Raw genomic sequence first — 57,473 nt, 5'->3', positions numbered from 1 at the left:
GCAGACCGCCGTCAAGGCGAACGAGCTGATCGACTCCGCGATCGGCGGGGTGCTGTTCGTGGACGAGGCGTACAGCCTGTCCAACTCGGGCTACAGCAAGGGCGACGCGTACGGGGACGAGGCCCTCCAGGTGCTGCTGAAGCGGGCCGAGGACAACCGGGACCACCTGGTCGTGATCCTGGCGGGCTACCCGGCGGGGATGGACCGGCTGCTGGCCGCGAATCCTGGGCTGTCCTCGCGGTTCACGACCCGGGTCGACTTCCCGAGCTACCGGCCGGCGGAGCTGACCTCGATCGGCGGGGTGCTGGCGGAGGCGAACGGGGACTGCTGGGACGAGGAGGCCCGGGAGGAACTGCGCAGCATCAGCGGGCACGTGGTGGAACAGGGCTGGATCGACGAGCTGGGCAACGGCCGGTTCCTGCGGACCCTGTACGAGAAGAGCTGCGCGTACCGGGACCTGAGGCTGGCCGGGTTCGCGGGTGAGCCGTCGAGGGAGGACCTGGCGACGCTCCGCCTCCCGGACCTGATGCAGGCCTACGGCGAGGTCCTCTCGGGCCGCGGCCCGAGCCCCTCCTGACGCGCCCCGCGCTCCCTTCCCCCGCGCGCCGCCAGGGCGGCGCGCGGGGGAAGGCCGCTCAGACGCGGGCGTGGAGGCGGTGGGCCGGGTCGCGGACCTCGCCGACCAGCATCTCCAGGACGTCCTCCAGGGCCACCAGGCCCAGGATCCTGCCGGAGGGGTCGGCCACCTGGGCGAGGTGGGTGGCGTCGCGGCGCATCACGCTGAGGACGTCGTCGAGCGGCAGCGTGGAGCACAGCGTGGTCATCCGGCGCCACACCCGCTGCGGCACGGCCCGCTCGCGGTCCTCCAGGTCGAGGACGTCCTTGACGTGGAGGTAGCCCATGAAGGCGCCGCTGTCGGAGCGGACGGGGAAGCGGGAGTAGCCCGTGCGGACCGTCAGCTGCTCGATCTGGCGGGGGGTGACGGCCGGGCCCACGGTGACGAGGCGGTCGCGCCGGAGCAGGACGTCGGTCACCGTCCGGCTGGCCAGTTCGAGGGCGTCCTCCAGGCGTTCCTGCTCGACCGGTTCGAGGAGTCCGGCCTGCCGGGAGTCCTCGACGAGCCGGCCCAGCTGGGCGCTGGTGTAGACGGCCTCGACCTCGTCCTTCGGTTCGACCTTGAACAGCCGCAGGACGAGCGCCGCGCACGCTCCGAGCGCCGTCGTGACGGGGCCGCAGAGGCGGGCGAAGGCGACCAGTCCGGGGCTGAACCACAGGGCGGTCCGCTCCGGGGCGGCCATCGCGAGGTTCTTCGGGAGCATCTCGCCGATGACGAGGTGGAGGAAGACCACCGCGGACAGGGCGACCACGTAGCCGAGGGGGTGGATCAGTCCCTCGGGCACGTGCGCGGCGTGGAAGACGGGCTCCAGCAGCCGGGCCACCGTGGGTTCGGCGACCGCGCCGAGGGTGATCGAGCACAGGGTGATGCCGAACTGGGCGGCGGCCATCATGCGCGGCAGGTTCTCCAGGCCGTGGAGGACCTGGCGGGCCCGCTTGGACTCCTTGGCCAGCGGCTCGATCTGGCTGCGGCGGACGGAGACGAGGGCGAACTCGGCGCCGACGAAGAAGCCGTTGGCCAGGACGAGGAACAGGGCGAAGACGAGCTGGAGCGCGTTCACCGGGCGGCGCCTTCCAGCTGGGCGGCCGGATGGGCGCCTGCGGGGGCGGGCACGGCCGTGAGGCGGACGAGCCGGACCCGTTCGGCGCGGTTGCGCCGGACCTGGCGGACGGACAGCTTCCAGCCGGGCAGCTCGGCCCTGTCCCCGGGGGCGGGGATCCGGCCGAGGAGGTCGGCCACGAGCCCCGCGACGGTCTCGTAGGGCCCCTCGGGCACTTCGAGGCCTATCCGGCGCAGGGTGTGCACGCGGCAGCTGCCGTCGGCCTCCCAGGAGGGCCGGCCGTCCTCGGCGGGTACGGCGGCCAGTTCGGGGCCGTCGTCCTCCGCGAGGTCGTGCTCGTCGCGGACCTCGCCCACGAGCTCCTCCACGATGTCCTCCAGGGTGACCACGCCGGCGGTGCCGCCGTACTCGTCGACCACGACGGCCATCGGCTGTTCGCTGCGCAGCCGCTCCAGGAGCGGCTGCACCGGCAGGGAGCCGGGCACGAGCAGCGGGGCGACGCAGATGCGGCCGACGCTGGTGCGGGCGCGTTCGGCCTCGGGCACGGCGAGGGCGTCCTTGAGGTGGACGACGCCGGTGATCTCGTCGATGCGCTCGCGGTAGACCGGGAAGCGGGACAGGCCGGTGGCGCGGGTCAGGTTCAGCACGTCGGCCGCGGTGGCCGTGTGCTGGAGGGCGCTGACCTTCACGCGGGGGGTCATGACGTGCTGGGCGGTGAGCTCGCCCAGCGACAGGGTCCGGACGAAGAGGTCCGCGGTGTCCTGTTCGAGGGCGCCGGCCTGGGCCGAATGGCGGACCAGGGAGACCAGTTCGCCGGGGGTGCGGGCGGAGGCCATCTCCTCGGCCGGCTCGACCCCGAGCGCCCGCACGAGGCGGTTGGCGACGGCGTTGAGGCCGGCGATGACGGGCCGGAAGGTGCGGGAGAAGGCCTGCTGCGGACCGGCCACGAACCGGGCCACCTGGAGCGGGCGGGAGACCGCCCAGTTCTTCGGGACGAGCTCGCCGACGACCATCTGGACGGCGGAGGCGAGCAGCATGCCTATGAAGACGGCGATGCCGGAGACGGCTCCGCCGGGCAGTCCGGTGGCGGCGAGCGGCCCCGACAGCAGGGCGGCGAGGGCCGGTTCGGCGAGCATGCCGACCACGAGGGAGGTGATGGTGATGCCGAGCTGGGTGCCGGAGAGCTGGAAGGACAGCTCGCGCAGGGCGTCGACCACCGTGCGGGCACGGCGGTCGCCCTCGGCGGCGGCGCGCTCGGCCTCGGGCTTCTCGACGGTGACGAGGCCGAACTCGGCCGCCACGAAGAAACCGTTGGCGAGGATCAGTGCGAAGGCCGCCACGAGCAGCAGTAGCGGGATGGTCATGCCGCCGCCTCCGTGGGGAGGGCGGCGCGGGTACTACCGGACGATCCGTCCATTGCTGGAGGGAGTCACTCCTCTGGTCGCAGGTGCCCACGGGCCACGGGGTCCCGGGGCGGTGGGAGGGCGCACGGGCGCGCCCCGCCACCAGGGTAGTCATTGAGATCGCCGCCGCAATGGGACGCAGCGACGGGGCCCGGCGGGGTCAGTGGTCGTTTGCGCCGGTTCCGCGGCTTTCGGCGAGGGCGCGCAGGGCGCGGGCGTCGCCGATGGCGCGGGCCTTGGCCACGCCGGGCTGGATGCCGAGGACGGGCAGGCTGGTGCCGTCGCTGAGGTCGAGGAAGACCCACGGGTCGCCGGGGCGGAGGTTGACGCGCAGGATCTGCGCCCACTCCAGGCGGCGGGTGGTGGTGAGGTTGACCACGGTGACCCCGGTCTCGTCCGCGACCACCTTGGGGCGGCTGAGCAGGACGAGGACGGAGCCCATCATGGCCGCGGTGAAGACGAAGCTGATCCGCTCGCCGGGGCTGAGGTTCTCCAGGAGCAGCGCGATCGCCGTGATCGTGGCGAACATGAGGATCCCGACGCTCAGCAGCACCGCCCGGGTGCGGTTGGGCCGGAAGGTGACCGGCAGGGCGGGCGGTACGGGGTGGGCGGCGGACTCGCTCATGGTGCGCTGGGCCTTCTGGGGGTGACGTGCGGGGGGCGGCGCGGGGGTGGTGCGCCGTACGGGGGGGCGGGAGGGCCGGGGCGGGTCCGGGTGCGGACCCCGTCCCGGCCGGGTCCGTACTAGAGGCGGCAGGCGTGGATCGAGGTGGTGAGGATCGCGCGCGCGCCGAGCTCGTACAGGTCGTCCATGATCCGCTGGGCCTCCTTGGCGGGGACCATCGCGCGGACCGCGACCCAGCCCTCGTTGTGGAGCGGGGAGATCGTCGGGGATTCCAGGCCCGGGGTGAGGGCGACGGCGCGCTCCAGGTGCTCGGCGCGGCAGTCGTAGTCCATCATCACGTAGCTGCGGGCCACCAGGACGCCCTGGAGGCGGCGCAGGAACTGCGCGACCTTCGGGTCGTCGTTGTCGGCGCCGGTGCGGCGGATGACGGTCGCCTCGGACTTGAGGATCGGCTCGCCGATGACCTCCAGGCCGGCGTTGCGCAGGCTGGTGCCGGTCTCGACGACGTCGGCGATGACCTGCGCGACGCCGAGCTCGATGGCGGTCTCGACGGCGCCGTCCAGGTGGACGACGGAGGCGTCGATGCCCTGGTCGGCGAGGTGCTTGGCGACGATGCCCTCGTAGGAGGTGGCGATCGTCATGCCGCCGAAGTCCTCGGGGCCCTTGGCGGTGCCGGGCTTGGTGGCGTACCGGAAGGTGGACCGGCCGAAGTTCAGCGGCAGGATCTCCTCGGCGTTGGCGCCGGAGTCCAGCAGCAGGTCGCGGCCGGTGATGCCGATGTCCAGCTTGCCCGAGGCGACGTAGATCGCGATGTCCTTCGGGCGGAGGTAGAAGAACTCGACCTCGTTGTCGGGGTCGACCGTGACGAGTTCCTTCGACTCCTTGCGCTGGCGGTATCCGGCCTCATGCAGCATCGCCGACGCCGGTCCGGAGAGTGAACCCTTGTTGGGGACGGCGATGCGCAGCATGGGGCTTCCTTTGGTGCGTAGATGCGTACGGGTGTGTGGGCGGGGGCCCGCGGCGGAGGTCTCCGGCCTAGAGGTGCGCGTAGACGTCGTCGAGGGAGATCCCGCGCGCCACCATCATCACCTGGACGTGGTAGAGCAGCTGGGAGATCTCCTCGGCGGCGGCGTCCTTGCCTTCGTACTCGGCGGCCATCCAGACCTCGGCGGCCTCCTCGACGATCTTCTTGCCGATGGCATGGACGCCCTTGCCGACGAGCTCGGCGGTGCGGGAGGTGCTGGGGTCGCCGTTGGCGGCCTTGAGCTGGAGCTCGCTGAAGAGCTCTTCGAAGCTCTTGGTGGGTTCGTTCGCCATGATGCCCTTAGAGTACGGGTTCACCCGGGTCCCCCGGTGCGGGGGTTCACTCCGTGGACTACCGCCAGGGTTCGCTGACGGTGCGCAGGGTCATGGCGGTGGAGACGGCGGCGGTGACCGCTTCGTGCCCCTTGTCCTCGTTCGACCCCTCAAGTCCGGCGCGGTCCAGCGCCTGCTCGTCGTTGTCGCAGGTCAGGACGCCGAAGCCGACGGGGACTCCGGTGTCGATCGAGACCTGCACCAGGCCCTGGGTGACGCCCTGGCAGACGTAGTCGAAGTGCGGGGTGCCGCCGCGGATGACCACTCCGAGGGCGACGATGGCATCGTAGCCGCGCCCGGCGAGCACCTTGGCGACGACCGGGAGCTCGAAGCTGCCGGGGACGCGGAGCAGCGTGGGCTCGTCGATGCCGAGCTCGTGCAGGGCCCGCAGGGCGCCGTCGACCAGACCGTCCATGACCTTCTCGTGCCACTGGGCCGCGATCACGGCCACCCGGAGGTCTCCGCAGTTCTTCACGCTCAGTTCGGGTGCGCCCTTGCCGCTCACAGCTCTGCTCCTCGGTGCTTCGGTTCCGCTGGTGTGTACGAGTGGTGTGTCTGGTGGTTACTGGTTGCCGCAGGCGGAGGTGGGTACGGCACCCTCCAGCCACGGCAGGTCGTGGCCCATCCGGTCCCGCTTGGTGCGCAGGTACCGCAGGTTGTGCTCGCCGGCCTCGACGGGCATGGGCTCCCGGCCGGCCACGGTGATGCCGTGACGGACGAGGGCGGCCGACTTGTCGGGGTTGTTGGTCAGCAGCCGGACGCTGCGGACCCCGAGGTCGGCGAGCATCTGGGCGCCGGCCCCGTAGTCGCGGGCGTCGGCGGGCAGACCGAGTTCCAGGTTGGCGTCCAGGGTGTCGCGGCCGCGCTCCTGGAGCTCGTAGGCGCGGAGCTTGGACAGGAGTCCGATGCCACGGCCCTCGTGGCCGCGCAGGTAGACGACCACGCCGCGGCCCTCGGCCTGGATGCGGGCCATGGCGGCCTGGAGCTGGGGACCGCAGTCGCAGCGCTGGGACTGGAAGATGTCGCCGGTCAGGCATTCGGAGTGCATCCGGACCAGGACGTCCTCGCCGTCGCCGACCTCGCCGTGGACGAGGGCGACGTGCTCGACGCCGTCGACGGTGGAGCGGTAGCCGTACGCCGTGAACTCGCCGGCGGCGGTCGGCAGGCTGACCTCGGCCTCGCGGCGGACGGTCGGCTCGGAGGAGCGGCGGTAGGCGATCAGGTCCTCGATGGAGATGATCGTCAGGCCGTGCTTACGGGCGAAGGGGATCAGCTCGGGCAGCCGCAGCATGACGCCGTCCTCGCCGGCGATCTCCACGATGGCGCCGGCGGGGCGCAGGCCCGCGAGGCGGGCGAGGTCGACGGCGGCCTCGGTGTGGCCGTTGCGGACCAGGACGCCGCCGGGCTTGGCGCGCAGCGGGAAGATGTGACCGGGGCGGACGAAGTCGCCGGCCTCGGAGGTGCCGTTGGCGAGCAGGCGCAGGGTGGTGGCGCGGTCGGCGGCGGAGATGCCGGTGGTGACGCCGTGGGCGGCGGTGGCGTCGACGGAGACGGTGAAGGCGGTCTTCATCGACTCGGTGTTGTGCTGGACCATCTGCGGGAGCTCCAGGCGCTCCAGCTCGGGGCCCTCCATCGGCGCGCAGATCAGGCCCCGGCACTCGCTCATCATGAACGCGACGATCTCGGGGGTGGCCTTCTCGGCGGCGATGACGAGGTCGCCCTCGTTCTCGCGGTCCTCGTCGTCGACGACGACCACGGGGCGGCCGGCGGCGATGTCGCGGATGGCCTGCTCGACGGGGTCGAGGCGGAAGATCTCCTGGTCGGCCGCGTCCGGCACGGACTTGAGGATGGTGGTCATGCCGTTGCTCCTTCGAGGGCCGTGGCGGGGGTGGTGCGCGAGCGCTGGTACCAGTCGTACGCGCCCCACAGGACGAGCGCGAAGTAGACGACGTAGACGAGGCCGGAGAAGGCCAGGCCGCTGTTGAAGGCGAGGGGGACGCCGACGAGGTCGACGAGGAGCCAGGCGAACCAGAACTCGACGAGGCCGCGGGCCTGGGCCACCATCGCCACGATCGTGCCGACGAAGATGTAGGCGTCGGCCCACGGGCTCCACGACAGGTTCGGGTAGAGGGTGAACAGGCCGCCGACGGCGAGGGTGCCCACGGCCGCCCCGGCGAGCAGGAGGCCGCGCTCCTTCCAGGTCGCGGTGCGGACCGCGATGGAGCCGTCCTGGGCCTGCTGCCGGCCGAGCTGCCAGGCGCGCCAGCCCCAGACGGCGACGGCGATCACCAGGAGCTGCTTGCCGACGCCGCCCGCGAGGTGGGCGGAGGCGTAGGCGGCGACCAGGATCAGGCCGGAGAGGAGCTGGGCGGGCCAGGTCCATATGGAGCGGCGCCAGCCGAGGGCGAGGGCGGCCAGGCCCATCAGGTTGCCGATCATGTCGGACCAGATGACCTTCTGCCCGAAGATCTCGAAGGCCTGGGTGTTGAGCCAGGTCAGGGCGGTCACTGCTCCGTCTCCTTCGCGTGGAGGGGGTTCACGCCGGCGGCCAGCAGGCGCTCGACGTACTTCGCGAGGACGTCGACCTCGAGGTTGACCGGGTCGCCGCTCTGCTTGATGCCGAGCGTGGTCAGCGCGAGGGTGGTGGGGATGAGGCTGATGGTGAAGTAGTCGGCGGCGGCCTCGACCACGGTGAGGCTGACGCCGTCCACAGTGATAGAGCCCTTCTCTACGACGTACCTTGCGAGGTTCTCCGGCAGCGAGACCTTGACGATCTCCCAGTGCTCGGAGGGGGTGCGGGAGATGATCCGGCCGGTGCCGTCCACGTGGCCCTGTACGAGGTGGCCGCCGAGCCGGCCGCCGAGGGCCATCGGGCGTTCCAGGTTGACCCGGGAGCCGGCGGCGAGGGCGCCGAGGCTGGAGCGGTTGAGGGTTTCCTGCATGACGTCGGCGGTGAACTCGCCGTCCTCGGTCTCCACGACGGTCAGGCAGACGCCGTTGACGGCGATCGAGTCGCCGTGCTTGGCGCCTTCGGTCACGACGGGGCCGCGCAGGCGGAAGCGGGAGGCTTCGGCGAGCTGCTCGACGGCGGTGACCTCGCCCAGTTCTTCGACGATTCCGGTGAACACTCAGTGCTCCTTGGGGGCGTTGGCGGGGACGGCGGTGATGCGCAGATCGGTGCCGGTGCGGACGGCCTCGGTGATGTCGAGGCGGACCGCGTGGGCGATGTTCGTGATGCCGGCGCCGGCGAGGGCGGCGGGTCCGGCGCCGAGGAGGGCCGGGGCGATGTAGCCGACGACGCGGTCGACGGCCCCGGCCTCCAGGAAGGCTCCGGCGAGGGTGGGGCCGCCTTCGAGGAGGACGGAGCGCACCCCGCGCCCGTGGAGCTCGGCGAGGAGGCGGCCGACCGGGACGCGGCCGTCGTGCAGGGGCAGCCGGAGGACCTCGGTGGTGGCGGGCAGGTGCGAGGTGTCGGCGTCCTCGCCGGTGACGATCAGAGTGGGGCCGGCGTCGTCGAGGATGCGGGCGGTCGGCGGCAGGCCGGCGCGGGTGTCGAGGGCGACGCGCAGCGGCTGGACCGCGGCAGCGTTCCCGGCGAAGTCCCGTACCGCGAGGTGGGGGTCGTCGGCGCGCAGGGTGCCGCCGCCGACGAGGACGGCGTCGGCCTCGGCGCGCAGCCGGTGGACGTCTGCCCGGGACTCGGGGGAGGTGATCCAGCGGCTGCTGCCGTCCTCGGCGGCGCTGCGGCCGTCGAGGGTGGCGGCGTACTTCCAGGTGACGTGCGGGCGGCCCAGGCGTACGGAGGTCAGCCAGGCGGCGTTGCCCTGTTCGGCCTCGTCGGCGAGCAGCCCGGCCGCGGTCTGGATCCCGGCGGCGCGCAGGGTGGCTCCACCACCGCTGGCCTGCGGGTTCGGGTCGGAGACGGCGTAGACGACGCGGGCGATCCCGGCCTCGATGAGGGCCTGGGCGCAGGGGCCCGTGCGGCCGGTGTGGTTGCAGGGTTCGAGGGTGACGTAGGCGGTGCCGCCCCGGGCGGCGTCGCCCGCCGCGCGCAGGGCGTGGACCTCGGCGTGCGGGCCGCCGGCCCGCTCGTGCCAGCCTTCGCCGACGACGGCGCCCCCGGGGTCGGTGATGACGCAGCCGACGACGGGGTTGGGGCTGGTGGAGCCGAGTCCGCGGGAGGCCAGCTCGATGGCCCGGCGCATCGCGGTGATGCTCGGGTCGGGTGCTGCCTGCGCGGCGTGTGTCGCCACCGGGTCCTCCTGCCTCATCGGGCACGGACTCCGGGGCCTGTCGGGATACGACAGATGAAGCGGGTGAGCACACGCGGGGACGCCGAGGCCGGAGGTACGGTCCGTCCGGCACGTATCCGCTGGGGATGTGCCGATGGACCGCCGACGGCGGCGTACCGGTGACTGGCCCGCCGCGCACTGCCTCCCATCCGGACTTTAACCGTCGGTCCAGGAATTTCACCTGGTCAACCGGCCGCTGGCTGCGGACGGGTCGCGGACTATACCGCCGGTTCGGAATTACACCGACCCCGGAGTGCGCTGCTACTGGTACTAGGGCCAGTGTGCCACGGGTGATCGGCGGCCATGCGGGTGAGGCCCTGTGGCCTGGCTCACACGGGGGCCTTTCTCGAGCGACCCTATTGCGCCGCCGGTGTCCTGATCCCACCCGGCCCGGCTTTGGTCCAGACCTATTGACGGGTTGGTCTAGTCCTCTTAACGTTCCCTTCATCTTCCCCGGGAGCCGGCCTGTCGACGTGCGCACGTCGCGGGCCAACCAGCGCCACTTTTCTGCCTGTTGCCGCACTTTTGGCCCTGCCATCCTCCCCTCCCCAGGAGGCACCATGCCGTCCCCCACACGTATGAGAGCGATGCTCCTGGCATCCGGCGCGACGATCGCCGGACTGCTGGTCGGCGGGCTCTCGACCGGCGTCTCGCACGCCGCCGACAACGAGAGCTGTCGCCCGGACGGGCTCTACAAGACGACCGGCGTCGACGTCCCGTACTGCTCGGTCTACGACTCCGAAGGCCGCGAGAAGATGGGCGCCGACCACCAGCGCCGCGTCATCGGCTACTTCACCGGCTGGCGCACCGGCAAGGACGGCACGCCCGCCTACCTCGCCCACGACATCCCGTGGTCCAAGGTCACCCACCTGAACTACGCCTTCGCCCACGTCGGCGCCGACAACAAGCTCTCCGTCGGGTCGGACAACGCGAACAACGCCGCCACCGGGATGACCTGGCCGGGCGTCGCGGGCGCCGAGATGGACCCGGCCCTGCCGTACAAGGGCCACTTCAACCTGCTGAACAAGTTCAAGAAGCAGTACCCGAACGTGAAGACGCTCATCTCGGTGGGCGGCTGGGCCGAGACCGGCGGGTACTTCGGCGACGACGGCAACCGGGTCGCCTCCGGCGGCTTCTACTCGATGGCCACCAACGCCGACGGATCGGTCAACACGGCCGGCATCAACACCTTCGCGGACTCCTCGGTGGAGTTCATCCGCAAGTACGGGTTCAACGGCGTCGACATCGACTACGAGTACCCGACCACCATGAAGGACGCGGGCAACCCGCTGGACTGGCAGCTGTCCAACGCCCGCCGCGCCGGCCTGGTCAAGGGCTACGACGTCCTGATGAAGACCCTGCGCGAGAAGCTCGACCGCGCGGGCGCCGCCGACGGCAAGCACTACCTGCTCTCCGTCGCCGCCCCCTCCTCCGGCTACCTGCTGCGGGGCATGGAGACCTTCCAGATGCAGCAGTACCTGGACTACGTCAACATCATGTCCTACGACCTGCACGGCGCCTGGAACGAGTACGTCGGCCCCAACGCCTCCCTCTTCGACGACGGCAAGGACGCCGAGCTGGCGGCCGCCAACGTCTACGGCAGCGCCCAGTACGGGAACATCGGCTACCTCAACACCGACTGGGCCTACCACTACTTCCGCGGTTCCATGCCGTCGGGCCGCATCAACATCGGCCTGCCCTACTACACCCGCGGCTTCAAGAACGTGCAGGGCGGCACGGACGGCCTGTGGGGCAAGGCCCCGGCCACCAGCTGCCCGGCGGGCGCCGGTCTGACCAAGTGCGGTGACGGCGCGGTCGGCATCGACAACCTGTGGCACGACAAGGACGCCAACGGGGTCGAGTCCCCGGCGGGCTCCAACCCGATGTGGCACGCCAAGAACCTGGAGAAGGGCGTCGTCGGCGACTACGTCACCAAGTACGGCTTCCCCGCGAACACCACCCTGACCGGCAGCTACGCCCGCAAGTACGACTCCACGCTGGTGGCGCCGTGGCTGTGGAACGCGCAGAAGAAGGTCTTCCTGTCCACCGAGGACGAGCAGTCGGTAGCCGCCAAGGCCGACTACGTGGTCGACAAGGGCATCGGCGGCACGATGGTCTGGGAGCTGGCCGGCGACTACGCGTACAACGCGGCCAAGGGCCAGTACGAGCCCGGCGACACGCTGACCTCCCTGATGTACGACAAGTTCAAGGCCGCCGCCCCGTACGGCGCGAAGAAGGCGGGCTCCGCCCTGCCGGCGCAGGCCGTGGACATCAAGACGGAGTTCACCGAGTTCAAGCTGGGCGACTCCAACTACCCGATCACCCCGAAGCTGAAGATCACCAACAACACGAAGACCACGCTGCCCGGCGGCACCGAGTTCCAGTTCGACTACGGCACCTCGGCCCCGGCCAACGCCTCGGACCAGTCCGGCTTCGGCACGAAGGTGATCTCCACCGGCCACTCCGGCAGCAACGTCGGCGGGCTGAAGGGCGACTTCCAGCGGGTCTCCCTGAAGCTCCCGGCCTGGCAGTCGCTGGCCCCGGGCGCCTCGGTCGAGCTGGCGTTCAACTACTACCTGCCGGTGTCCACGCCCTCCAACTGGACGGTCAACATCTCCGGCACCGCCTACGCCCTCGCCGGTGACCTGGCGCGCGGCACCACCGTGGGCGAGCCGGGCGGCGGCAGCACCCCGCCGACCACTCCCCCGACCACCCCGCCGACCAGCCCCGGGACCTGCACGAGCCCGGCGTACGTGGCGGGCTCGATCTACAACTCGGGCAGCGTGGTCTCGCACAAGGGCCACTCCTGGAAGGCCCAGTGGTGGACGCAGAACGAGGAGCCCGGCACCACCGGACAGTGGGGCGTCTGGAAGGACCAGGGCGCCTGCTGATCCCCGGCGGTTGAGCGGGAGCGAGGACCCGGTGGCCCGGCGGCCACCGGGTCCTCGCGCGCGTACGGGACCCCCGGCGCGGGACTGTCACATTCCGGCGGGCCGTCCTGTCACCTGTGCGCAAGCACGCGACAGGGAAGGACCCCCACCATGAGCACGATCCTCGTCACCGGCGGCACCGGCACCCTCGGAGCCCCGCTCGTCACCCGGCTGCGCGAGCGGGGCCACGAGGTCCGGGTGCTGAGCCGGCGCTCCGCCGAGTACCCGGTCGACCTGCGGGACGGCAGCGGGCTGGACGCGGCGATGGCGGGCGCGCAGGTGGTGGTGCACTGCGCGAGCAACACGCGGGGCGGGGGCCGGGGCGACGACGCCGCCGCCCGGCACCTGATCCGGGCGGCCCGGCGGGCGGGGACCGTCACGAACCTGGTCTACGTCTCGATCGTCGGCGTGGACGTGATCCCGTTCGGCTACTACCGGATGAAGCACGCCGTGGAGCGGCTGCTGGAGGAGTCGGGACTGGGCGTGACCGTCCTGCGCACGACCCAGTTCCACGACCTGGTGGCGCAGGTGGTGGGCATGGCGGCGAAGCTGCCGGTGGTACCGCTGCCGAAGGGCGTACGGGTCCAGCCCGTCGCCGTCGAGGAGGTCGCGGACCGGCTCGCGGAGCTGGCCGTGCCGGCCCCCGCGGGCCGGGTCCCGGACATGGGCGGCCCCGAGACCCGCACGCTGGCGGAGTGGGGCCGCGCCTGGCTCGCGGCGGCGGGCAGCACGCGGCGCGTGGTGGAGGTGCCGCTCGCGGGCAGGGCGTACGCGGGCTTCCGGCACGGCGGGAACCTGGCCCCCGAGGGGGCGGTGGGCCGGATCACCTTCGGGGAGTTCCTCGGGCGGCGGGCCTAGGGGGTCTGTCGTCGCACTGCCGTCTTCCCCGGAGGCGACGACGGCGCTTCGACCAGGGCCCCAGGGGGCCGGCCATGATCCGTCGGGCACCCCTAGGGCCTGTCGTCGAACTTCCGTCTGCCCCGCGACGCCTTGCACGCGCTCTCGCCGCACCGGGCGGAAGCCCGAGTACGTCCAGTACGAGGGCTGCCGCCCGGCACGCCGAGAGCACGCACCAGACGCCGCGGGGCCGCCCTCCGGGCGACGACGGCAGTTTGACGACAGGCCCTAGCCGAACAGCGCGTCCTGTGCCGCCTGCCGGGCGGCCAGACGGGCGCCCTCCAGGACGGCCGGGCCGCCGAGGGCGGTGGCCCGGACCGCCGTGGGGACGGGGGTCAGGGCGGCCAGGCGGTGGGCGACGCGGGCGGCCAGGGCGGGGCCGCCCGCGCGGCCGAGTTCGCCGCCGAGGACCACGCAGCCCGGGTCCAGGACCGCGGCCACGGCCGCCGCGCCGAGGGCGAGCCGCTCGGCGAGGGCGTCCAGGAAGGCTTCCCCGGCCGCGCCGGCGACGGCCTCCTCCACGGGGCCGGTGAAGCCGTGCTCCGCGGCCAGGGCGGCCACGGCGGCCCGCCCGGCCAGGGCGTGGAACCCGCCGGCGCAGTCGGTGGCGGAGGGCAGCCCGGCGGTCCCGGGCACCGGCAGGAAGCCGATCTCGCCGGCCCCGCCGGAGGCGCCCCGGCGCAGCCGCCCGTCCAGGACCACGGCGGCGCCGACGCCCGCACCGAGCCACAGCAGCACGAAGGAGTCCAGGTCCTGGGCGGCGCCGACGCGCTGCTCGGCCAGGGCCGCCAGGTTGGTCTCGTTCTCCACCACGACGGCCGCGGGCAGCCGCTCCTGGAGGGCGGTCACCAGGTCCCGGTGCCAGGCGGGCAGCCCGGCGGTGTCGCGCAGCGCGCCGCCGGCCGGGTCGACCAGCCCGGGGGCGCCGACCACCACGGTGTGCAGTTCCCGGGCGCCGGCCTCCCGGGCCAGTTCCTCCAGCCGGGCCACGGCCTCGCCGACGGCGTCGACGGGCAGGGCCGCCCGGGTCAGGGGGTGTCCGAGGAGGTCGGTGACGACGGCGGTGGCGCTGTCCGTGCGTACGTCGAGCGCGGCGAGGTGGGCGCGGCCGGCGACGATCCCGTACAGGCGGGCGTTGGGGCCCCGGCGCTGTGCGCCGGACTCCCCCACGACCTCGATCAGGCCGGCTTCGCCGAGGCGTTCGACGAGGTCGGCGACGGAGGGGCGGGACAGGCCGGTGAGCCGCTTGAGCTGGGCCGCCGTCAGGGGCCCCTCCTCCTGGAGGAGTCCGAGCGCCAGCCGGTCGTTGATGGCCCGGGCCGTGCTCGGCGAGGCCGGGGACGGCGACGGCGCGGCCGGCGGGGCGGTGGGGGTCAGCACCTTGGCAGGGGTCACGGCGCCCATCTTAGGGAGATGCGTTCCACTAACTATCAGGCAGGCTCCCTGATAGTTTACGTCGCATGACCGGGGAACCCGACCTCAGCCCGGCGCGCCTGCGCCACGCCCGCTTCGCGATCGCCGCCGTCTTCTGCGCCCACGGCGCCGTGACCGGCTCCTTCGCCACCCGCATTCCCTGGATCCAGGAACACGCCCAGCTCGGCGCGGGCACCCTGGGCCTGGCGCTCGCCTTCCCCGCCCTGGGAGCGGCGTTCACGATGCCCCTGGCCGGGAGGATCAACCACCGCTTCGGCGCCCGCGCGGCCCTGCGCGGCCTGCTGGCGCTGTGGACCCTGTCGCTGGCGCTGCCGGCGCTGGCCCCAAACCTGTGGACCCTGTGCGGCGCCCTGCTGGTGTACGGGGCCACCGCCGGCATGTCGGACGTGGCCATGAACGCCCTGGGGGTGGAGACCGAGAACCGGCTCGGCCGCTCGATCATGTCCTCGCTGCACGGCATGTGGAGCGTGGGCGCGCTGCTGGGGTCGGCCGCCGGCACGGTCGCCGCGCACGCGGGGGCCGACGCCCGGCTCCACCACCTGGTGGCCGCGCTGGTGCTGACCGGGGCCGGGCTCCTCGCCGTACGCGGGGTGCTGGACCTGCGTGCCGAGCACGAGGAGGAGGCTCCTCCGCGTTTCGCCCGGCCCCCGAAGGCGGCCCTGCTGATCGGCGGGGTGGGCTTCTGCGCGGTCTTCGCGGAGGGGGCCGCCCTGGACTGGTCGGCCGTGTACCTGCGGGACGTACTGGGTACGGGTGCGGGCCCGGCCGCCGCCTCCACCACCGCCTTCGCACTGACCATGGCCCTGGCCCGGCTGGCCGGGGACCGGGTGGTGGACCGGTTCGGGGCGGTGCGCACGGTACGGGCCGGCGGGGTGCTGGCCGTCGCGGGCGGGCTGGTGGTCGTGGGCGTCCGGCATCCCGCGGCGGCCATGGCGGGCTTCGGGATGATCGGGCTCGGGATCGCGGTGGTGGTGCCGCTGGCCTTCGCGGCGGCGGCGCGCAGCGGGCCGGCCCCGGCGCAGGCGATCGCCGGGGTCGCGACGATCACGTACACCTCGGGGCTGATCGCGCCGTCGGCGATCGGGGCGGTGGCGGACCTCAGCTCACTGGTCGTGTCGTTCGGGCTGGTGACCCTGCTGGCGTGCGCGCCGGCCGCGGGGGCGGGCGCCCTGCGGACCGGGCGGACGCCGGGCGCCGGCGGCGTCGCCAATCGGGACGAACCCGCTGCTATCCGGCCGTAATATATCCGCTGGCCCGCTGCGGTGATCCACCTGCCGGCGGCCAGGATCGTTGACCGGCCGACGGAACGGAAGTGGTGGGACATGGGCTTCGGCGTGCGCTGGACCCTGCACGGAGACGGGCGGACCCCCGCTCCCGGCGCGGTGGTGCGGCCGGACGAGCGGCTGTCGTGGCCGCGAACCGCCGGACTCGGCGCCCAGCACGTCGTCGCGATGTTCGGCGCGAGCTTCGTCGCCCCGGTCCTGATGGGCCTCGACCCGAACCTGGCGATCATGATGTCGGGCATCGCCACGGCGGTCTTCCTGCTCGCCACGCGCGGCCGGGTCCCCTCCTACCTGGGCTGCTCGCTCTCCTTCGTGGGCGTCGCCGCCGCGATCCGGGCGGGCGGCGGGGACAGCGCGGTGGTCACGGGCGCGGTCTTCGTCGTCGGCGCGGCGCTGTTCCTGGCGGGTCTGGCCGTCCAGCGGTTCGGGGCGCGGATCATCCACGCGGCGATGCCGCCGGTGGTGACGGGCGCCGTCGTGATGCTGATCGGCTTCAACCTGGCGCCGGTGACGGCCTCGACGTACTGGCCCCAGGACCAGTGGACGGCCCTGCTCACCATGCTGTTCACCGGGCTCGCGGTGGTCTGCCTGCGCGGCTTCTGGTCGCGCATCGCGATCTTCCTGGGCCTGGTCTTCGGGTACGCCGTCTCCTGGATCTCCGACCTGGTCTTCGGCAAGATCCACTCTCCGGTGGGCGGGACCGAGGCCGTGGACCACTGGCGGCTCGACCTCTCCGGCGTCTCCAAGGCCGACTGGATCGGCCTGCCGTCCTTCCACGCGCCGTCCTTCGAGTGGTCGGCGATCCTGATCGCGCTGCCGGTGGTGATCGCGCTGATCGCCGAGAACGCCGGGCACATCAAGGCCGTCGGCGAGATGACCGGCGACCCGCTCGACGACAAGCTCGGCACCGCCATCGCCGCCGACGGGGCGGCGTCCATGCTGTCCACGGCGGTCGGCGGCCCGCCGAACACCACGTACTCCGAGAACATCGGGGTCATGGCCGCCACCCGCGTCTACTCCACGGCGGCCTACTGGGCGGCGGCCGGCTTCGCCCTGCTCTTCGGCCTGTGCCCGAAGTTCGGCGCCGTCGTCGCCGCGATCCCCGGCGGTGTGCTGGGCGGGATCACCGTCATCCTGTACGGCATGATCGGCCTGCTCGGCGCACAGATCTGGCTGCACGGCCGGGTGGACCTGCGCAACCCGCTGAACCTGGTACCGGCCGCGGCGGGCATCATCATCGGCGTCGGCGGGGTCACGCTGCGGTTCACCGACAGCTTCGAACTGGGCGGCATCGCGCTCGGCACGATCGTCGTGATCACCGGCTACCACGCGCTGCGCTACTTCGCCCCCGCGCACCTGAAGGAGCAGGAGCCGCTGCTCGACTCCGGTACCTCCGCCTACGACGCCGAGGGCGACAAGCGGGGTTGACGGGCCTTCGCCCGAACCGGCGAAGCGCACGGCCAAGTTACCCGCGCGGGCCGTCCGGGCTGGGACGCTGCGGGGCATGGAAGCGGTACTCGCGCGGATGCGCGCCCTCGACGAGCGGCTCCCCGCGCAGGACGGTGTGGCCGTCTTCAACCGGGTGTACATGACGGTGACGCAGACCCTGCACCGGCGCATCGGGCAGGGCGAGTTCCCGGCGCCCCGGCGGGCCGAGACGCTCGCCGTCCGGTTCGCGGAGCGGTACCTGGCGGCGGTGGAGGCCGACCGGGCGCCGGCCTGCTGGCGCCCGCTGCTCCAGTACCGCCGCCACCCGGGCGTCCGGCCGCTCCAGCACGCGCTGGCCGGGATCAACGCCCACATCGGGCACGACCTGGCGCTGGCGGTGGTGTCGGCGTGCCGCGCGCTGGACTGCCCCCCGTCGGCCCTGGAAGCCGACTTCCACCAGGTCGGCGACACCCTGGTCTCGCTGGAGGAGCGCATCAGGGAGGACCTGATGCCGGGCCCGGACCTGCTGGAGGTCGCGGACCCGCTCACGCACCTGCTGGGCTCGTGGAGCCTGGAGCGCGCCCGGGCCGGGGCGTGGGCGTCGGCGCGCCTGCTGTGGACGCTGCGGCGCTCGCCCGACCTGGCGGAGGAGTTCGAGGAGTCCCTCGACGCCGGGGTGGGGCTGGTGGGCCGCTGCCTCCTGACCCCCACGAGCGGCCGGTCCGCCGCGCGGTGCGGCCCGGCCCCGTGGTGACCCCGCCACGCGGCACCGCGAAGCCGGGGAAGCGCCGGGCGCCGAGCCGCGCGAGCGGCGCGTCGGAAGGTCAGTCCTCCGGCAGCTCGACCGGGGCGATCTCGTCGAAGACGTCGCCCGGCCCCGGGTTGGCGGCGTCCGTGGACCCGCCGAGGTGGTGCATGACGCCCCAGACCGCGTTCAGGGCCGTCTGCACGGCGCCCTCGGCCCAGCCGGCCGTCCACGAGATGTCGTCACCCGCGAGGAAGATGCCGCGCTTGTCCTCGGGCAGGCGGTCCTGCATGAAGTGGGTGTACAGGCGCCGCTGGTAGCGGTAGTGGCCGGGCAGGTTGGCCTTGAAGGCGCCCATGAAGTAGGGCTCGTTCTCCCAGGACACGGTGACCGGGTTGCCGATGATGTGGCGGCGGATGTCGACCTTGGGGTAGATCTCGCCCAGGGACTTCAGCATGACCTCCATCCGCTCGTTCGCGGACAGCGGCAGCCACTTCAGGCTGTCGTCGCACCAGGTGTACGACAGGCAGATCACGGCCGGCTGGTCCGGGCCGTTGTCCAGGAGGTAGGTACCGCGGGTCATGCGGTCCGTGAGGGTCATCGACATGACGTCGCGGCCCGTCTCCTCGTCCTTGTCCAGCCAGAACGGCCGGTCGACGGGGATGAAGAGCTTCGAGCTCTCCATGTAGTGGGTGCGCTCGATCGCCGTCCAGTGGTCGATCGGGAAGAGCGTGTCGTCGCACTCGATCTTGGACAGGAGCATCCACGACTGGGCCGTGAAGATCGCGGCGCGGTACGTGCGGATGTCGCCGGACGCGTCGGTGACGGTGATCCGGTTGCCGGCCGTGCGGTGCAGGCGGGTGACCGCCGGGCGCGGGGTGCCGCCGTGCAGGGAGGACAGGGAGGTGCCCTGGGCCCAGTACAGGATCTTCTCGGGCTCGCGCTCCCACAGGCGCACCGGCAGCTGCTGCGAGCCGCCGACGATGCCGCGGTGGTGGTCGTCCGCCTCGGTGTAGACGACGCGGAGGATCTCCAGGATGGAGTTCGGGAAGTCGGTGTCCCAGCCGCCCGTGCCGAAGCCGACCTGGCCGAAGATCTCGCGCTTGCGGAAGGACTGGAAGGCCTCCGACTTGCAGAGGAAGCCGTAGAAGGTCTCGTCGTCGAGCTTCTCGACGAGCTTGGCCCAGATCTCGCGGATGCGCGGGACGTCCCGCTCGCGCATCGCGGTGTTCATGTCGGAGAAGTCGGCGCCCTCGTCGAGGCAGGCGTTCCACGCGGCGGCGACGTCGCGGTAGACCTGCGGGAGGTCGGCGATGGTCTCGGCGTAGTGGGTCTCGCCCTTGAGGTCGACGACCGTGGAGGGCGTGGCCTCGGCCAGCGGGTTGGGGAAGGGCTGCGTCTGCAGGCCCACGAGGTCGATGTAGTGCTGGAGGGCGGTGGAGGACGGCGGGAAGCGCATGGCGCCCATCTCCGCGGTCAGGCCCTCGGTGCCGGCGCCCTCGAAGCCGACGGTCCGCAGGCGGCCGCCGATCTGGTCGGCCTCGTACACGACGGGCTTGAGGCCCATCTTCATCAGCTCGTAGGCGGAGATGATGCCGGACAGGCCGCCGCCGATGACGGCCACCTCGGTACCGTGCTCGGTCGCCGGTATCTGGCCCAGGCCCGCCGGGTGGGCGAGGAAGTCGTCGTAGGCGTACGGGAAGTCCGGCCCGAACATGGTGATCGGGGGCTGGCCGTCGCTGTGCGGTACGGCGGTGGTGGGCACCGTGGACGTCATGGGGGCACGTCTCCTTGCGGCAGAGCGGGCAGGGCGGGGGCGGGAGGGCGGAGCGGTGGTGATCAGACGAGGGAGGCGTAGAGCCCCGGGCGGCGGTCGCGCAGGTAGGGGTTGGTCTCGCGCGAGCCCTTCAGGAGCTCGGCGTCGACCTCCCCGAAGACCATTTCCTCGGCGCGGCCGGCGCGGGTGCGGGTGACCCCGTCGGGGCTGGCGAGGCAGCTGAGGCCGACGAACTCGAACTCGCCCTCGGGGCCGGTCCGGTTGACGTACGCGATGTACATCTGGTTCTCGAAGGCCCGTACGGGGACCAGCTGTTCGGCGACGAACTGGAAGGGGTGCATCTGCGCGGTCGGGACCAGGAGGAGGTCGGTCCCGGCGAGCGCGTGCGCCCGTACGTTCTCGGGGAACTCCACGTCGTAGCAGATCATGATGCCGACGCGGAGGCCGTTCAGGTCCGCCTGGACGACGGGGGTGTCGCCGGGGGTGAAGGCGTCCTGCTCGAAGCAGCCGAAGAGGTGGGTCTTGCGGTAGTTCGCCAGCCGGGTGCCGTCGGGGCCGATCAGCTGCGCCGAGTTGTAGACGGCGTCGCCGTCCCGCTCCGGGTAGCCGTAGAGGACGGCGATCCCGTGGCGGCGGGCGATGCCCGCGATGGCGTGGGCGGACTCGCCGTCGGCGGGCTCGGCGAACCCCGGCACCTCCTGGAGGTCCAGCGCGTAGCCGGTGAGGAACATCTCCGAGGTCACGAGGAGCCCGGCCCCGCCCTGTGCGGCGCGCGACGCGGCCTCGTCGAGCCGCTTCAGGTTCTCGGCGGTGTCGCCGAGCCGTCCGGAGCTCTGGAGGAGTGCGGTGCGCAGCGGGGGCATGGGCGTACCTCTGTGACAGGTGGGGTGGGGGTCGTAAAACGGTACGTTCGCGCGTTCGACCCGGACAAGCCGTGACCGTTGCGCTGGCCGCATCGATTCGTTGCGCGTTCCGGCGGGGGGGCGGCGATTCGTTGCGCGACGGGTTTCCGGTGGCTCCGGGGCCCGCCCGGGGCCGGTGAAAGGGCCGGTGCGGGGCCGGGGGCGGGGCCCGGTGCGGATCCTGACGTCCGGGGGAAAAGCGGCTGCTCAGCCGGGGCCCCGGGGCGTAGCCTGCGGCCGACCCCGACGGAAGGATCACGCCCGTATGTCCGCTGAGAATCCCGCCTCCCCGCTCGACAACCCGGTGTGGGCCTCCCTGAACGGGGCGCACCGCGCCTTCGCCGAGTTCTCGGGGCGCGGTGCCGCCCGCTACGCCCCGGACGTGAACCCGTTCGCCGCCCTCGCCGACCCGGACGACCCCGCCTGCTGGGCGGACCTGGCCGCACTGGTCGGCCCCGGGCGGGAGGTGTGGCTGACCGGGCTGCCGACGCCGCCGCCGGACTGGGAGACGGTGACCGTCATGCCGGGTGTGCAGCTGGACGGGCGGCCGGTACGGGCCGAGCACGCGCCGGAGGCGGTCCGGCTCGGCCCCGCCGACGTCGAGGAGATGACGGCCCTGGTGAAGCTGACCGAGCCGGGCCCCTTCCTGCCCCGCACGGTGGAGCTGGGCACCTATCTCGGGATCCGGCACGAGGGCCGGCTCGTGGCGATGGCCGGGGAGCGGATGCGGCCGCCGGGCTGGACCGAGATCAGCGCGGTGTGCACCCATCCGGACTTCCGCGGCCGGGGCCTGGCGGAACGGCTGATCCGGTCGGTGGCCGCCGGGGTCCGGGACCGCGGCGACCTGCCGTTCCTGCACGCGGCGGCGGCGAACACGGGCGCCGTCCGGCTGTACCTGGCGATGGGCTTCACGCTGCGCCGCGAACCGGTGTTCATCGGCGTGCGCACCCCGAAGCGGTGAACGATCTTCCGTAACACGCTTTAACACGGGGTTCATTGAGTCCCGCCGGAGTTGGCCGTAGCGTCGGCGGCACGGGAGCGCGGGCGCCGGGACGACGGCCGTGGCGATGAACACGCGGGCAGATCAGCGGTCGTCCGCACCGCCGCCGCGCTCCCGGTTCCCGGGGGTTTCAGTGCGCGCCGAGCGGTCAGACGCGGGACGAGGCCCACCGAAAGGAACCGTCATGACCGACCTCTCGCGCCTGCCCGGCGCCGCCCTCCACCACTGGCAGTGGCAGTCCCGTGCCGCCTGCCGGGCCCTGGGATCCAGCCGGTTCTTCCACCCCGCCGGCGAGCGGGGCGAGGAACGCGACGACCGGGACCGCGCGGCGAAGGAGGTCTGCGCCCGCTGTCCGGTGCGGGCGGCCTGCCTGGAGCACGCGCTGCGCACCCGCGAGCCCTTCGGTGTCTGGGGCGGGCTGACGGAGGAGGAGCGCCGCGCGCTGCTCGGCCCCGCCGCCCGCCGGTCCCTGGCGGTCTGACTACCTTCCGGCCTCCTGCCACGCGCGGGCGAAGAGCTCGTGCGGCGGCAGCGGCGCCAGCAGGCGCAGCATCGGCGGGTGGAGGGTCGTGCCCGAGGCCGCTGCCAGGTGCGGGGCCAGCTTGGCTTCCTCGACCGGCAGGTGCGGGGCCTTGAGCTCCGTCCACCGGCCCGGGACGAACAGGGTGCGTCCCGCGCGGGCCCGCTTCTCGCAGTGCACGGCGCCGGACGCCGCCAGCTCCGCCTGGGCGGCCTTGTGCCGGGCCGGCGTCCAGCCGTTCCAGCGGCGGACCGCGCGGTCCGTCGGGCGGACGAGGGCCAGCAGCTGGAGGTACAGGGCGGCCGCGTCGGCGCCGACTCCGAGGGCCCCGGCGGCCTCCGCGACCAGTTCGGGGGCGCTCAGCGCCGGGTTCGCCTCGTAGCCGCCCACGGGCACCGGGGTGTCCGCGGCGCGGGCGGCCAGCCGGGCGAGGCCGTCGACGAGGCCCCGGTGGCGGTGCAGGACGGTCAGCAGGTGGCCCTCCCGGACGGTGGCGGCGATCCGCTCGGCCCGGGCCATCCGCTCCGGGTCGGCGAAGGCGGCCGGCCGCAGGAAGGCGTCCCCGCTGGGCACGGCCACCACGAACAGCCCGTCGTCGAGGGCGGTGGAGGTGCCGGTGGCGCCTTCCCACAGCGGCTGCGGGCAGGGCAGTACGGGCCCCTCGTACGGGGTGAACGCCGGGTCGGCCCCGGCGATGCCCACCAGCTCTTTGAAGAAGCCGCCCAGCGGGATCAGCGTCCCGGGGCGGGCCAGCTGCGCCCGCAGCCGCCCGTGCAGGGCCAGGGCGCCGCGGGCCGCCGGGTCCCCGACGGGCCGCTCGGTCAGCGCCCAGGCGATCACGGAGGCGGCGGTGTGGTGCGCGGGTTCCGCGTGGATCCAGTCCCCGACGGCGCCGTCCGGCCCGGCGTGGTGCAGGTGGATGCCGCCCATGCGGTTGCCGGCGAGTACGAGGCCCTCCTCGCCGAAGGGCGCCCCGTCGGGGGTCCGCCCGGCGGGCAGGGCGCGCGCCCAGGGCAGGGGCAGGCCCAGCTCGGCCTGCAGGGCGGCGGCCAGCTCCTCGTCCACGTGCTCCTGCGCGCCCAGCAGGCCGGTCCACACGGCGGCCATCCGCTCGGCGGCCCGGACGGTCCCGCCCGGCTCCCACAGCTCGGCCACGTCCTGCGGCAGGCCGGCGGCGAGGACCGCGCAGCGGCCGGCGTCGCCGAGCCGGCGGGAGAGCGTCCCGTACTCGTCGGCGAGGGACTTGTCGGCCTTGAACGGCGCGGCGGCCAGCAGCTTGAGCTGCTCGCGGTGGTCCTCGCGGGCCGGGAACCCGGCGAGGACCAGACCCGCCACGGGGCCCCGGACCCCGGTCAGCCGGGTGAAGGCCTCGCGGGCGGCGGGTTCGGCGGGCAGCGGCCCCCGCTCGGCGAGCAGCTCCAGCAGCCGGGGCAGGCGTACGGAGTCCTCCTCCCCGACGGTGGTGGTCACGCAGTCCTCGGCGCCCTCGGGGGCGGGGTCTGCGGCCCGCTGGAGGAACGGGGCCCGCCCGTCCTCGGCGGCCCCGGTGACCAGGGCGTGCCCGGCGGCGCGGAGGGCGGCCAGCGCCTCCTCCCCGGCCCGGCCGGTGCGCCAGGCACCGCCCGCTTCGGCGAAGGGCGTGCCGCTCCAGGTGTCGAGCAGCGCGGCCAGCGCCGTCCGCTCCTCGTCGGGGGTGGTCGCGGCGGCGGCCCGCCAGGCGACGGCGCCGATCCGGCCGAGCAGCGGCTCCCAGGGCTCGGGGGCGGCGGGCCGGGCCAGGACGCGGGCCTCGTCGTCGATCTCGCCGCGCAGGTGGCGCCCGTCGGCGGCGACGGCGGTGAGCATCGCCGGCTGCCGGGCGGGCCCGGGCTGGTGGTGGTAGCGGGGGCGGTGGGGCAGGAGCGGGTAGAGGGCGGGGGCGAGCACGGTGTCGGGCACCTCGGTGCGCAGGGTGACGACCGGCGCGGCCCGCATCAGGGCGACCCGGCGGCTCAGCTCGCGCAGCCGGCGCAGGACGTCGGCGGCGAGCCGGGCGGCGCGGTCGGCCCCGGCGGCGACGTGCGGTTCGAGGCCGCCGGGCAGGGCGGGGGCGGGGTCGCCGGCGAGGGCGGCGTCGAGCAGGGCGCGTACGGCGGTGTCGTCGAGGGTGCGCAGGGCCTTGGAGGAGGCTTCGCAGCGCGGGGTGAGGAAGTGCCAGAAGGCGGGCGGCGGGACCGGGCCGGCGCCTTCGCCGAAGCCGGGGGTGCGGCGCCGGTCGGAGCCGGGGAAGCCGTGCACCTGCCACAGGAGTGAGTTGTCCTCGGCGGAGTGGCAGCGGATGGCCTCCTGGCCGGCGAGCACGGCGTCCTCGCCGCCCTGGGGCATGCGGATCACCGCCCAGGGGCGGCGGCCCCAGCGGCGGCTCCGGTAGGAGGCGCGGCGGCCGTCGACGCCCTCCAGCAGGAACTCGCGGGGCGAGGGGCCCTCGTAGGGGGTGCGGTTGAGGACCCGGAAGCCGGTGAGGCGGCCGTCCTGGCCGAGCGGGGAGGCGGGGGCGCCTTCGGGGAGGGCGGCGAGGGTCTGGCAGGAGGAGGAGAAGCGCTGCATGCCGGGCGGGAGTTCGGCGGAGGTGTGGAACTCCGGGGGCGCCGTGTCGGCGAGCACCTCGCCGGTGTCCGGGTCGACGCGGGTCAGGGCCTGCCCGTACCGCCTGCCGACGCCGCCGGAGCTCCAGTGGCGCCGGCCGTCGCTCATCTGGAAGTCGTACGATCCGATGCCCTCCCGGCCGCCGGGGCGCAGGACGAGGCCGCCCTCGTGGCGGCCGCCGCCGTCCGGGGTCTCGAAGTGGTAGCCGAGGCCGCCCTGGATCATGCCGCCGTAGCGGCGCAGGCCGAGCCGCTCCTCGGGCTCGAAGACGTCCTCGGGACGGTCGGCCCAGAAGGCCCGTGTGCCGAAGGAGGCCTCGGGGGTGGTGCCGAAGCCGACCAGGAAGGCGCCGCCGACGTAGTGCACGGTGTGCGCGGTCGCTTCCTCGGGGAGCCGGAAGGAACAGGAGGCGCGGGGGCCGGCGTGGTCGACGGCGACGGCCCGGTTGGGGCCGTACACGGTCAGCAGGGGCCAGGTGCAGGTGACCCCGGTGACGGCTTCGGGGCCGCCGAGGCCGGCGACGGCCTCTTCGAGGGCGGGCCAGCCGTACTCCTCGGGCAGTCCGGCGCGCAGGGCGCGGGCGAGCGGGCCGGTGAGGTCCAGGGCGGCGAGGGCCTCGTCGATGCCGTCGAGGGCGCGGGCGGTGGGCCGGTCGAGGACGCCGGCGAGCTCGTCGGCGGCCTCGTCGGCGGCGGCGAGGCCGCCGCCGCGCAGGGCTGCGAGCAGGGTCTCGACGCGGCCGTGGACCTCGGCGGCGATCCCGGCGTTCTGCGGGAGCCGGGTGATGGCCGAGCCGGCGCCGCGCAGCCCCGCGTGGACGGTGCCCTCCAGGCGGGATCCGAAGACCGGGTCGGCGGCGAGGGCCTGGAGGTCGCGGCGGGAGCGGGTGTCCCAGAACTCCAGCCGTACGGCGGTGCCGGGGTCCTCGACGGCGATGCCCTCGGCGAGGCAGGCGTCGAGGAGGTCGGCGTCGATCCCCCGGTAGCCGTAGCGGTCCTCGTGCAGCCGCACCGGGGTGTCCGAGGCGCGCAGCCGGGGGGCGAAGAGGGTGAGGAGGCCGAAGAGCTCGGCGGGCATGGGCTGGCGCATGACGCCGCCGCCGCTGCGGCCGTGGCCGTAGCGGCCGGCGTACCGGGAGAGCCATGCGGTGAGGCCGCCCTCGGGGACGGTCCGCCCGGCGGCCGCGGCGTCGGCGGCTCCGCAGGCGAGGAGGAGGCGCAGCCAGGAGGAGGCGTCGCCGCGGCTCTCGGGGAAGAGGTCGAGGAGCGGGGCCGCGAGGTCCTCGGCGGGCGGGTGGGCGCCCAGCAGGGGGGTGGCGGCGTCCAGGAGCCGGTCGGGGATCTCCTTGCCCTTCGCGGCGGCGAGTACGAGGCCCAGGACGCGGGCTTCCTCGGCGGTGTCCAGGCCCGCGGCGCGCGCGGAGAGCCGGACGCGGCGGGCCAGGTCGGCGGGGAGTCCGCCGGGCGAGGCGGCCCAGGCGCGCAGGACGCGTACGTACTCCTCGTGCGCGGCGGCGGGCTCCAGGGTGGCGGCCAGCCAGGCCTGGTGGCCGCTGAGCTCGGTGGCGGGCAGGGCCCCGGCGCGGGCGAAGAGCAGGACGTTGGCCCGGTGCCAGTCGGGGTCGACGGGGAGGCGGTGGGTGCGTTCGGCCTTGCGGGCGAGTGCGTGGGCACGGGCGGCGGAGCGCAGGTGCCAGGCGATGAGCTTGTGGCCGATGGTGTCCCAGAACCAGGGCAGGTGGGCCGGATCCAGGTCCCGGACGAGCCGTTCGAGGCCGTCCACGTAGCGGCCGGGCTTCTCGTAGGCCCGGTGGATCGTGCCGAGGGCCTCGTCGAGCAGCGCGTCGGCCGCCGGCGCGGAACCGGGGTCGTGTGCGCGGGCCCAGTCGGTGTAGACGGTCGAGAGGTGCGGGTCGGCCGGCGGCTGGATCTGGATCTTCATGGCCCGATCCTGGCACGGGGGTCCGACAGGGCTCCTGACGAGCCTCTCCGGCGGTCCCTTCCGACGGGGACTCCGCCGGGAAGGGCGGCTTGGGACTCCGCCGGGAAGGGCGGCGTGGGACTCCGCCGGGCCTTCCGCGCGGGGGCTCCGCCGGGAGGACGGACGGGACTCCGCCGGGCCTTCGGGACGGGGGCCGCCGCGGCGGCCGCCGGATCAGGCGGGTGCGCCCGAGGTGAAGCGGCGCAGCAGCGGGGAGAGGACGAGCACGGACTTCGTGCGCTCCACGAAGGGCTCGCCCGCGATGCGCTCCAGGACGCGCTCGAAGTGCCTCATGTCGGAGGCGAAGACCTGGACGAGGGCGTCCGCGTCGCCGGTGACGGTCGACGCGGACACCACCTCGGGGTACCGCTCCAGCCCTCGCCGGATGTCGTCCGGCGAGGTGTTGTGGCGGCAGTAGATCTCGATGAAGCCCTCGGTCTCCCAGCCCATGGCGGCCGGGTCCACGCGGACGGTGAAGCCGGTGATGGCTCCTTCGGCCCGCAGCCGGTCCACGCGCCGCTTGACGGCGGGGGCCGAGAGCCCGACCTCGGAGCCGATGTCCGCGTAGGAGCGGCGGGCATCCTCGGCGAGGGCGTGCACGATGCGTTCGTCGAGATCGTTCAGTCGCACTGCGGGTGGATCACTTCTCTGCTGTGGCCACTTCTTCCGTGGCCAGTCGGGAGCGGCGGACGCCGTACAGGAAGTAGAACACGACGCCCACGATCATCCAGCCACCGAAGACCATCCAGGTGGCGGCATCGAGCTCGGTCATCATGTAGCCGCAGGCGATGGCGCCCAGGATCGGGGTGACGGGGAAGAGGGCCACCTTGAAGGTGCGCGGCATGTCCGGGCGGGTCCGGCGCAGGATGACGACGGCGACGTTGACCAGGCCGAAGGCGAAGAGGGTGCCGATGCTGGTGGCGTCGGCGAGCTTGCCCAGCGGGATGAAGGCGGCGAGGACGCCGCAGAAGAGGGAGACGATCACCACGTTGGCGCGGGGGGCGCCGGTCTTCGCGTCGACCTTGGCGAAGACCTTGGGGACGAGGCCGTCGCGGGACATCGCGAAGAGGATGCGGGTCTGGCCGTAGAGGACGGCGAAGACGACGGAGAAGATCGCGATGACGGCGCCGGCGGCGAGGACGACGCCCCAGACGCTGGTGCCGGTGACGTCGGTCATGATCTGGGCGAGCGCGGCCTCGGTGCCCTCGAAGTCCTGCCACGGCATGGCGCCGACGGCGACGAAGGCGACGAGGACGTAGAGGACGGTGACGATGCCCAGCGACAGCATGATCGCGCGCGGCAGGTCCTTCTTCGGGTTCTTGGCTTCCTCACCGGCGGTGGAGGCGGCGTCGAAGCCGATGTAGGAGAAGAAGAGGGTGGAGGCGGCGGCGCTGATGCCGGTGACGCCGAGCGGGGCCAGCGGGGTGTAGTTGCCGGCCTTGATGCCCATGACGCCGATGCCGATGAAGAGCAGCAGGGTGACGATCTTCACCGCGACCATGATCGAGTTGACCGTGGCGCTCTCCTTGGCGCCGCGCATCAGGAAGACCATCGAGAGCATGACGACGACCAGGGCCGGCAGGTTGATGAGGCCGCCCTCGCCCAGCGGCGAGGAGACCACCTCGGGGACGGTGATGCCTATGGTCCCGTCGAGGAGCTCGTTGAGGTATTCACCCCAGCCGACGGCGACGGCCGCGACGGAGACGGCGTACTCCAGGACCAGGCACCAGCCGCAGATCCAGGCGATGAGCTCGCCCATGGTGGCGTACGCGTACGAGTACGAGGAGCCGGAGACCGGGACGGAGCCGGCCAGCTCGGCGTAGGAGAGGGCCGAGAGCAGGGCCGTCAGGCCCGCGAGGACGAAGGAGATCGTCACGGCGGGGCCGGCCTTGGGGGCGGCGGTGCCGAGGACGACGAAGATGCCGGTGCCCAGGGTGGCACCGATGCTGATCATGGTCAGCTGCCACATGGTGAGCGAGCGGCGCAGCATGCCGCCCTCGCCCTGCCCGCTCTCGGAGACGAGCCGCTCGACCGGCTTGCGCCGCATCAGCGGGTTCACGGGCTTGCGCGTCTCCTTGGAGAGCGTGGGTGCCTGGCCCTGATCGAGCACGAGGGGACTCCTTTGACACTGCGGATGGGGACGGTTCGGGCGTCGACCGCAGCGGTCCGGAGCAGTTGGCAGACAGGGGTGAGCCCGTCTGGGCATGAGGGGACCGCCGAGCAGGCGGTCCGCGCCACTCCACGTACAGGGGGTGAGCCTACGAGCTGAGTGATACCGCCCGTAATGCACCATCCTTGCACATTGACGGACGATCGTTGCGCGGATCCGTCCGGCATGGTCGTTTGTTGCGCACGGATGATCGATCGCTGCATGCGGCCCCCTCGGGTGCTTTCCTTGACACTTCGTCAGATCTGTCGCAGCGTGCCGCCATGGATCCGGAGCCCCGCGAGATCGTCCGGGCGGGCCCCGCGCCGGGCCGGGCCGGGGTCCCGGGGCCGTTCCCGGAAGGGGAGCGTCGAGCGCGTTGCCCTCCGCCGCGGTCGAAGCGGGTCCGCGCGGGGTACGGGTGAACGCGGCGGCCCCGGGGTGGTCCCCGTACGTGACGTGACGTGACGTGACGGGACGTGACGGGACGTGACGGGACGGACGGCGGGGCCGGCGCGCGGTTCCCGTACCCGACGATCGGAGACGCGGAGTGACGGCACCACTGGGCCCCGACGGGCCGTGGCAGGACCCCGGCCCCTTCCTGCGCGGGGTCGCCTGGCTGGACGGGGGGCGCCCGGTGCGCGCCGACCCGGCCGACACCATGCGGCTGCCCTGGGACACCGGCGAGCGGGCCACCCTCCCCATAGGCGTGCGCCTGGAGTTCACCACCCGCACCGCGCACGCCGTGGAGATCCGCTACCGGGCCACCGTGCCCGGCCCCACCGACGCCCTGCGCGACCTCGCGCACGGCTTCGCCCTGTGGAACCGGCACGGGCTGCTCACCGAGGTCTTCACCGAGCCCGCCGCGGAGTCCGTCGTGCGCCTCGAACTGCCGCGGCGGAGCGGCCCCTTCACCCTGCACCCGCCCGAGGGGCAGTCCCCGCGGATCCTGGGGCTGCGCGGGATCGGCGGCGAGCTCGCCCCCGCCCCGGAAACCCCGCGCTGGGTGGTGCACGGGGACTCCATCACCGAGGGCTGGTGGTCCACCCGGCCCGCCCACGGCTGGCCCTCCGTCGCCGGGCGGGCCCTGGGCTGGGACGCCGTCAACCTCGGCTACGCGGGTGCCGCGCGCGGGGAGCTCGCCACCGCCGAGCAGCTCGCCGCACTCCCGGCCGACGTCCTCACCCTCGCCTTCGGCACCAACTGCTGGTCCCGGGTGCCCTTCACCGCCCCGCTGCTGTACGAGACCACGCGCGTCTTCCTCGACCTGGTCCGCCAGGGCCATCCGCGCACCCCCGTACTGCTGCTGTCCCCCGTGCTGCGGCCCGACGCCGAACGGACCCCCAACCGCCTCGGCGCCACCCTCGGCGCGCTGCGGGACGCGATGGAACGGGCCGTCCGGGACCGGATCGCCGCCGGGGACGGCCGGCTCGCCCTGCTGCCGGGCCGGGACGTGCTCGGGCCCGAGCACCTCGCGGACGGGCTGCACCCCAACGACGCCGGACACCAGCTCCTCGGCCTCGCTGTGGTCACGGCCCTGCGGCGGGCCGGGTTCGACGGCGGGTGAGTGAAACACGCCATACCGCTCCCGCTGAACAGGTCGCCCCCGGGGCGCCGTGTCCCCCACAAGCAGCCGGGGTTCCGAGGACGCGCGAGACGCACCGGACAGGTCACGTCCCCGGCGGACACACACGTGGGAGAGAACACCATGGGCATCAAGCGCGGAACCCCGCTGGCCGTCGTCGCCGCCGTCGTCGCCCTGGCGGCGACCGCCTGCGGCACGAACGCCGGGCCCGGCGCGTCCGGGCCGGCCGGAGCCGCCTCCGTCCAGGCTCCCGCCGCCGACCCCTACGCAGGGGGGCAGCAGGCGCAGCAGGCCGGCGACGCCAAGCCCGCCGGACAGCTGGCGATCGCCGCCACCGACCGGCTCGGGCCGGTGCTCACCGACAGCGCGGGCTTCACCCTGTACCGCTTCGACAAGGACACCGCCGAGCCGCCCGCCTCGAACTGCGACGGCGACTGCGCCAAGGCCTGGCCGGTGGTCGCGGCGGGCGACGTCACGGCCGCCGCCGGGATGGACCCGGCCCTGCTGGGCGAGGTCACCCGCAAGGACGGCGGCAAGCAGCTGACCGTGGCCGGCTGGCCCGTGTACCGCTTCGCGAAGGACACCAAGGCGGGCGATCTGAACGGGCAGGGCGTCGGCGGGACCTGGTTCGCCTTCGCCCCCGACGGCAAGAAGGCCGCGAAGGCGGCCGCCCCCGCTCCCGCCGGGGCCGGCCAGGCAGCGGGCGCCCTGACGGTGGCCAAGGACCCGAAGCTGGGCGACCACATCGTCGACGGCAACGGCATGACGGTCTACCGCTTCAAGCCCGACACCGCCTGGCCCATGGTCTCGAAGTGCACCGGCGACTGCCTGGCCAAGTGGCCGGTCGTACCGCCGGTCGACCGGGCGAACACCCAGGGGATCACCGAGAAGAACTACCTGGTGCTGGACCGGCCGGACGGCAAGAAGCAGCAGACGGTGGACTGCTGGCCCGTGTACACCTTCACCGGCGACAAGAAGCCCGGCGACACCAACGGACAGGGCGTCGGCGGGACCTGGTACGCCGTCGCCCCCGACGGCAAGCTCATCACCGCCCAGTAGCCCCCACTCCCCCTCGGCCGCGCGGCCCCCGCCTCCCTCCCCCCGGGCGGGGGCCGCGCACCCGTTTGCCCCGCCCGCGCCCTTCCCTAGACTCGGCCGCATGCTGCGCGTACTGGCCGTCGACGACGAGAAGCCGCTCCTGGAGGAACTGCTCTACCTGCTGCGCTCCGACCCCCGGGTGCGCAGCGCCGAGGGCGCCTCGGACGCCACCGAGGCGCTGCGCCGGATCACCCGGGCGGTGGAGAGCGGGCCGGACGGGCCCGACGCCATCGACGTGGTGTTCCTGGACATCCAGATGGCCGGGCTGACCGGGCTGGACATCGCCCGGCTGCTGGCCGGGTTCGCGCGGCCCCCGCTGATCGTGTTCGTCACCGCCCACGAGGGCTTCGCCGTACAGGCCTTCGACCTCAAAGCGGTGGACTACGTGCTCAAGCCCGTGCGGCCGGAGCGGCTGGCCGAGGCCGTCCGGCGGGTCCGCGAGCTGCTCGGCGGACCCGCGCGGGAGCCGCAGCCCGGCCCGGCGGCGGCCCGGCGGCCCGCCGCCGGGCCGGCCGTCGCGGAGCGGGCGCCGGAGCAGATCGCCGTCGAACTGGGCGGGGTCACGCGGTTCGTGGCGATCGCGGACATCGCGTACGTGGAGGCCCAGGGGGACTACGCCCGGCTGCACACCGACGAGGGCAGCCACCTGGTACGGATCCCCCTGTCCACGCTGGAGGAGCGCTGGGCGGCCCGGGGCTTCGTCCGGATCCACCGGCGGCACCTGGTGGCACTGGGCCGGATCGACGAGCTCCGCCTGGACGCGGGCACCACGAGCGTCCGCGTGGGCCCGGCGGAGCTCCAGGTCAGCCGCCGCCACGCCCGCCAGCTCCGGGACCTTCTGATGCGCCAGGCCACGGGGTAGGCCCCGGCCGGCCGGGCTCGGGATGCGGAACGCGCCGGGATGCGGTAGGGCCCGGATGCGGCCATGCTGGAAGGGGGCGCCCGACGAGCCGTCCAGGCCGGGGCGACCCTCCCGATCCTCTCTCCATCGCCGCCGGCCGCGACGAGCACGGCAGGCGGAGGAGGAGTGCGTCCCATGGCCACGACCGGCGTGAAGCCCGACAGCGGACTCTCCTCGGGGCTCCTCTCCACCGTGGCCCAGGTCCTGGGACCCGACGGCGGCGTGGTCGGCGCGGGCTTCCTGCTCTCCGAGGACGTCCTGGTCACCTGCGCGCACGTCGTGTGCCAGGCGGGCGCGGAGCCGGGCGGGGACGTACGGCTGGCCTTCCCCCATCTGGCGGGCTTCCCCCGGTTCGAGGGGCACGTCCTGGAAGGGGCGTGGCGTGCCCCCGAGGCCGAGGACGTGGCGGTCGTGCGGCTGCGGGGCATGCCGCAGGCCATGAAGGGGTTGCCGATGGGGACGGCGGAGGGCTGCCGGGGCCACCCGGTGCGCTCGTTCGGGTTCCCCTCCCAGGCCCCGCCCGGCGGGCACTTCGGCTTCGGGATCGCCGGCGACCTGCTTCCCGCGGCCGACGGAGGCGGAACGCACCTCCAGCTGACCTCCGCCAACGACCTGACCACCGGCTTCAGCGGCGGTCCGGTCGTCGACGAGGTGACGGGCCTGGTCATCGGCATGGTCACCGAGATCGCCGCACCGGACCAGTACGAGAGGGGGCAGGGCATCGCCTACGTCACGCCCACGCAGGTCCTGCGGGAGGTGTGGCCCGAACTGGCCGAACAGTCGGTGTGCCCCTACCGGGGGCTGGAGCCGTTCACCGCCGAACAGGCCCAGTGGTTCGAAGGGCGCGCGGAGGCCGTGCGGCAGGTGCTGGCGAACCTGGCCCGGCAGCAGCGGCTCACGCTGCTGCTGGGGCCCTCCGGCTCGGGAAAGTCCTCGCTGGTCGAGGCGGGTGTGCTGCCCGCGCTGGCCGCCGGTGAGCTTCCGCAGAGCGACCGGTGGCTGCCCGTCGTCGCCCGGCCCAGGCAGGACCTGCTGGCCGAGCTCGAACGCGCCGGACTGCCCGGGGCCGCCACCGACGGGATCGCCGCCGCCGTCACCCACAGGCTCGCGGCCGAGCCCTTCCACCGGCGCGTCGTCCTGGTCGTCGACCAGTTCGAGGAGCTCCTCGCCCAGTCCGCGAGCGGCCCTCAGCACGAGCGCCGCATGGCGGCCACGAACGAGATCACCGCCGCGGTCAAGTCACGTGCCGAACTCAGCATCATCCTGATCATGCGGGACGACTTCTACCCCCAGCTGGCCGCCCTGGCCCGCATGTTCGAGGCGGCCATGCCGGGACTGCTCAACGTGCCGAGCGCGCTCCGCCAGCAGGACCTGCACGACATCATCACCCTGCCGGCGGAGCGCACGGGCGCGCGCTTCCAGCCCGGGCTGCCCGAGCAGATCATCAGCGACGTCCTGGCGACCACCCCCGGGGGGACCTCGTCCCGCGAGGCGCCCGTGACCGTGCTGCCCCTGCTGGAACTGACGCTCAGCCAGCTCTGGGAGCGGCGCCAGGACGGCTGCCTCACGCACGAGGCGTACCGGCGGATCGGCGGGGTCACCGGCAGCCTGACCACGTGGTGCGACACGGCCATGGAGCACCTCCTGCCGGAGCACCGCCCCATCGCCCAGCGGATCCTGACCTCTCTGGTGCGGCCGGCCGACCTGGCCCACCACATCCCCGCGATCCGGGCGCAGGTCCCCCTGCACGACCTGCGCGAACTGGCGGCCGATCCCGGGGCCGGGCCCGACGGCGATGCCGCGTTCGACGAGGTGCTGGCCGCCCTGACCCGCCACCGCATCATCACCACGCACACCCCCCTCGTCCCCGGCCGCCCCGACGCGCCCGCGGGGCCTCCGGTCGCGGAGCTGATCCACGACGCGCTCATCCAGGACTGGGGCACGCTGCGCGAGTGGGTCGGCCAGGACCACCGCTTCCAGGAGTGGTTCGACCAGACCCGCGACCGGCGCGCCCGCTGGGCCGCGGGCAACGACCCGGGGGACCTGCTCGGCGGAACGGCCCTGGCGGAGGGCCTGGACTGGTCGCGGCAGCGACGCCTGCCGAGTGACATCGCGGCCTTCCTGACCGCGAGCCAGGAACGCCAGCAGGCCGCCATCCGGCGCAGCCGACGGCTCAACATGGTGCTGGCCACCCTCCTCGTCCTCGCGCTGCTCGCGGGCGGAGGCGCCCTCTGGCAGTGGCGGACGGCCGTCACCCAGCGCCAGGAGGCCCTGTCCCGGCAGCTCGCCGCCCAGGCCAACACCCTCATGCCCGGCAGCCCCGACCTCGCGGCGCTGCTGGCCGTCCAGGCGTACCGCACGCACGACACTCCCGAAGCAGTCGAAAGCCTGCAGTACAACGCGGTCGGACCACTGCGGCTGCGCCTGCCCGGCCACACGGACGAGGTGTGGACGGTGGCGTTCAGCCCTGACGGCCGCACCCTGGCCAGCGCCGGAGACGACAGGGCGGTCCGGCTGTGGGACACGGCGACCGGCGCCACCCGCACGACCCTCAGCGGTCACACCGAGGGAGTGGAGTCGGTGGCGTTCAGTCCCGACGGACACACCCTCGCCACCGGAAGCGACGACAAGACGGTGCGGCTGTGGGACCCGGCCACCGGCACCACCCGGGCCACCCTCACCGGCCACGCCGACGACGTGTACGCGGTGGCGTTCAGCCCCGACGGACGCACCCTCGCCACCGCCGCCCTCGACGACACGGTGCGGCTGTGGAACCCGGCTGCCGGCACCACCCGCGCCACGCTCACCGGCCACACGGGCGACGTGTACGGGGTGGCGTTCAGCCCCGACGGACGCACCCTCGCCACCGGGAGCGCCGACGGGACCGCGCGGCTGTGGGACACGGCGACCGGAAAGCACCTCCGCACCTTCACCGGCCACGCGGGCGCGGTGACGTCGGTGGCGTTCAGCCCCAACGGACGCGTCCTGGCCACCGGCAGCGCCGACTACGAGGTGCGGTCGTGGGACGTGGCCACGGGCAAGGCGCGCGCCACGCTCGCCGGACACACCGACGAAGTGACGTCAGTGGCGTTCAGTCCCGACGGACAGACCCTGACCAGCGCCTCCCTCGACCACTCCGTGTGGCTGTGGGACACCGCCACCGGCGCCGCCCGCAGGACCCTGACCGGCCACACGCACGCGGTCTTCCTCGTGACGTTCAGCCGCGACGGGCGCACCCTCGCCACGGCGAGCGCCGACCACACCGTGCGCCTGTGGGACACGACCGCCCGTACCAGCCGCCCCGCGCTGACCGGCCACACCGACTGGGTCAACTCGGTGGCGTTCACCCCCGACGGGAACACCCTCGCCACCGCCGGCGGCGACAAGACCGTCCGGCTGTGGAGCACGGCCACCGGCAGGCAGCTCCGCACCCTCAGCGGTCACACCGACTGGGTCGGCGCGGTGGCGTTCAGCCCCGACGGGAACACCGTCGCCACCGGAAGCGGCGACAAGACCGTCCGGCTCTGGGACACGGACACCGGAACCCTCCTGCACACCCTCACCGGTCACACGGACTGGGTGCAGTCGGTGGCGTTCAGCCCCGACGGGCGCACCCTCGCGAGCGCCGGCGACGACAAGACGGTGCGGCTGTGGACCGTGGCCACCGGCAAGCCGAGCACCGCGAGCACCGGCTATGACGAATGGGTCCACGCGGTGGCGTTCAGCCCCGACGGGCGTACCCTCGCCATCGCCGGCAGCAGCCACACCGTGCGGCTGTGGGACACGGCCACCGGCATCACCCACGACACGCTGCGGGGCCACACCGCGGAGGTGGGCGCGGTGGCGTTCAGCCCCGACGGGCGCACCCTCGCCACCGGCAGCCGCGACCACACCGTGCGGCTGTGGGACGTGGCCGCCGGCAAGACGGTCACCACGATGCGCGGCCATCTGTACGCGGTGACCTCGGTGGCGTTCAGCCCCGACGGGAGCATGCTGGCGACCGGCAGCGACGACTGGAACGTCTGGCTGTGGGACGTGACGAACGGCAAGCCCCGCGCGACGCTCCCCGGACACCGGAACGCGGTGCTGTCGGTCGCGTTCAGCCCCGACGGGCGTACCCTCGCCACCAGCAGCGCCGACCACACCGCGCGGCTGTGGGACGTCCACTTCCAGCCGTCGGCGGCGATCGAGAAGATCTGCCGTGCCGTCAACCGTGACGTCACCGTCCAGGAACGCGCCGATTACCTCCCCAACCACGCCGGCGGCCCGGTCTGCCCCTCCCGCTGACCCCCGCGCCCGACCGCCCGGCGTACCAAGGCGCCGTTCGTCGCTCCGGGACGGGCGTACGGCGATCCGGCGGGCCCGTCGGCCGCAGGGGGGTACCGGGCGGGCCGTCGGCGGGGATGGGCGGGCCTATCGTGGACCATCCGGCCCGGGAGGAGCGATATGTCCGAGATCCAGGCGCTGTTGGACGCGCTGAGCGGACTGCCCCCTACCCGGCCCTCGGGGCCCGCCGAGGCCGAGGAGCTGCTGGCCCGGCTGCGCAGCGCGGCCGCCCGCTGGGCCGACGTGCTGGACGAGGCCCGGGAGGGCACCCGTCGCACGCTGCCGCCGCGCGCGGAGGCGGCCCTGACGCTCGCCTTCCGGCGCGCGGAGGAGTCGTACGTGGAGCTGGAGATCGCCCTGCGCGACTGCGCGGAGCACCGGGACCCGGCGCTGTGACCGGCGGGCCGGAACGGGCCTGTTGTCGCGCCGGGGGCGCTGCGTAGACTCCCAGGATCCCCTCCCCCGCCGAAGGACCCTCCGTTGAACCAGACGTACGCGCTGACCGCGGTCACCGCCGTCGTCCTGGTGACGGTGCTGGTGGGCGCGCTGGGGCTGCGGATATCCCGGACCACCTCCGACTTCTACGTGGCCTCGCGGACGGTCGGTCCCCGGCTGAACGCGGCGGCCATCAGCGGGGAGTACCTGTCCGCCGCGTCGTTCCTCGGTGTCGCCGGGCTGGTGCTGCTCCAGGGGCCGGAGATGCTCTGGTACCCCGTCGGCTACACGGCCGGGTACCTGGTGCTGCTGGTGCTGGTCGCGGCCCCGCTGCGGCGTTCGGGCGCGTACACGCTGCCGGACTTCGCGGAGGCCCGGCTCCAGTCGCAGGCCGTGCGGCGGATCGCGGTGGTGTTCGTGCTCGGGGTGGGCTGGCTGTACCTGCTGCCGCAGCTCCAGGGGGCGGGGCTGACCCTGACCGTGCTGACGGGGGCCCCGCACTGGGCGGGCGGGGTCGTCGTCGCGTTCGTGGTCACGGCGGCCGTCGCGGCGGGCGGGATGCGCAGCATCACCTTCGTCCAGGCCTTCCAGTACTGGCTCAAGCTGTGCGCCCTGCTGGTGCCCGCGTTCTTCCTGCTGGCCGCGTGGGCCGGGGACGGCGCGCCGCGGGCCTCCTTCGACGCCCCGGCGGTCTTCCGGGAGCACACCGCCGTCACCCTCGGGCAGGACGTCCGGCTGTCGGTGGACGCCCCGCTGACGCTGACGGTGACCGGGCGGGTGGACGGCCGGGACCACACGGGCGCCGTGCTGACCCTGGAGACGGGCCGGCACACGGTGGCGGCGCACACCCGGCTGGAGTTCACCGCGGGCAGCGCGGTCCCGGACTCCCGGGCGGGCGCTGCCCCGGACTCGCCGGGCTGGTCGAAGCCGCTGTCGACGGGTGACCGCGAGCACCGGCTGTACGCCACGTACGGGCTGATCCTGGCCACCTTCCTCGGCACCATGGGCCTGCCGCACGTGGCGGTGCGCTTCTACACCAGCCCCGACGGGCGGGCCGCCCGGCGCACCACCCTGGTGGTGCTGGGGCTGCTCGGGGTGTTCTACCTGCTGCCGCAGGTGTACGGGGTGCTGGGCCGGATCTACGCGCCCGAGCTGGCGCTGACGGGGAACGCGGACGCGGCGGTCCTGGTGCTGCCGGAGCGGCTGCTGGGCGGGCTGCTCGGGGACCTGCTGGGGGCGCTGCTGGCCGGGGGCGCGTTCGCGGCGTTCCTGTCGACGGCCTCGGGGCTGACGATGGCGGTCGCGGGGGTGCTGCACCAGGACGTGCTGCCCCGGCGCGGGGTGGGGAGCTTCCGCCTGGCGGTGGTGGTGGCGATGGCGGTTCCGCTGGCGGGCGGGGCGGTGGGGAGCCGGGTGCCGGTCGCGGACGCGGTGGGGCTGGCCTTCGCGGTGTCGGCGTCCTCGTTCTGCCCGCTGCTGGTGCTCGGGATCTGGTGGCGGGGTCTGACCCCGCCGGGTGCGGTGGCCGGGCTGCTCACCGGTGGCGGGGCCGCGCTGGGCGCGGTGCTGGCCACGCGGGGCGGGGTGGTTCCCCAGGGGTGGGCGCACGCGCTGCTGGCGTGGCCGGCGGTGTGGTCGGTGCCGCTGGGGTTCCTGACGATGGTGCTGGTGTCGCTGGCGACCCGGTCCCGGGTGCCGGCGGGGGCGGCGGCCGCGCTGGCGCGGCTGCACCTGCCCGAGGACGTGGCCGGGGAGCGTGCGGCGGGGGGCCCGCGGTGACCGGGGCGGAGGTGACGGTGCTCACGGCGGTGGCGGTGCTGCTGCTGGGCCTGGGCTGGGCCGGGGGGCGGTGGCAGGCCCGGCACGGGGAGCGGTCGGCGGGGCTGGACCTGGGCACCCCGGTCGAGCGGGCCACGTTCCACACGCTGCACACCGCTTCGCTGGCCGCTCCCCCGCTGCGGGCGGGGCTCACCGAGGACGCCGCTCGCAAGGCGGCCCGGCGGCTGCGTTCGCTGCTCGGGACGGAGGCGCTGTGCCTGACGGACCGGGAGGCGGTGCTGGCCTGGGACGGTCCGGGCGCCGACCACCACCAGCGGCGGGCGATGGCCCGGGTGGCGGCGATGCTGGAGTCGGGGCGCAGCCAGAGCCTGCGGACGGATTGCCAGCGGCCGGGGTGCCCGTTGAAGTGGGCGGTGTTCGCGCCGCTGACCGGTGAGGACGGGGTGCTGGGGGCTCTGGTGGCGTACGGGTCGCGGGAGTCGGCGGTGCTGGTGCGGGCCGCGACGGAGGTGGCGCGGTGGGTGTCCGTACAGCTGGAGCTGTCGGAGCTGGACCGGGCGCGGACCCGGCTGATGGAGGCGGAGATCAAGGCGCTGCGGGCGCAGATCTCCCCGCACTTCATCTTCAACTCCCTCGCGGCGATCGCCTCGTTCGTGCGGACGGATCCGGAGCGGGCGCGGGAGCTGCTGCTGGAGTTCGCCGACTTCACGCGCTACTCGTTCCGCCGGCACGGGGATTTCACGACGCTGGCCGAGGAGCTGCGGTCGATCGAGCGGTACCTGGCACTGGCGGGGGCCCGGTTCGGGGACCGGCTGAAGGTGACCTTGCAGGTGGCGCCCGAGGTGCTGCCGGTGGCGCTGCCGTTCCTGTGTCTGCAGCCGCTGGTGGAGAACGCGGTCAAGCACGGGGTGGAGGACTCCACGGAGGAGTGCCGGATCACCATCGCGGCGCGGGACGCGGGCTCGGAGGCGGTGCTGACGATCGAGGACAACGGTGTGGGGATGGATCCGGCGCGGCTGCGGCGGATCCTGGCCGGGGAGGCGGCGGGGTCCGCGTCGGGGGTCGGCCTGCCGAACGTGGACGAGCGGATGCGCCAGGTGTACGGGGACGACTACGGGCTCGTCGTGGAGACGGGTGTAGGGGCCGGGATGAAGGTCACCGTCCGCATCCCCAAGTACCGGGCGGGCGTGGCCCCCTTCTGACGCGCGGCGGCGGAGACGTCCGTGGCCCCGGCCCCGCCGGGAGGGGCGGGGACGGGGCCACGGGAACGGCGTACTAGCTCCAGCTGGCGTGCAGCGGCTTGCCCTCGGCGTAGCCGGCGGCGGACTGGATGCCGACGACGGCCTTCTCCTCGAACTCGGCGAGCGAGCCGGCACCGGCGTAGGTGCAGGAGGAGCGGACGCCCGCGATGATCGAGTCGATCAGGTCCTCGACGCCCGGGCGGGCCGGGTCGAGGAACATGCGGGAGGTGGAGATGCCCTCCTCGAACAGCGCCTTGCGGGCGCGGTCGTAGGCCGACTCCTCCGAGGTGCGGTTGCGCACGGCGCGCGCGGAGGCCATGCCGAAGGACTCCTTGTACAGGCGGCCCTCGGCCGACTGCTGGAGGTCGCCCGGGGACTCGTACGTACCGGCGAACCAGGAGCCGATCATGACGTTGGAGGCGCCGGCGGCCAGCGCCATCGCCACGTCGCGCGGGTGGCGGACGCCGCCGTCGGCCCAGACGTGCTTGCCGTACTTCTTGGCCTCGGCCGCGCACTCCAGCACCGCGGAGAACTGCGGGCGGCCCACGCCGGTCATCATGCGGGTGGTGCACATGGCGCCGGGGCCCACGCCGACCTTGATGATGTCGGCGCCGGCGTCGATGAGGTCCTTGACGCCCTCGGCGGCGACGATGTTGCCGGCGACGATCGGGACCTTCGGGTCCAGGGCGCGCACGGCCTTGATCGCGCTGATCATCGACTCCTGGTGGCCGTGGGCCGTGTCGATGACGAGCGTGTCCACGCCGGCGTCGAGGAGCTGCTTGGCCTTGCCCACGAAGTCGCCGTTGATGCCGACGGCGGCGGCGATGCGCAGCTTGCCCTCGGCGTCGGTGGCGGGGGTGTACAGGGTCGCGCGGAGGGCGCCCTTGCGGGTCAGGATGCCGACCAGCCTGCCGTCCTTGTCGACGGCCGGGGCCAGCTTGCGGTGGCCGGCGTCGAGCTGGTTGAAGGCGTCGCGGGGGTCGATGTCGGCGTCGATGAGCAGGAGCTCCTTCGACATGACCTCGGAGAGCTGGGTGAAGCGGTCCACGCCGGTGAGGTCGTGGTCGGTGACCACGCCGATCGGGCGGTTGTCCGCGTCGACGACCACGCCGGCGCCGTGGGCGCGCTTGGGCAGCAGCGACAGCGCGTCGGCGACGGTCTGGGTGGGCGCCAGCGTGATCGGGGTGTCGAGCACGAGGTGGCGGGTCTTGACCCAGGAGATGACGTCGGTGACGACCTCGATCGGGATGTCCTGGGGGATGACGACGATTCCACCGCGGCGGGCGACGGTCTCGGCCATGCGGCGGCCCGCGATGGCGGTCATGTTCGCCACGACGAGCGGAATGGTGGTGCCGGTGCCGTCGGGCGAAGAGAGGTCCACGCCCTGGCGGGAGCCGACCGCGGAGCGGCTCGGCACCATGAACACATCGTCGTACGTCAGGTCGTACGGCGGCTTCAGGTCATTGAGGAAACGCACGTGCTGAACATCCCAGTCGATCGAAGGATCTTTCTACGGCCTCGACGGGGCACCCAGCCGAGGAAACGCACGTACTTCATTCTCCCACGACCTGGCGTTCACGCCGCCCGGGCTGATCGTCCAGGACATTCCGGGCCGCATGGTCGTTTCCTACGGGACCTTGGTCCCGTGGGGCGGGTCCGGTCCGCAGGGCGGAGAGTGGAATGAGGGTAGTACCACCAGCCGGGCGGGAGGAGCCATGGCGAAGACGACACGCGAGCGGACGCCCGTGGAGATCGAGGGCGACGGCCTGGAGGTCCGGGTCCAGGAGATCGGCGGGGACCTGAGTGTGGGGTTCTTCCGCCTTCCGGCGGGGACGGACATGTCCGAGCCCCTGAAGGGGATGCCGGGCGACATGTGCCAGTGCCCGCACTGGGGGTACCTGCTGAAGGGCCGCCTCCGGATGCGTACGCCGGACGGGGACGAGGAGTACGGGGCGGGCGACGCCTACTACTGGGGCCCGGGGCACGTCCCCCTGGCGCTGGAGGACACCGAGTTCGTCGAGTTCTCCCCCACCGCGCAGTTCCGGGAGGTCATCGACCACGTGAAGGGAGGGGCGGGGTAGGCCGGCACCCGGCCACGCACCGTGTCCGTCCCGCCGCGTACGGCCGCCGTGGGGCGTACGGCCGCCGTAGGGGTCCCGGCGCTGCCGGGGCCCCTACGGCGGCGCCGGGAGTCAGCGGGTGACGGCGCGGCGCGCCGACTGGCCGGGGATGAGCGGCCGGGGCGGCAGGACGGCCGGCGGCCGGGTGCCGCCGGGGCCCTGGTAGCGGACGGGTGTGCCGCGGGGCGCCGGGTCGGGGGTCCGCCCGCCGGTGCCGAGGAGCCTGGCCGCGTGGGCCACGCTGGCGAGGGTGGCGTGGTGGTGCCAGCCGCGGAAGGAGCGGCCCTCGAAGTCACGGATGCCGACGGGTTCACAGGTCTCGGTGAAGTCCAGTGCGACCCGGTCGGTGAGTTTGGCCAGCAGGAAGAGCTGGGCGAGCGGCCGGTCGCCGATGTTGGTGATCCAGAACTCGGAGGGCAGCAGCGAGGTCTCCGTCCAGGCGCCCATCAGCAGCAGCGGGGTGGGCGGTGCGGGCGCGGGGCGCTCCTCGCCGGGGGTGGCGAGGATGGCGGCCGAGGTGAGCAGGGTCACCGCTCCCTCGGTGCGGCCGTGCCGGGTCCATTCGACGACGCGGCGCTGGGAGCGCAGCGAGTCGATCAGCTCGCGGGCGGGCGCGGTGTACGGCCCGGGTTTGTGGCGGCCGGTGCCGCCGAAGGAGACGGGCAGGGAGCCGTCGACCTTGAGGACGAAGGGGATGTCCTGGAGGGCGAAGGCCTCGATGGTCTGCGGGAGGTCGGTGTTGGAGACCTCCATCACGACCGGGCGGCGTTGCAGCTGCCAGGTCGCGGACATGCGCTGTACGGCGTGCACGGCGTCCTGTGCGGGGGTGAGGGACCGTGCGGTGTCGGGTATCCCGGCCCTCCGGCGGCGCAGCAGTTCGCCGGTCCAGGGGGCGGGGAGGGTGAGGGTCCATTCGACGGGGAAGGCGGCCTCGCTGGAGGCGAGCCAGATCCCGGAGGCCTGCTGGCAGTTGGCGGTGCGGCCGAGCTGGGGTACGAACTGCCGGCCGACGCCCACGGAGCGGTCGCCGGCCTTCTCGATGACCATGGGCTGCACCACCCAGGCCAGGGGGCGCTGGGCGGTGCGTTCGAGGTGCTGGGCGAGGGACCGGCGTACGGGGGTCCAGTCCCACGGGGATTTGCTGATGAACTGCTGGAGGCTCTGTTCGACGGAACTCGCCCCCGTTCCGGCGATGTTTCGGATTGTTTTCTTCCCGTTGGTGCGCACGAGCCCGTTCAGGTAAACGCGGGCCCAGTTGCGCTGGTCCCGCCGGGGTAAGGACTCGAAGAAAAGCGCGATCAGCACGTCGATCAATTCGGAGATATCCCTGGTGGAATCCTCCGGCAGCACAGTGCGAACCATCTGGGCCTCCCCCGCGACCAGACTAGATCCATGACCCTACTGGACCGCGTAGAACGGCCGTAGGGCCGGGCGGCTACTTCCTGAGGTCGCTGGCAGATTCGAGCCGCTCTTCCTCTACCACGAGCGGGATGGGGATTTGGTTCGCCGCGTAGTAGAGGGCGATCAGGAAGTGTGCGACGAGAGTGAGAGGTGCCGAGAAGAAGGACAGGACCACGGTCAAGGGATAGGCGACCGCGCCGAGGCCGAATCGCACGCGGGTGGCCCGGGCCCCGTCCTTGTCCACCGTTTCGTGGAAGAGGTGCCCGACCTTGGTGACGTACCACCAGAAGGCCAGGAAGACGAGAGCGTACACGACGGTCCACGAGCTGTAGAGGATTGCGGCCACGTTGGCCGAATCCCCGTCCGTGAGGTGCTCGGCGAGCACGTTGGTGGTGTACGGAATCACCGATACCACCATCAGCACCAGCAGGTTCAGGAACAACAGGGGTCGGTCGACCCGCTTGAGGTGACTGAAGATCGTGTGGTGGTTGACCCACATGACACCGATGATGAGGAAACTCACGAGATAGGCCGCGTAGTGCGGCCATTGCTCCCAGAGTCCGTGCCACAGTTCCGTCCCCTGCTCTTCCGGAACCTTTAACTCCAGCACCAGAATGGTGATCACGATGGCGAATACGCCGTCGCTGAACGCCTCCACCCGGTTGGTTTCCTGTTCCATGGACTCCCCTTCGCGAAAATCATTCACGCGTACGGGGAGGGCGTGCCCCCGCCCTCCCCGCTGACGCTACCCAGGAAAAGGGCGTCAGCCGCCGAAGCCGGCCGTCTGGCGCCAGATCCGGCCATCGCGGACGACGAGCGTCCCGAACGCGTGCTCCGGCTCGCCGTTCAGATTCATGATCGCCCGGTAGAAGATGGTGTCCTCCGTCTCGATGTACTCCTGGAGTTCGACCAGCGTGGGCTTCACCGTGAGATAGCCGGTGAACGTCTCGCGAACTGCCTCGATGCCCACCGACACGCCCTCGAAGCGCAGCAGCACGGCGTCCTCGGTGTAGTTCTTCATCACCGCCTCGATGTCCAGGGCGGCCAGCGCCTCCATCTGGCGGACGAAGACGGGGTGCAGCTTGGAGATGTCGTACTTGGCCATGTTCGACTCCCTTTCAGGGTGTGGAAGGTGACGCGACGGGCGGTGCGGCGGTGGTCCCGTCCGGCGGATGCGGATCGGCGCAGGCGGCCGCCCCGGTGAGGGGCAGCCGGACGACCATCCGGGTCTCCCCGGGCTTCGAGCGGGCCGTGATCGACCCGCGGTGGCGCTGGGTCACGATGCGGTAGCTGAGGTGCAGTCCGAGGCCCGTGCCCTTGCCCACGTCCTTGGTCGTGTAGAAGGGCTCGAAGATCCGCGGCAGGGACTCGGCGGGGATGCCCCGCCCGGTGTCCGCGATCTCCACTACCAGGCAGGCGCCCTCCGCCCGCACCCGCAGGGTGAGGGTGCCGGCGCCCTCCATGGCCTCGGCCGCGTTGTCGACCAGGTTGGTCCACACCTGGTTGAGCTCGCTCGGGTAGCCGTCCAGTTCGGGCAGCCCCGGCTCGTACTCCCGCACGATGGTGATGCCCGCGAGCTTGGAGCGCAGGACGATCAGGGTGTTCTCCAGGCCGTCGGGCACGGAGAACCTCTGCTCGGGGGCCCGGTCCAGATTGGCGTAGTCCCGGGTGGCGGAGACCAGCTGGGAGATCCGGGGGCCGGCCGCGCGCAGTTCGGCGGCCAGCGAGCGGGCCTCCAGCAGCGCCGCCAGGTGGTCCAGGGCGGCGGGCAGGGAGGCCTCGCCGACGCCCTCCAGCCGCTCCACCAGCCAGCCCGGCTCCAGCCCGAGGTCGGCGGCCTCGGAGCCGAGCAGCCCGGGGCGTTCGGCGCCCGCCTCGTGCGCCCAGTCGGCGATCTCCTCCTCGGCGTCCGCCTGGGCGAGCGGGTCGGTGGTATCCGGCGGCGGGAGCTTGTCCAGCTCCTCGGCGAGCCGGTCCAGTACGGAGCGCTCCGCGCCCGGTGCGGCCGCGCCCCACGCGCAGGCGGTGGCGGTCAGCCGGTCCAGGGCGGGCCCCAGCTCCTGCGCGGCCCGGGCGACCGCCGCCGCCGGGTTGTTCAGCTCGTGCGCGAGGCCGGCGGCGAGGGTGCCGAGGGCCTCGACGGTGGCCCGTTTGCGGGCCTGGACCTCGGAGGACTTGATCCGCCAGGCCAGTACCGGGATCAGCACGGCCGCCACCCCGTGGCAGCGGGTCAGCATCTCGAAGAACACCGGCCTGGGGTAGGCGACGACGGTGGTCGCGGGTCCGCTCGCGGAGGCGGTGGCCACGTAGGAGCCGTCCGTCAGCAGCGGCAGCTCCCCGGTGAAGCGGTGCGCGGCCGAAGGCTTGCCGTCGTGGTCCTCGGCGGCCGCGCCCCCCTCCTCGGTGGAGTGCCGGGTGAGGACCTCCTCCCGGCCGTCGACGACCTTGGTGACGACGAGTCCGCCGGAGAGCAGGACGTGGAAGCCGGTGGCCTCCTGCCCGTCGCGGAAGAGGACCTCCCCGTCGGCGAGGACCCGCGGATCGGAGACCGAGACCAGCCAGTCCAGCTGGTCCTCGGTGATCCGCGCGAAGATCTCCAGGCCCCGCAGGGCCGTGCGCAGTTCTCCGGTGTTCATCCGGTGCTCCCCTCGGCCCTGGTGCGCGCGGCCAGCCGCAGCGTCGTCAGCAGGGCCAGCGCGCACACCCCGGCGACGGCCGCCATGAAGCCGACCGAGGTGCGCTGCAGGCCGTGGATGGTGGTCAGGATCCCGGCGAGGACCGCCGGGACGCTCATGGCGAGGTACGCGAAGACGTAGACGGCGGCGGTCAGTTCACCCCGGTGCGTCGGCTCGGCGAGCGAGCTGAGGGCGCGGAAGGAACCGAGGAAGGCGGCCCCCCAGCCGCTGCCCAGGACGGCCGTGGCCACGAGGAACACGGCCGCCGAGCCGGTGCCCAGGGACAGCAGCACCAGGGCGAGCCCGGCGAGCAGCCCGAACAGGCCGAGCACGGCGGTGCGCAGCGCCCCGGTACGGCCGAGCAGCAGCTGGGCGGCGGTGGCGGCGCCGGCGAGCAGCGCCACGGTGGCACCGCCCAGGAGGTAGTTGGTGCTGCGGAACAGGGACAGGGCCAGGTGCGGGCCGAGCGAGAGGTAGAAGCCGCCGACGGTCCAGACGGCCACCACCGTCAGGACGAGCACCGCGAACCGCCGCCGCACGGCGGCCGGTACCCGGATCCGGTGCACGGCCACCCGGGGCCGCCCGCCCGCGCCCGGTGCGCTCTCGGCCATCCGGGCCACCCCGACGAGGGCGAGGGCGAAGGCCCCGGCCAGCAGGACGTAGCTCAGCACGGTCGGGGCGGGCGCGTACTGGACGAGCACTCCCGCGCCGAGCCCGCCCAGGCCGATGCCGACGGTCGGTCCGGCGCTGTTGACCTGGGCGCCCAGCGCGGGCCGCGAGCGCGGGCTCAGCTCCAGCAGGGCGGCGCCCATCGCCCCGGTGGCCAGGCCCACCGCCAGCCCCTGCACGGCGCGGGCGGCGAGCAGCAGGCCGAGCCCGCCGGCCCCGGCGAAGAGGCCCATGGCGACGATGGCCAGGACCAGCGCGGCGGCCAGCACGGGCCGCCGGCCCAGGGTGTCCGAGAGGGACCCGAACAGCAGCAGGCCGGCCAGCACGGTGACGGCGTACACGGCGAAGACCACGGTGACGACGCCGGAGGACAGCCCCCATTCCTCCTGGTAGAGCACGTACAGGGCGGAGGGCACGGACGAGGAGAGCATCAGCAGGACGAGGACCGCGCCCACCACCCGGAACCCGGAGGTCCGCGCCGTACCGGCGGCTCCCCCGCTCACGCCGTCTCCCGTGTCCCCCGTCAAGGTCGGTTCGGCCACTCTGGTCAACTCCCCTCCTCCCGGCGGCCCCAGGGTCGTCAGGCGGTGATCAGGGCCGCCCGGGCCAGCGCGCGGGCGGTCAGCACGCCCGCGAGGTGGCCCAGGTATTCGGCCGAGGTGCCGCGCCCGGGAACGAACAGCTCCCGGGGCTCGGCTCGGAACGCGGCGAGTACCGCCTCCGTCGTGTACGGGCCCCCGCGCAGCCGCTCCTCGACCCCGCGCAGGCGCAGGGCGCGGGGGGTGGCTCCGGTGACCGCGATCCGCGGCCCGTCGGCGGTGATCCGTACGGCGGCGGCGCACAGCGGGTAGCGGGTGGCGCGGTCGGCGGCCTTCTCGAAGGCGGCGGCCGGGCCGGCGGCGGGCACCAGCAGGGCGGTGACCAGCGATCCGGCGGGCACCCCGGAGGCGACGAGGCGTTCGGCGCCGGCCGTGGTGCGTCCGCCGGGTCCGGCGAGCTCCGCCCGGCCGTCGGCGGCCAGCAGCGCCACGGGCAGGTCGGTGGCCCGTCCGGCGGCGGCCAGGTTGCCCCCGGCGGTGCCCAGGTTGCGGACCTGGGGGTCGCCGTTGGCGCGGGCCGCGGCGGCCAGCTCGGGGGCCTCGGCGAGCACCAGGGGGTGTGCGGCGAGTTCGGCGAGGGTGGTGAGGGCGCCGATGCGCAGGGCCCCGCCGACGCGGGCGACCCCGCGCAGCTCCTCCAGGTGCCGTACGTCGACCAGCAGGCGGGCCCGTTCCGCGCCGGTGCGCAGCCCGGGCAGCAGGCTCTGTCCGCCGGCCAGCGCGCGGGCGCCGGGGGTGGCGAGCAGCGTGAGGGCCTCGTCGAGGGCGGCGGGCCGGGCGTAGTCGAACTCGGTGAGGATCACGGGGCTTCCCCTCTCAGGCGGCGCCACACCTTCTCGGGGGTGAGCGGCATGTCGATGTGCCGTACGCCCAGGTCGGACAGGGCGTCGACGACGGCGTTGACGACGGCGGCGGCGGGCGGCACGGTGGCGATCTCCCCGGCGCCCTTGGCTCCGAGCGGGTTGTGCGGGGAGGGCGTGACGGTCCTGCCGAGGGTGAAGAAGGGGGCATCGGCGGCGCGGGGCAGGGCGTAGTGCTCCAGGTCGGAGGTGAGGAGGATGCCGTTCTCGTCGTACTCGGCGGCCTCCATCAGGGCCTGGCCGAGGCCGTGGACGATGCTGCCCTCGATCTGACCGAGGACCACCGTCGGGTTGCCGATGTTCCCGGCGTCGTCGACGGCGGTGTAGTCCACCACCTCGGTCTCGCCGGTGAGTTCGTCCACCTCGACGACCGCGATGTGCGTGCCGAAGGGGTAGTTGAAGTCCGGCGGGTCGAAGTGGGTGGTCTCGTCGAGGGCCGGCTCGATGTCGGGGGGCAGTCCCCAGCCGTACCACATGGCCATGGCCAGCTCGGCGAAGGTCTTGGCGTTCTGCGGGTTGCCCTCCTCGTGGACCCCGCCGTTCTCGTAGACGGCCTTCTCCTCGGGGATGCCCAGGAAGACGGCGCCGGCCCGGACCAGTTTGGCCTTGATCTTGCGGGCGGTGAGGGCGATGGCTGGGGCGGCCATGCTGTAGGAGCGGGAGCCGTAGGTGCCCTGCCCGTAGGGGGCCTTGAGCGTGTCGCCCTCGTACACCTGGACCTGCTCGGGGTCGATGCCCAGTTCGTCGGCGGCGACCTGTGCGAAGACGGTGCCGTGGCTCTGGCCGGTGGAGGCGGAGCCGACGGTGACGGTGACCTCGCCGGTGGGGTGGACGCGGATGTTGGCGCTCTCCCAGGTGCCTCCGAGCATGCCCTCCTGGGACATCCGGGTGGAGGGCCCGACGCCGCAGACGGCGACGTAGGTGGCGATGCCGACGCCGAGGCGCTTGCCGCGGGCGCGGGCGGCGGCCTTGCGGGCGGGCATGGCGTCGTAGCCGGACAGTTCGACGGCCCGGTCGAAGTTCAGCCGGTAGTCGCCGGAGTCGTAGGTCCAGCCGAGGCCGTTGTCGTAGGGGAACTTCTCCTTCGGCACCAGGTTGGCGCGCCGGACCTCCGCCGGGTCCATGCCGATCTCGGCGGCGTAGCGGTCGACGAGCCGTTCCATCAGGAACGCGGCCTCGGCGCGCCCGCTGCCGCGCTGGGCGCCGAGCGGGACGGTGTTGGTGAAGGCGGCGTAGACCTCGCAGAACGCGGCGGGGATGTCGTACATGCCGCTGATGGAACGTCCCATCAGGGCGGTGGCGACTCCGGGGCCGATGGTGGAGGGGTAGGCGCCGAGGTTGGCGTAGCTGGTGCAGCGGACGGCGGTGATGCGGCCGTCGCGGGTGCCGGCGAGGGTGACGTGCTGGCGGTGGTCGCGGCCCTGGACGGTGGAGTTCATCAGGCCGGTGCGGGTGTCCACCCATTTGACGGGGCGGCCGCCGAGGGCCTTGGACAGGAGCAGGACCAGCGCCATGTCGGGGTACAGGTAGCCCTTGGTGCCGAAGCTGCCGCCGACGGTCGGGGCGATCACCCGGAGCTTGTTGAAGGGGATGCCGAGGACCAGCGCGGCGAGCAGGAAGCGGTGGTTGTGCGGGCCCTGGGTGGAGGCGTGGAGGGTGTACTCGCCGGTCGCCGGGTCGTGGACGCCGACGGCTCCGCGGGGCTCGATGGGGCTGTTGATGGTGCGCTGGTTGACGAGATCGAGCTCTACGGTGACCTCGGCGGCGGCGATGGCCGCGTCGGTGCGCTCCCGGTCCCCGCAGGTCCAGTACGCGTTCAGGTTGCCGGGGACGGCCTCGTGGAGCCGGGGCGCGCCGTCGGCGAGGGCGTGGTCGGCGCGGGTGACCACGGGCAGCGGCTCGTACGCGACGGAGATCTCGGCGAGCGCGGCGGCGGCCTGGCGCGGGGTCTCGGCGACGACGGCGGCGATCGGGTCGCCGACGTGGCGGACGGTGTCGCCGGTGAGCACGGGGCGGGCGCCGGGAAGTCCGTAGGGGTGGGGCGGGAAGTGGCTCTCGACCCCGCCGGGTATCCAGATGCAGGGCAGCGGCATCACGTCGGGGAAGTCGGCGGCCGTGGCCACCTTCAGTACGCCCGGGAGCTGTTCGGCGGCCTTGGTGTCGATGGACAGGATCCTGGCGTGGGCGACCGGGCTGCCGAGGATGGCCATGTGGGCGGTGCCCGGCAGGTCGATGTCCGCCACGTACCGGGCCTCGCCGCGCAGCAGGCGCGGGTCTTCGCGGCTGTCCAGCGGCCTTCCGAGGACGCCGGCGGCGGCGTCGGCCGCGACGTCGGCCGCGGCGCCCCGTTCCTCCGATACGGCGGTCATGCCGGTCACCGCCCCTCGGGTTCGGCGGGGGCGCAGGCGCGCTGCACGCCGCGGACCACGCTGTGGTAGCCGGTGCAGCGGCACAGGTTCCCGGTGAGCCATTCGCGGATCTCGGGCTCGGTGGGGGCCGGGCCGCCGGCGGCGCTTTTGACGAGCGCCGCGTCGACGAGTTCGCCGAGGGCCATCACCATGCCGGGCGTGCAGAAGCCGCACTGGGTGCCGTGTTCCCGGCGCAGGGCCTCCTGGAGGCCGGTCAGCTCCCCGCCGGGGGCGGTGACGCCCTCGATGGTGGTGACCTCGGAGCCCGCGGCGGAGGCGGTGAGGATCAGGCAGCTCTTGACGGACCTGCCGTCCAGGCGGACCACGCAGGTGCCGCACTGGCCGGTGTCGCAGCCCACCTTGGTGCCGGTGAGGCCGAGGCCGTCGCGGAGCCGTTCCACGAGGAGTTCGTTCGGCCGGGCCGTGAACTCCTCGGGTCTTCCGTTCACGTGGAGGGTCAGGGGGAGGCTGGTCAGATCCATGCGAGCGCCTGCGCTTCCGTGAGCGACCGGTTGAAGAGGGGACCGCCGGGCTGCTGGAGGATTCCTCCGGAGTGCAGCGGGCCGGTGTCGACGGGGGCGAATCCGAGGTCGGTGATGATTCCGGCGACGATGTCCTTCGCCTTGGTGTCGTCGCCCGCCGTGTAGTGGGCGAGGCGCTCGGACGCCGTGCGGCCGGAGGCGGTCCCGGCGACGGCGAGGGTTTCGAAGTGCATGGTGTTCAGGGATTTCACGACCCTGGCTCCGGGGTACCACTCGGCGACGAGTTCGCTGGAGCCGCGTCCGCCGAGGTCGGCGGGGGTGCCGGGGCCGCTGAACGCGTTGGTCGCGTCCACCAGCACCTTGTCCTGGACGACGTGCGGGGGCAGCAGTCCGCGTACGCCTGCGAAGGGCACCATCAGCACCAGCAGGTCGGCCCGGCCGGCCGCCTCGACGGGGTGCTCCGCGACGGCGGCGGGGCCCAGTTCGGCCAGGAGCGGGGCGAGTGAGTCCGGCCCGCTCGCGTTGGCGAGGACGACCGGATGGCCGGCCGCCACCAGGATCCTCGCGAGGGCCGAGCCGATCCGCCCGGTGCCGATGACGCCTGTCCGCATGAGTGGCTCCTCGTTGGTGTGGTGTCAGTCCATGCCGATCCAGACCGACTTGGTCTGGGTGTAGCTCTCAAGGGATTCCGGTCCGCACTCGCGCCCGTAGCCGGAGGCCTTGTAGCCGCCGTAGGGCACCGAGGGGTCGTACTGGTTGTAGCAATTGACCCAGACCGTCCCCGCCTTGATCTGGGAGGCGACCCGGTGGGCCCGCCTCAGGTCCTTGGTGTGGACCCCGGCGGCGAGGCCGTACGCGCTGTCGTTGGCGATGCGTACGGCGTCCTCCTCGGTGTCGAAGGGGATGATCGACAGGACGGGGCCGAAGATCTCCTCCTGGGCGATCCGCATGCCGTTGTCGACGCCGGTGAAGACGGTGGGCAGGAAGTACAGGCCCTGGCTGGAGGCCCCTTCGGGGGTCCAGCCGCTGCCTCCGGTGCGCAGCAGGGCGCCTTCCTTCTCGCCGACCTCGATGTAGGAGCTGACCTTGTCGAACTGGGCGCGGTGGGCGAGGGGCCCGAAGAGGGTCTCCGGGTCGCGCGGGTCCCCGGGCCTGAGGGCGGCGGCCCTGCGGACCAGGCGTTCGACCATCTCGTCGTGGACGGGGCGGTGCAGCAGCAGCCGGGAGCCGGCGGTGCAGATCTCGCCCTTGTTGTAGTAGATGCCGAAGAAGGCGAGTTCCTCGGCGGCGTCGAGGTCGGCGTCGGCGAAGACGATGTTGGCGGACTTGCCGCCGAGCTCCATCGTCACCTTCTTCAGGGTGCCGGCGGACTTGCGGATGATCGACTGGCCGACGGCGGTGGAGCCGGTGAAGGCGATCTTGTCGATGTCGGGGTGGCCGGTGAGGGTCTCCCCCAGCTCGACGCCCGGACCGGTGACGACGTTGAGCACCCCGTCGGGGATCTCCGCCTCCTGGAAGAGCTCGGCGATCTTGAGTGCGGTGAGCGGGGTGGCCGGGGAGGGCTTGTGGACGACCGTGTTCCCGGCCGCCAGGGCCGGGGCGATCTTGGTCATCGACAGCAGGAGCGGGAAGTTGAAGGGGGTGATGGCGCAGACCACGCCCAGCGGCTCGCGCAGGGTGTAGGCGAGCTGTCCGCCGGCCGGGGCCCGGGAGGAACCGTCGACCCGGGTGACCGCGCCCGCGTAGTAGTGCATCAGCTGGGCGGCCATGGGCGCGTCGACCGTGCTGGAGAAGGCGAACGGCTTGCCCATGTCCACCGTTTCCAGCAGGGCTATCTCCTCCAGGTCCCGCTCGATGAGCTCACCGACACGGTTCAGGCGCAGCGCGCGTTCCTGCGCGGACAGCCGGCTCCACGGACCTTCCTCGTACGCGGCGCGGGCGGCCGCGACGGCGGCGTCCGCGTCGGTCGCGGCGGCCTGGGCCACGGGCACGATCTCCTGGCCGTCGATCGGGCTGATGTCCGGTTCCGTGCGGCCGTCCCGGGCGGGCACCCATTGGCCGCCGATGAACAGCTTCCCGGGGTTGGCCAGGGGCTGGTCGCTGAGCACGCGCTTGGTCATGGCTGCACCTTCCGGTGTCTCGGGGGCTAGGCCGTGTCTTTTGGATCAGGCCGGATCAGGGACGGCGTCTGGTGCGTGCGATCGCAAGGCGGAGGAGGGAGCCGCTGCGGAGCATGGGCGGCCGGCGACAACGCGGCGAGCCGCGGTGCCTGGGGGTCCCCCCGGACGGAGAATGGGGGAGGGCCGGGCCCGGCCATGATCCGCCGGACACCCCCTAGCCGCCGCCGAGCTGCCGCAGGAAGGTCTCGGCGAGGGCCTTGGAGGAGTAGGGGTTCTGGCCGGTGATGAGCCTGCGGTCCACGACGACGTGCGAGTCCCAGATCGCTTCGGCCTTCTCGTAACGGGCGCCGAGTCTGGTCAGCTCGGCCTCCAGGATCAGCGGGAGCCGGCCCGCCATGTCGGTGACCAGTTCCTCCGCGTGCGAGAAGGCGGTCATCCGGTATCCCTCGAAGGGCCAGCGGCCCTCGCCGTCCCGGAGGGAGAGGAGTGCGGTGTGGCCGTGGCAGACGGTGGCGAGCGGTTTGTCCTGGCCCATGGCCCAGCGCAGCAGCTGCGCCAGCTCGTCGGACTTGGGGAGGTCGCCGATGGCGCCGTGGCCTCCGCTGATGTAGACGCCGTCGTAGCCGGCGACGTCCTTCTCGCCGAGGGATTCCACCGCGAGGGGCTGCTTGAGCTCGGGGGTCTGCTCGATGACGCGGAGGTACTCGGCGGCGTTGGCCGCGTCCCGGTCCGGGGAGCCCTCGGGGCGGACCCACCGCAGGAATTCGGGGTCGACGCTGGTCCGGTCGACGGTGGGGGCCCCGCCGCCGATCGTCGCCACGTCGACGGTGTGGCCGGCCGCACGGAAGAGGGTGAAGGGAACGACGAATTCCTCGGCCCAGAATCCCGAGGGGTGCTGTTCCCCGTCCAGCAGATGGAGGGTGGCCTTCGCCGTCAGGACGACGAGAATCCTCATGATTCTCTCCTTGTTCTGGATCGCTGCCGATTCAACACGGCCCCTCGCGAGGGGCGTAAGGGGGCGGCGTCAGGCCCGTGATACTTCGTCACGTGCGTCCAACACCGAGAGGATCGAGCGGAATTCACCGACCAGGGGGTGGTCGGGAAGGGCTTCCGCGAATATGCGTTCTCCGTAGAGGGCCGCCATTTCCGGAACGTACGGAAGAATCCCGGCCAGGGGGGCGCCGTACACTTCCTCGGCCCTGCGGGCCACCACGTCCCGGTCCACGCCCTCGGGCGCCATGCTCAGCACCAGGGCCCGCCGGCAGACCAGCCGCCCGGCCAGGGCGATGGTCTCCTCGACCCCGGACAGGTCGACTCGGTCGGCCCGCGCCATGATCAGTACGACGTCGGCGCTGCCCATGGCGGTCACCGACTCGTTGTTCAGGCCCGCGTGGGTGTCGAGCAGCAGGACGTCGAGCGCGTGGCTCTCGGCCAGCCGGTCGAACCCCTCCGGGAGCAGGCCCACGTCGTACCCGGTGGTCATCAGTTCCCGCAGGGCCGCCGTCCCGGTCCGGGCCGGTACGACGTACAGCCCGGGCACGGCGGTGGGCCGGGCCGCGGCCTCGATCTCGCAGCGGCCGAGCAGGTAGTCGGCCAGGGAGCCGGTGCCGGGGCCGAGCGCGAACAGCAGGTCCAGGGCGGGTGACTGGAGGTCGGTGTCGACCACCCCCACCCGGCGTCCCGCGCCCGCCAGCAGCAGCGCGAGGTTCGCCAGCACCGAGGACTTCCCGGTGCCGCCGCGGTGCGAGTGCACCACGATGGTCCGGGTCATCACGCCACCTCCCGGTAGCCGTCGCCGTCCGCGTGCGGCCCCCGCGCCGCACGTGGCCGGTGCAGGGCCAGCATGGTGACGTCGTCGTGCTGTTCGGCGGTGCCGGTGTGCTCGCGCACCGCCCGGTCCATCACGTCGACCACGTCCCGCCCGCTCGCCGGGGGGCCGGCGAGCAGTTCCAGCATCCTTTCGTCACCGAGGAAGCTGCCGTCGGGGCAGCGGGCCTCGGGTACTCCGTCGGTGAACACGAAGAGGGTGTCGCCGGGGTTCAGCTGGGCGTAGCCGAGGGTGTAGACGCAGTCGGGCATCACCCCGACCGCCGGCCCCGTGACCTCCAGGGTCCGGGGCCGGGATCCGTCGCCGGAGAGCAGCAGCGGCGGGTTGTGGCCGCCGTTGATGTAGACGAGGCTGCCGGTCAGCGGGTCCAGCACCCCGAAGAAGAGGGTGGCGAAGTAGCCCTGCCTCAGGTGGTTGCGGGTGAGGTAGCCGTTGGTGGCGGTGACCGCGTTGAGCAGCGGGGTGGCGCCGACGACCGGGGTGCGCCGGCTGCCGCCGGTGCGGCCCGCGGCCATCAGGTGCTGGAGCCCGCTGTTCTCGGCGGTGTGGCGCAGCAGGGAGCGGATGAGGGCCATGAACAGGGCCGCGCCGACCCCCTTGTCGCAGACGTCGGCGACGACGACCGCGAGGCGCCGGCCCCGGGAGATCTCGAAGACGTCGTAGAAGTCCCCGGCGACCTGCCGGGCGGGCCGGAAGCGCACGTCGATCTCCCAGCCGTCGGGGACCGGCAGCGCTTCGGGCAGGAAGCCGGCCTGGATCTCGCGGCCGATCTCCAGTTCCTTCTCGTACCCCATGAGTTCGGCGCGGGCGTCGGCCTCGCGCAGGGTGCGGCCGAGTCCGGCCCGTTCGGCGCAGCTGTGCAGCCGGGCTCCGACGAGGGCGGGCAGGAAGGGCGGGACGAGGTAGTCGTGGCCGAGGCGGACGTGCCGCTCCAGTCCGGCGAACTCCCGGGCGGTCCAGACCACCACGATCGGGGCCCCGGCCCAGCGGCGCAGCCGGCGCACGGCGCTGCGTACGGTCTCCCCGTCGGCCTCGGCGGGGGCGAGCAGCACGTCCGCGACGGGCAGCAGTTCGAGGCGGCCGCACAGCAGCTCCGGCAGGGTCCGGGGGACGAGTTCGGCGTCCATCTCCCGCAGGGCGTCCAGCAGTTCGATGGGCGGCGGCGGGTACACGTCCAGGATGATCACGGTCGTGGAGGGCATGCGTCCGTCCCCTCGTCGGCCTTCACGGTCAGCGTGCTGATGTTGCGGCCGTCCCTGCGGGCGTAGGCGTACGAGTCCACGCTGGTCAGGGCCAGGTGGATGCCGAGGCCGCCGACCCGCCGCCGTTCCGGGGGGATCCCGGGGGCGGGGGGCAGGCGGCCGGCGACGGGATCGAACGCGGGGGCGGTGTCCTCGATGACGATCCGCACCCCGTCGGGACCGGAGCGGCCGTGGACGGTGATCCGTCCGCCGCCGCCCCGGTACCCGTGCATCACGATGTTGGTGGCCAGCTCGTCCACGGCCAGCCGGATCCGGTACGTGGCCCCCTTGCCGAGGCCCGCCCGTCCGGCCAGCCGCAGGACGAACGCGGCGATCTCGCCCAGTGCCCCCACCGTGGCGGGCACGTCCAGCACGGCGGGCTTCCTCGCCAGTTCCACCATCTCAGTCACCGTTCCGGGCGTCGTGCTCAGTCATCGGAGAGGACGATGCTGCGGTCGAGCCCGGCCGTGCGGATGGTCCGGGCGACGGGCTCGATGGCGCCGGTCACCTTGATGGTGACCGCGCCGCCGACCTTCTGCTGGGCGAAGACCAGGGAGCGCAGGCCGGCGCTGGCCATGTAGCCGACCCCGGCCATCCGGATCTCGACGGTGCCGGTGCCGTGCCCGGCGGCCTTCTCGATGGTCTGGTGGAACTCCGGCGCGGTCTTCGCGTCCAGCTCGCCCGTC

48 protein-coding genes and 1 riboswitch (2 of these 49 running past the window's edge) are annotated in these 57,473 nt (G+C 73.4%); of the genes, 16 read left to right on the top strand and 32 right to left on the bottom strand.

The features are described from left to right. A protein-coding gene (locus tag AC069X_RS24475) for an AAA family ATPase (protein ID WP_478731397.1) crosses the window boundary here: on the top strand, positions 1-577 show its end. It extends 1,340 nt beyond the left edge of the window; only the last 577 of its 1,917 coding nucleotides appear in the window; the start codon falls outside the window, past its left edge; its stop codon occupies positions 575-577. A 58-nt stretch (positions 578-635) separates the two neighbouring features. Here AC069X_RS24475 and AC069X_RS24470 read toward each other — a convergent pair whose 3' ends face one another. The 10 genes from AC069X_RS24470 to ribD all read right to left on the bottom strand — a co-directional run bounded on the left by AC069X_RS24470 (position 636) and on the right by ribD (position 9,331). Beyond that, entirely contained in the window at positions 636-1,676 is a 1,041-nt protein-coding gene (locus tag AC069X_RS24470; RefSeq protein ID WP_478731395.1) for a hemolysin family protein, read from the bottom strand. Continuing rightward, positions 1,673-3,040 carry a hemolysin family protein gene (locus AC069X_RS24465; protein ID WP_478731393.1) on the bottom strand — a complete coding sequence of 456 codons (1,368 nt, stop codon included), beginning with the start codon at positions 3,038-3,040 and terminating at the stop codon, positions 1,673-1,675. Before AC069X_RS24465 ends, AC069X_RS24470 begins: the two co-directional genes overlap by 4 nt. A gap of 199 nt (positions 3,041-3,239) precedes the next feature. Continuing rightward, positions 3,240-3,704: a PH domain-containing protein gene (locus AC069X_RS24460; RefSeq protein WP_478731391.1), complete on the bottom strand. Its 465-nt coding sequence runs from the start codon at positions 3,702-3,704 to the stop codon at positions 3,240-3,242. A 119-nt stretch (positions 3,705-3,823) separates the two neighbouring features. Continuing rightward, positions 3,824-4,672 (bottom strand): ATP phosphoribosyltransferase, encoded by an 849-nt coding sequence (hisG, locus tag AC069X_RS24455; RefSeq protein WP_471332163.1) that lies wholly within the window; start codon positions 4,670-4,672, stop codon positions 3,824-3,826. Between the two features lie 67 nt (positions 4,673-4,739). Further along, positions 4,740-5,021, bottom strand: coding sequence for a phosphoribosyl-ATP diphosphatase (locus tag AC069X_RS24450; protein ID WP_478731389.1), 282 nt, complete (start codon positions 5,019-5,021; stop codon positions 4,740-4,742). Positions 5,022-5,079: 58 nt separating this feature from the next. After that, positions 5,080-5,565 (bottom strand): 6,7-dimethyl-8-ribityllumazine synthase, encoded by a 486-nt coding sequence (ribH, locus tag AC069X_RS24445; protein WP_007262951.1) that lies wholly within the window; start codon positions 5,563-5,565, stop codon positions 5,080-5,082. 57 nt (positions 5,566-5,622) lie between these two features. Then, positions 5,623-6,918, bottom strand: a complete 1,296-nt coding sequence (locus AC069X_RS24440; RefSeq protein WP_478731387.1) for a bifunctional 3,4-dihydroxy-2-butanone-4-phosphate synthase/GTP cyclohydrolase II — start codon at positions 6,916-6,918, stop codon at positions 5,623-5,625. Continuing rightward, positions 6,915-7,568 carry a nicotinamide mononucleotide transporter family protein gene (locus tag AC069X_RS24435; RefSeq protein ID WP_478731385.1) on the bottom strand — a complete coding sequence of 218 codons (654 nt, stop codon included), beginning with the start codon at positions 7,566-7,568 and terminating at the stop codon, positions 6,915-6,917. The genes AC069X_RS24440 and AC069X_RS24435 overlap by 4 nt, the downstream gene beginning before the upstream one ends. Then, positions 7,565-8,188, bottom strand: coding sequence for a riboflavin synthase (locus tag AC069X_RS24430; protein ID WP_470968374.1), 624 nt, complete (start codon positions 8,186-8,188; stop codon positions 7,565-7,567). Before AC069X_RS24430 ends, AC069X_RS24435 begins: the two co-directional genes overlap by 4 nt. Continuing rightward, the gene (ribD, locus tag AC069X_RS24425; RefSeq protein WP_478731383.1) at positions 8,189-9,331 is read right to left on the bottom strand and encodes a bifunctional diaminohydroxyphosphoribosylaminopyrimidine deaminase/5-amino-6-(5-phosphoribosylamino)uracil reductase RibD; all 1,143 of its coding nucleotides are present in this window, start codon (positions 9,329-9,331) and stop codon (positions 8,189-8,191) included. A gap of 152 nt (positions 9,332-9,483) precedes the next feature. Further along, positions 9,484-9,613, bottom strand: a riboswitch (FMN riboswitch). A 299-nt stretch (positions 9,614-9,912) separates the two neighbouring features. Between ribD and AC069X_RS24420 the strand changes: the two genes are divergently transcribed. Continuing rightward, positions 9,913-12,243 (top strand): chitinase C-terminal domain-containing protein, encoded by a 2,331-nt coding sequence (locus AC069X_RS24420; protein WP_478731381.1) that lies wholly within the window; start codon positions 9,913-9,915, stop codon positions 12,241-12,243. A gap of 150 nt (positions 12,244-12,393) precedes the next feature. After that, positions 12,394-13,140, top strand: a complete 747-nt coding sequence (locus AC069X_RS24415) for an SDR family oxidoreductase (protein WP_478731379.1) — start codon at positions 12,394-12,396, stop codon at positions 13,138-13,140. Between the two features lie 267 nt (positions 13,141-13,407). Here the strand turns inward: AC069X_RS24415 and AC069X_RS24410 are convergent, their stop codons facing one another. After that, the gene (locus tag AC069X_RS24410) at positions 13,408-14,583 is read right to left on the bottom strand and encodes an ROK family transcriptional regulator (protein ID WP_478731377.1); all 1,176 of its coding nucleotides are present in this window, start codon (positions 14,581-14,583) and stop codon (positions 13,408-13,410) included. A 56-nt stretch (positions 14,584-14,639) separates the two neighbouring features. On the opposite strand from AC069X_RS24410, the gene AC069X_RS24405 reads away from it, so the two are divergent. The 3 genes from AC069X_RS24405 (at position 14,640) to AC069X_RS24395 (ending at position 18,078) form a co-directional block, all read left to right on the top strand. Beyond that, positions 14,640-15,854, top strand: a complete 1,215-nt coding sequence (locus AC069X_RS24405) for an MFS transporter (RefSeq protein WP_478731375.1) — start codon at positions 14,640-14,642, stop codon at positions 15,852-15,854. A gap of 81 nt (positions 15,855-15,935) precedes the next feature. Continuing rightward, positions 15,936-17,324: a uracil-xanthine permease family protein gene (locus tag AC069X_RS24400; RefSeq protein WP_478731373.1), complete on the top strand. Its 1,389-nt coding sequence runs from the start codon at positions 15,936-15,938 to the stop codon at positions 17,322-17,324. Between the two features lie 76 nt (positions 17,325-17,400). Next, the gene (locus AC069X_RS24395; RefSeq protein WP_478731371.1) at positions 17,401-18,078 is read left to right on the top strand and encodes a DUF5995 family protein; all 678 of its coding nucleotides are present in this window, start codon (positions 17,401-17,403) and stop codon (positions 18,076-18,078) included. Between the two features lie 70 nt (positions 18,079-18,148). Here AC069X_RS24395 and AC069X_RS24390 read toward each other — a convergent pair whose 3' ends face one another. Both AC069X_RS24390 and AC069X_RS24385 read right to left on the bottom strand, forming a co-directional pair. Continuing rightward, positions 18,149-19,846 carry a flavin monoamine oxidase family protein gene (locus AC069X_RS24390; RefSeq protein ID WP_478731369.1) on the bottom strand — a complete coding sequence of 566 codons (1,698 nt, stop codon included), beginning with the start codon at positions 19,844-19,846 and terminating at the stop codon, positions 18,149-18,151. A gap of 62 nt (positions 19,847-19,908) precedes the next feature. Then, entirely contained in the window at positions 19,909-20,709 is an 801-nt protein-coding gene (locus AC069X_RS24385; protein WP_478731367.1) for a carbon-nitrogen hydrolase family protein, read from the bottom strand. A 304-nt stretch (positions 20,710-21,013) separates the two neighbouring features. On the opposite strand from AC069X_RS24385, the gene AC069X_RS24380 reads away from it, so the two are divergent. Beyond that, on the top strand, positions 21,014-21,709 hold the full coding sequence (locus AC069X_RS24380; protein ID WP_478731365.1) for a GNAT family N-acetyltransferase: 696 nt from the start codon (positions 21,014-21,016) through the stop codon (positions 21,707-21,709). A 223-nt stretch (positions 21,710-21,932) separates the two neighbouring features. Further along, entirely contained in the window at positions 21,933-22,229 is a 297-nt protein-coding gene (locus AC069X_RS24375; protein ID WP_478731363.1) for a WhiB family transcriptional regulator, read from the top strand. On the opposite strand, the gene AC069X_RS24370 is transcribed toward AC069X_RS24375, so the two are convergent. From AC069X_RS24370 to AC069X_RS24360, 3 genes are all read right to left on the bottom strand, one after another. Continuing rightward, positions 22,230-26,834 (bottom strand): hypothetical protein, encoded by a 4,605-nt coding sequence (locus tag AC069X_RS24370; RefSeq protein ID WP_478731361.1) that lies wholly within the window; start codon positions 26,832-26,834, stop codon positions 22,230-22,232. It lies immediately after the preceding gene. Between the two features lie 213 nt (positions 26,835-27,047). Further along, positions 27,048-27,503 (bottom strand): Lrp/AsnC family transcriptional regulator, encoded by a 456-nt coding sequence (locus AC069X_RS24365; protein WP_007262967.1) that lies wholly within the window; start codon positions 27,501-27,503, stop codon positions 27,048-27,050. Between the two features lie 10 nt (positions 27,504-27,513). Next, positions 27,514-28,983: an amino acid permease gene (locus AC069X_RS24360; RefSeq protein ID WP_478731359.1), complete on the bottom strand. Its 1,470-nt coding sequence runs from the start codon at positions 28,981-28,983 to the stop codon at positions 27,514-27,516. Positions 28,984-29,569: 586 nt separating this feature from the next. Between AC069X_RS24360 and AC069X_RS24355 the strand changes: the two genes are divergently transcribed. The 7 genes from AC069X_RS24355 (at position 29,570) to AC069X_RS24325 (ending at position 40,345) form a co-directional block, all read left to right on the top strand. Beyond that, positions 29,570-30,586, top strand: a complete 1,017-nt coding sequence (locus tag AC069X_RS24355) for a GDSL-type esterase/lipase family protein (RefSeq protein ID WP_478731357.1) — start codon at positions 29,570-29,572, stop codon at positions 30,584-30,586. Between the two features lie 141 nt (positions 30,587-30,727). Further along, the gene (locus AC069X_RS24350; protein ID WP_478731437.1) at positions 30,728-31,663 is read left to right on the top strand and encodes an SCO0930 family lipoprotein; all 936 of its coding nucleotides are present in this window, start codon (positions 30,728-30,730) and stop codon (positions 31,661-31,663) included. Between the two features lie 100 nt (positions 31,664-31,763). Further along, complete coding sequence (locus AC069X_RS24345; RefSeq protein ID WP_478731355.1) at positions 31,764-32,564, top strand: LytR/AlgR family response regulator transcription factor; 801 nt, start codon at positions 31,764-31,766, stop codon at positions 32,562-32,564. A 174-nt stretch (positions 32,565-32,738) separates the two neighbouring features. Beyond that, entirely contained in the window at positions 32,739-36,890 is a 4,152-nt protein-coding gene (locus AC069X_RS24340) for an nSTAND1 domain-containing NTPase (RefSeq protein ID WP_478731353.1), read from the top strand. Positions 36,891-37,049: 159 nt separating this feature from the next. Then, complete coding sequence (locus AC069X_RS24335; RefSeq protein WP_478731351.1) at positions 37,050-37,325, top strand: hypothetical protein; 276 nt, start codon at positions 37,050-37,052, stop codon at positions 37,323-37,325. 84 nt (positions 37,326-37,409) lie between these two features. Then, on the top strand, positions 37,410-39,143 hold the full coding sequence (locus tag AC069X_RS24330; protein WP_478731349.1) for a sodium/solute symporter: 1,734 nt from the start codon (positions 37,410-37,412) through the stop codon (positions 39,141-39,143). After that, complete coding sequence (locus AC069X_RS24325; RefSeq protein ID WP_478731347.1) at positions 39,140-40,345, top strand: sensor histidine kinase; 1,206 nt, start codon at positions 39,140-39,142, stop codon at positions 40,343-40,345. The genes AC069X_RS24330 and AC069X_RS24325 overlap by 4 nt, the downstream gene beginning before the upstream one ends. 73 nt (positions 40,346-40,418) lie before the next feature. Here the strand turns inward: AC069X_RS24325 and AC069X_RS24320 are convergent, their stop codons facing one another. Next, a complete protein-coding gene (locus AC069X_RS24320) occupies positions 40,419-41,882 on the bottom strand; it encodes a GuaB1 family IMP dehydrogenase-related protein (RefSeq protein ID WP_478731435.1) in 1,464 nt (487 codons plus the stop codon). A gap of 217 nt (positions 41,883-42,099) precedes the next feature. Between AC069X_RS24320 and AC069X_RS24315 the strand changes: the two genes are divergently transcribed. Next, positions 42,100-42,465, top strand: coding sequence for a cupin domain-containing protein (locus tag AC069X_RS24315; RefSeq protein WP_478731345.1), 366 nt, complete (start codon positions 42,100-42,102; stop codon positions 42,463-42,465). A 111-nt stretch (positions 42,466-42,576) separates the two neighbouring features. On the opposite strand, the gene AC069X_RS24310 is transcribed toward AC069X_RS24315, so the two are convergent. The 15 genes from AC069X_RS24310 to AC069X_RS24240 all read right to left on the bottom strand — a co-directional run. Further along, positions 42,577-43,866 (bottom strand): IS701 family transposase, encoded by a 1,290-nt coding sequence (locus AC069X_RS24310; RefSeq protein WP_478731343.1) that lies wholly within the window; start codon positions 43,864-43,866, stop codon positions 42,577-42,579. Positions 43,867-43,939: 73 nt separating this feature from the next. Next, positions 43,940-44,584: a TMEM175 family protein gene (locus AC069X_RS24305; RefSeq protein WP_478731341.1), complete on the bottom strand. Its 645-nt coding sequence runs from the start codon at positions 44,582-44,584 to the stop codon at positions 43,940-43,942. An 84-nt stretch (positions 44,585-44,668) separates the two neighbouring features. Next, positions 44,669-45,010 carry a nuclear transport factor 2 family protein gene (locus AC069X_RS24300; protein ID WP_478731339.1) on the bottom strand — a complete coding sequence of 114 codons (342 nt, stop codon included), beginning with the start codon at positions 45,008-45,010 and terminating at the stop codon, positions 44,669-44,671. Between the two features lie 13 nt (positions 45,011-45,023). Further along, positions 45,024-46,541, bottom strand: a complete 1,518-nt coding sequence (locus AC069X_RS24295; protein WP_478731337.1) for an ATP-binding protein — start codon at positions 46,539-46,541, stop codon at positions 45,024-45,026. Further along, positions 46,538-47,752, bottom strand: a complete 1,215-nt coding sequence (locus AC069X_RS24290) for an MFS transporter (RefSeq protein WP_478731335.1) — start codon at positions 47,750-47,752, stop codon at positions 46,538-46,540. The genes AC069X_RS24295 and AC069X_RS24290 overlap by 4 nt, the downstream gene beginning before the upstream one ends. A gap of 77 nt (positions 47,753-47,829) precedes the next feature. Next, positions 47,830-48,651, bottom strand: coding sequence for an FAD binding domain-containing protein (locus AC069X_RS24285; RefSeq protein WP_478731333.1), 822 nt, complete (start codon positions 48,649-48,651; stop codon positions 47,830-47,832). Further along, entirely contained in the window at positions 48,648-51,077 is a 2,430-nt protein-coding gene (locus AC069X_RS24280; RefSeq protein ID WP_478731331.1) for a xanthine dehydrogenase family protein molybdopterin-binding subunit, read from the bottom strand. Before AC069X_RS24280 ends, AC069X_RS24285 begins: the two co-directional genes overlap by 4 nt. Before the next feature lie 5 nt (positions 51,078-51,082). Further along, positions 51,083-51,598 (bottom strand): (2Fe-2S)-binding protein, encoded by a 516-nt coding sequence (locus AC069X_RS24275; RefSeq protein WP_478731329.1) that lies wholly within the window; start codon positions 51,596-51,598, stop codon positions 51,083-51,085. Then, positions 51,589-52,209 (bottom strand): NADPH-dependent F420 reductase, encoded by a 621-nt coding sequence (locus AC069X_RS24270; RefSeq protein WP_478731327.1) that lies wholly within the window; start codon positions 52,207-52,209, stop codon positions 51,589-51,591. Before AC069X_RS24270 ends, AC069X_RS24275 begins: the two co-directional genes overlap by 10 nt. Before the next feature lie 24 nt (positions 52,210-52,233). Continuing rightward, the gene (locus AC069X_RS24265; RefSeq protein ID WP_478731325.1) at positions 52,234-53,718 is read right to left on the bottom strand and encodes an aldehyde dehydrogenase family protein; all 1,485 of its coding nucleotides are present in this window, start codon (positions 53,716-53,718) and stop codon (positions 52,234-52,236) included. Positions 53,719-53,932: 214 nt separating this feature from the next. Then, positions 53,933-54,673 (bottom strand): type 1 glutamine amidotransferase domain-containing protein, encoded by a 741-nt coding sequence (locus tag AC069X_RS24260; RefSeq protein ID WP_478731323.1) that lies wholly within the window; start codon positions 54,671-54,673, stop codon positions 53,933-53,935. Positions 54,674-54,742: 69 nt separating this feature from the next. Further along, a complete protein-coding gene (locus AC069X_RS24255; protein ID WP_478731321.1) occupies positions 54,743-55,489 on the bottom strand; it encodes a MinD/ParA family ATP-binding protein in 747 nt (248 codons plus the stop codon). Beyond that, positions 55,489-56,748: a PP2C family protein-serine/threonine phosphatase gene (locus AC069X_RS24250; protein ID WP_478731319.1), complete on the bottom strand. Its 1,260-nt coding sequence runs from the start codon at positions 56,746-56,748 to the stop codon at positions 55,489-55,491. The genes AC069X_RS24255 and AC069X_RS24250 overlap by 1 nt, the downstream gene beginning before the upstream one ends. Continuing rightward, on the bottom strand, positions 56,730-57,188 hold the full coding sequence (locus AC069X_RS24245) for an ATP-binding protein (protein ID WP_478731433.1): 459 nt from the start codon (positions 57,186-57,188) through the stop codon (positions 56,730-56,732). Before AC069X_RS24245 ends, AC069X_RS24250 begins: the two co-directional genes overlap by 19 nt. A 26-nt stretch (positions 57,189-57,214) precedes the next feature. Further along, positions 57,215-57,473: the 3' portion of an STAS domain-containing protein gene (locus tag AC069X_RS24240; RefSeq protein WP_468168932.1), read on the bottom strand. It continues 53 nt past the right edge of the window; the window shows 259 of its 312 coding nt (coding positions 54-312); its start codon lies beyond the right edge, outside the window — the gene reads right to left on this strand; it ends in the stop codon at positions 57,215-57,217.

Source organism: Streptomyces sp. NPDC043896 (assembly GCF_056435605.1).
Note: the sequence above shows the minus strand (reverse complement) of the source record. Positions and strands in the feature narration are given on the sequence as shown.

Bases quoted from the DNA above. Each gene is read 5' to 3' on its own strand.
- AC069X_RS24465 (WP_478731393.1), bottom strand. From the start codon at position 3,040: ATGACCATCCCGCTACTGCTGCTCGTGGCGGCCTTCGCACTGATCCTC.
- AC069X_RS24460 (WP_478731391.1), bottom strand. From the start codon at position 3,704: ATGAGCGAGTCCGCCGCCCACCCCGTACCGCCCGCCCTGCCGGTCACC.
- hisG (WP_471332163.1), bottom strand. From the start codon at position 4,672: ATGCTGCGCATCGCCGTCCCCAACAAGGGTTCACTCTCCGGACCGGCG.
- AC069X_RS24450 (WP_478731389.1), bottom strand. From the start codon at position 5,021: ATGGCGAACGAACCCACCAAGAGCTTCGAAGAGCTCTTCAGCGAGCTC.
- AC069X_RS24440 (WP_478731387.1), bottom strand. From the start codon at position 6,918: ATGACCACCATCCTCAAGTCCGTGCCGGACGCGGCCGACCAGGAGATC.
- ribD (WP_478731383.1), bottom strand. From the start codon at position 9,331: ATGAGGCAGGAGGACCCGGTGGCGACACACGCCGCGCAGGCAGCACCC.
- AC069X_RS24420 (WP_478731381.1), top strand. From the start codon at position 9,913: ATGCCGTCCCCCACACGTATGAGAGCGATGCTCCTGGCATCCGGCGCG.
- AC069X_RS24415 (WP_478731379.1), top strand. From the start codon at position 12,394: ATGAGCACGATCCTCGTCACCGGCGGCACCGGCACCCTCGGAGCCCCG.
- AC069X_RS24410 (WP_478731377.1), bottom strand. From the start codon at position 14,583: ATGGGCGCCGTGACCCCTGCCAAGGTGCTGACCCCCACCGCCCCGCCG.
- AC069X_RS24405 (WP_478731375.1), top strand. From the start codon at position 14,640: ATGACCGGGGAACCCGACCTCAGCCCGGCGCGCCTGCGCCACGCCCGC.
- AC069X_RS24400 (WP_478731373.1), top strand. From the start codon at position 15,936: ATGGGCTTCGGCGTGCGCTGGACCCTGCACGGAGACGGGCGGACCCCC.
- AC069X_RS24395 (WP_478731371.1), top strand. From the start codon at position 17,401: ATGGAAGCGGTACTCGCGCGGATGCGCGCCCTCGACGAGCGGCTCCCC.
- AC069X_RS24390 (WP_478731369.1), bottom strand. From the start codon at position 19,846: ATGACGTCCACGGTGCCCACCACCGCCGTACCGCACAGCGACGGCCAG.
- AC069X_RS24385 (WP_478731367.1), bottom strand. From the start codon at position 20,709: ATGCCCCCGCTGCGCACCGCACTCCTCCAGAGCTCCGGACGGCTCGGC.
- AC069X_RS24380 (WP_478731365.1), top strand. From the start codon at position 21,014: ATGTCCGCTGAGAATCCCGCCTCCCCGCTCGACAACCCGGTGTGGGCC.
- AC069X_RS24375 (WP_478731363.1), top strand. From the start codon at position 21,933: ATGACCGACCTCTCGCGCCTGCCCGGCGCCGCCCTCCACCACTGGCAG.
- AC069X_RS24370 (WP_478731361.1), bottom strand. From the start codon at position 26,834: ATGAAGATCCAGATCCAGCCGCCGGCCGACCCGCACCTCTCGACCGTC.
- AC069X_RS24350 (WP_478731437.1), top strand. From the start codon at position 30,728: ATGGGCATCAAGCGCGGAACCCCGCTGGCCGTCGTCGCCGCCGTCGTC.
- AC069X_RS24345 (WP_478731355.1), top strand. From the start codon at position 31,764: ATGCTGCGCGTACTGGCCGTCGACGACGAGAAGCCGCTCCTGGAGGAA.
- AC069X_RS24340 (WP_478731353.1), top strand. From the start codon at position 32,739: ATGGCCACGACCGGCGTGAAGCCCGACAGCGGACTCTCCTCGGGGCTC.
- AC069X_RS24335 (WP_478731351.1), top strand. From the start codon at position 37,050: ATGTCCGAGATCCAGGCGCTGTTGGACGCGCTGAGCGGACTGCCCCCT.
- AC069X_RS24315 (WP_478731345.1), top strand. From the start codon at position 42,100: ATGGCGAAGACGACACGCGAGCGGACGCCCGTGGAGATCGAGGGCGAC.
- AC069X_RS24310 (WP_478731343.1), bottom strand. From the start codon at position 43,866: ATGGTTCGCACTGTGCTGCCGGAGGATTCCACCAGGGATATCTCCGAA.
- AC069X_RS24305 (WP_478731341.1), bottom strand. From the start codon at position 44,584: ATGGAACAGGAAACCAACCGGGTGGAGGCGTTCAGCGACGGCGTATTC.
- AC069X_RS24300 (WP_478731339.1), bottom strand. From the start codon at position 45,010: ATGGCCAAGTACGACATCTCCAAGCTGCACCCCGTCTTCGTCCGCCAG.
- AC069X_RS24295 (WP_478731337.1), bottom strand. From the start codon at position 46,541: ATGAACACCGGAGAACTGCGCACGGCCCTGCGGGGCCTGGAGATCTTC.
- AC069X_RS24280 (WP_478731331.1), bottom strand. From the start codon at position 51,077: ATGACCGCCGTATCGGAGGAACGGGGCGCCGCGGCCGACGTCGCGGCC.
- AC069X_RS24275 (WP_478731329.1), bottom strand. From the start codon at position 51,598: ATGGATCTGACCAGCCTCCCCCTGACCCTCCACGTGAACGGAAGACCC.
- AC069X_RS24270 (WP_478731327.1), bottom strand. From the start codon at position 52,209: ATGCGGACAGGCGTCATCGGCACCGGGCGGATCGGCTCGGCCCTCGCG.
- AC069X_RS24265 (WP_478731325.1), bottom strand. From the start codon at position 53,718: ATGACCAAGCGCGTGCTCAGCGACCAGCCCCTGGCCAACCCCGGGAAG.
- AC069X_RS24260 (WP_478731323.1), bottom strand. From the start codon at position 54,673: ATGAGGATTCTCGTCGTCCTGACGGCGAAGGCCACCCTCCATCTGCTG.
- AC069X_RS24255 (WP_478731321.1), bottom strand. From the start codon at position 55,489: ATGACCCGGACCATCGTGGTGCACTCGCACCGCGGCGGCACCGGGAAG.
- AC069X_RS24250 (WP_478731319.1), bottom strand. From the start codon at position 56,748: ATGCCCTCCACGACCGTGATCATCCTGGACGTGTACCCGCCGCCGCCC.
- AC069X_RS24245 (WP_478731433.1), bottom strand. From the start codon at position 57,188: ATGGTGGAACTGGCGAGGAAGCCCGCCGTGCTGGACGTGCCCGCCACG.